At 61.0% G+C, this 56,150-nt stretch carries 58 protein-coding genes, 1 tRNA gene, 1 pseudogene and 1 other annotated feature (1 of these 61 running past the window's edge); of the genes and pseudogenes, 35 read left to right on the top strand and 25 right to left on the bottom strand.

Annotated features, from left to right (window positions below):
- Positions 1-432 carry the 5' portion of a thymidine kinase gene (locus AC13CE_RS10215; RefSeq protein ID WP_482972290.1) on the bottom strand. Its footprint begins 147 nt before the window's first position, so the window shows 432 of its 579 coding nt (coding positions 1-432); it begins with the start codon at positions 430-432; its stop codon lies off the left edge, out of view.
- A gap of 106 nt (positions 433-538) precedes the next feature.
- Here AC13CE_RS10215 and AC13CE_RS10210 point away from each other — a divergent pair, with 106 nt between their 5' ends.
- Positions 539-2,167, top strand: coding sequence for an AbgT family transporter (locus tag AC13CE_RS10210; RefSeq protein WP_482972289.1), 1,629 nt, complete (start codon positions 539-541; stop codon positions 2,165-2,167).
- A 3-nt stretch (positions 2,168-2,170) separates the two neighbouring features.
- Here the strand turns inward: AC13CE_RS10210 and rbfA are convergent, their stop codons facing one another.
- From rbfA to pspF, 7 genes are all read right to left on the bottom strand, one after another.
- Positions 2,171-2,569 (bottom strand): 30S ribosome-binding factor RbfA, encoded by a 399-nt coding sequence (rbfA, locus tag AC13CE_RS10205; RefSeq protein WP_221539433.1) that lies wholly within the window; start codon positions 2,567-2,569, stop codon positions 2,171-2,173.
- Complete coding sequence (locus AC13CE_RS10200) at positions 2,569-2,988, bottom strand: PaaI family thioesterase (protein ID WP_345719443.1); 420 nt, start codon at positions 2,986-2,988, stop codon at positions 2,569-2,571. Before AC13CE_RS10200 ends, rbfA begins: the two co-directional genes overlap by 1 nt.
- Positions 2,985-5,495: a translation initiation factor IF-2 gene (gene infB, locus AC13CE_RS10195; protein WP_482972288.1), complete on the bottom strand. Its 2,511-nt coding sequence runs from the start codon at positions 5,493-5,495 to the stop codon at positions 2,985-2,987. The genes AC13CE_RS10200 and infB overlap by 4 nt, the downstream gene beginning before the upstream one ends.
- A 20-nt stretch (positions 5,496-5,515) precedes the next feature.
- Positions 5,516-6,256, bottom strand: coding sequence for a DUF448 domain-containing protein (locus tag AC13CE_RS10190; protein WP_482972287.1), 741 nt, complete (start codon positions 6,254-6,256; stop codon positions 5,516-5,518).
- Positions 6,237-7,922 carry a transcription termination factor NusA gene (gene nusA / locus AC13CE_RS10185; RefSeq protein WP_482972286.1) on the bottom strand — a complete coding sequence of 562 codons (1,686 nt, stop codon included), beginning with the start codon at positions 7,920-7,922 and terminating at the stop codon, positions 6,237-6,239. Before nusA ends, AC13CE_RS10190 begins: the two co-directional genes overlap by 20 nt.
- Positions 7,922-8,479, bottom strand: a complete 558-nt coding sequence (rimP, locus tag AC13CE_RS10180) for a ribosome maturation protein RimP (RefSeq protein WP_482972285.1) — start codon at positions 8,477-8,479, stop codon at positions 7,922-7,924. Before rimP ends, nusA begins: the two co-directional genes overlap by 1 nt.
- A 145-nt stretch (positions 8,480-8,624) precedes the next feature.
- Positions 8,625-9,650, bottom strand: a complete 1,026-nt coding sequence (pspF, locus tag AC13CE_RS10175) for a phage shock protein operon transcriptional activator (protein ID WP_482972284.1) — start codon at positions 9,648-9,650, stop codon at positions 8,625-8,627.
- A 156-nt stretch (positions 9,651-9,806) separates the two neighbouring features.
- Here pspF and AC13CE_RS10170 point away from each other — a divergent pair, with 156 nt between their 5' ends.
- The 13 genes from AC13CE_RS10170 to AC13CE_RS10110 are packed head-to-tail and all read left to right on the top strand — an operon-like array spanning position 9,807 to position 14,344.
- Positions 9,807-9,959 (top strand): hypothetical protein, encoded by a 153-nt coding sequence (locus tag AC13CE_RS10170; RefSeq protein ID WP_221539446.1) that lies wholly within the window; start codon positions 9,807-9,809, stop codon positions 9,957-9,959.
- The gene (pspA, locus tag AC13CE_RS10165; RefSeq protein WP_425594521.1) at positions 9,956-10,861 is read left to right on the top strand and encodes a phage shock protein PspA; all 906 of its coding nucleotides are present in this window, start codon (positions 9,956-9,958) and stop codon (positions 10,859-10,861) included. The genes AC13CE_RS10170 and pspA overlap by 4 nt, the downstream gene beginning before the upstream one ends.
- Before the next feature lie 3 nt (positions 10,862-10,864).
- Positions 10,865-11,161, top strand: coding sequence for an envelope stress response membrane protein PspB (gene pspB, locus AC13CE_RS10160; RefSeq protein WP_482972283.1), 297 nt, complete (start codon positions 10,865-10,867; stop codon positions 11,159-11,161).
- A complete protein-coding gene (pspC, locus tag AC13CE_RS10155; protein ID WP_221539450.1) occupies positions 11,158-11,535 on the top strand; it encodes an envelope stress response membrane protein PspC in 378 nt (125 codons plus the stop codon). The genes pspB and pspC overlap by 4 nt, the downstream gene beginning before the upstream one ends.
- A 24-nt stretch (positions 11,536-11,559) precedes the next feature.
- Positions 11,560-11,865 carry a hypothetical protein gene (locus AC13CE_RS10150; protein ID WP_482972282.1) on the top strand — a complete coding sequence of 102 codons (306 nt, stop codon included), beginning with the start codon at positions 11,560-11,562 and terminating at the stop codon, positions 11,863-11,865.
- A complete protein-coding gene (locus tag AC13CE_RS10145) occupies positions 11,865-12,200 on the top strand; it encodes a hypothetical protein (RefSeq protein ID WP_482972281.1) in 336 nt (111 codons plus the stop codon). The genes AC13CE_RS10150 and AC13CE_RS10145 overlap by 1 nt, the downstream gene beginning before the upstream one ends.
- Positions 12,200-12,508, top strand: a complete 309-nt coding sequence (locus tag AC13CE_RS10140; protein ID WP_482972280.1) for a hypothetical protein — start codon at positions 12,200-12,202, stop codon at positions 12,506-12,508. Before AC13CE_RS10145 ends, AC13CE_RS10140 begins: the two co-directional genes overlap by 1 nt.
- The gene (locus tag AC13CE_RS10135; protein ID WP_221539456.1) at positions 12,508-12,813 is read left to right on the top strand and encodes a hypothetical protein; all 306 of its coding nucleotides are present in this window, start codon (positions 12,508-12,510) and stop codon (positions 12,811-12,813) included. Before AC13CE_RS10140 ends, AC13CE_RS10135 begins: the two co-directional genes overlap by 1 nt.
- Entirely contained in the window at positions 12,810-13,097 is a 288-nt protein-coding gene (locus AC13CE_RS10130) for a hypothetical protein (protein ID WP_482972279.1), read from the top strand. Before AC13CE_RS10135 ends, AC13CE_RS10130 begins: the two co-directional genes overlap by 4 nt.
- 40 nt (positions 13,098-13,137) lie before the next feature.
- Positions 13,138-13,371 (top strand): hypothetical protein, encoded by a 234-nt coding sequence (locus AC13CE_RS10125; RefSeq protein WP_221539459.1) that lies wholly within the window; start codon positions 13,138-13,140, stop codon positions 13,369-13,371.
- Positions 13,368-13,544 (top strand): hypothetical protein, encoded by a 177-nt coding sequence (locus AC13CE_RS10120; RefSeq protein ID WP_482972278.1) that lies wholly within the window; start codon positions 13,368-13,370, stop codon positions 13,542-13,544. The genes AC13CE_RS10125 and AC13CE_RS10120 overlap by 4 nt, the downstream gene beginning before the upstream one ends.
- 43 nt (positions 13,545-13,587) lie before the next feature.
- On the top strand, positions 13,588-13,995 hold the full coding sequence (locus AC13CE_RS10115; protein ID WP_221539463.1) for a SufE family protein: 408 nt from the start codon (positions 13,588-13,590) through the stop codon (positions 13,993-13,995).
- 1 nt (position 13,996) lies between these two features.
- Complete coding sequence (locus AC13CE_RS10110; protein ID WP_482972277.1) at positions 13,997-14,344, top strand: YbaN family protein; 348 nt, start codon at positions 13,997-13,999, stop codon at positions 14,342-14,344.
- A 214-nt stretch (positions 14,345-14,558) separates the two neighbouring features.
- Here the strand turns inward: AC13CE_RS10110 and AC13CE_RS10105 are convergent, their stop codons facing one another.
- Positions 14,559-15,077 carry a sterol desaturase family protein gene (locus AC13CE_RS10105; RefSeq protein ID WP_473822115.1) on the bottom strand — a complete coding sequence of 173 codons (519 nt, stop codon included), beginning with the start codon at positions 15,075-15,077 and terminating at the stop codon, positions 14,559-14,561.
- Between the two features lie 38 nt (positions 15,078-15,115).
- The gene (locus AC13CE_RS10100; protein WP_482972276.1) at positions 15,116-15,538 is read right to left on the bottom strand and encodes an acyl-CoA thioesterase; all 423 of its coding nucleotides are present in this window, start codon (positions 15,536-15,538) and stop codon (positions 15,116-15,118) included.
- Positions 15,539-15,660: 122 nt separating this feature from the next.
- Here AC13CE_RS10100 and leuC point away from each other — a divergent pair, with 122 nt between their 5' ends.
- From leuC to AC13CE_RS10035, 13 genes are all read left to right on the top strand, one after another.
- Complete coding sequence (leuC, locus tag AC13CE_RS10095) at positions 15,661-17,097, top strand: 3-isopropylmalate dehydratase large subunit (RefSeq protein ID WP_482972275.1); 1,437 nt, start codon at positions 15,661-15,663, stop codon at positions 17,095-17,097.
- Between the two features lie 39 nt (positions 17,098-17,136).
- Positions 17,137-17,295 (top strand): isopropylmalate isomerase, encoded by a 159-nt coding sequence (locus AC13CE_RS10090; RefSeq protein ID WP_160608011.1) that lies wholly within the window; start codon positions 17,137-17,139, stop codon positions 17,293-17,295.
- A 26-nt stretch (positions 17,296-17,321) separates the two neighbouring features.
- Positions 17,322-18,158, top strand: coding sequence for an N-acyl homoserine lactonase family protein (locus AC13CE_RS10085; RefSeq protein WP_482972274.1), 837 nt, complete (start codon positions 17,322-17,324; stop codon positions 18,156-18,158).
- Positions 18,158-18,769: a 3-isopropylmalate dehydratase small subunit gene (gene leuD, locus AC13CE_RS10080; RefSeq protein WP_482972273.1), complete on the top strand. Its 612-nt coding sequence runs from the start codon at positions 18,158-18,160 to the stop codon at positions 18,767-18,769. Before AC13CE_RS10085 ends, leuD begins: the two co-directional genes overlap by 1 nt.
- Complete coding sequence (locus AC13CE_RS10075) at positions 18,766-19,764, top strand: NADPH:quinone oxidoreductase family protein (RefSeq protein ID WP_482972272.1); 999 nt, start codon at positions 18,766-18,768, stop codon at positions 19,762-19,764. Before leuD ends, AC13CE_RS10075 begins: the two co-directional genes overlap by 4 nt.
- Positions 19,765-19,838: 74 nt before the next feature.
- Complete coding sequence (locus AC13CE_RS10070; protein WP_221539474.1) at positions 19,839-20,165, top strand: DUF1476 domain-containing protein; 327 nt, start codon at positions 19,839-19,841, stop codon at positions 20,163-20,165.
- Between the two features lie 5 nt (positions 20,166-20,170).
- On the top strand, positions 20,171-20,404 hold the full coding sequence (locus AC13CE_RS10065) for a BolA/IbaG family iron-sulfur metabolism protein (protein WP_482972271.1): 234 nt from the start codon (positions 20,171-20,173) through the stop codon (positions 20,402-20,404).
- 39 nt (positions 20,405-20,443) lie between these two features.
- Positions 20,444-20,776 (top strand): Grx4 family monothiol glutaredoxin, encoded by a 333-nt coding sequence (gene grxD, locus AC13CE_RS10060; RefSeq protein ID WP_482972270.1) that lies wholly within the window; start codon positions 20,444-20,446, stop codon positions 20,774-20,776.
- Between the two features lie 287 nt (positions 20,777-21,063).
- Positions 21,064-21,846 (top strand): NUDIX hydrolase, encoded by a 783-nt coding sequence (locus tag AC13CE_RS10055; protein ID WP_482972269.1) that lies wholly within the window; start codon positions 21,064-21,066, stop codon positions 21,844-21,846.
- Between the two features lie 120 nt (positions 21,847-21,966).
- Positions 21,967-22,020, top strand: a sequence feature (sul1 is cis-regulatory element that is thought to sense ions involved in sulfur or methionine metabolism; They are found in Alphaproteobacteria).
- A gap of 93 nt (positions 22,021-22,113) precedes the next feature.
- Entirely contained in the window at positions 22,114-23,598 is a 1,485-nt protein-coding gene (locus tag AC13CE_RS10050; RefSeq protein WP_482972268.1) for a SulP family inorganic anion transporter, read from the top strand.
- Positions 23,598-24,464 carry a universal stress protein gene (locus AC13CE_RS10045; protein ID WP_482972267.1) on the top strand — a complete coding sequence of 289 codons (867 nt, stop codon included), beginning with the start codon at positions 23,598-23,600 and terminating at the stop codon, positions 24,462-24,464. The genes AC13CE_RS10050 and AC13CE_RS10045 overlap by 1 nt, the downstream gene beginning before the upstream one ends.
- A 1-nt stretch (position 24,465) precedes the next feature.
- The gene (locus tag AC13CE_RS10040; protein WP_482972266.1) at positions 24,466-24,807 is read left to right on the top strand and encodes a TraR/DksA family transcriptional regulator; all 342 of its coding nucleotides are present in this window, start codon (positions 24,466-24,468) and stop codon (positions 24,805-24,807) included.
- 171 nt (positions 24,808-24,978) lie between these two features.
- Positions 24,979-26,229: a GGDEF domain-containing protein gene (locus AC13CE_RS10035; protein WP_482972265.1), complete on the top strand. Its 1,251-nt coding sequence runs from the start codon at positions 24,979-24,981 to the stop codon at positions 26,227-26,229.
- A gap of 115 nt (positions 26,230-26,344) precedes the next feature.
- Here the strand turns inward: AC13CE_RS10035 and AC13CE_RS10030 are convergent.
- Positions 26,345-26,421: transfer RNA gene (locus tag AC13CE_RS10030), tRNA-Arg, on the bottom strand.
- A 59-nt stretch (positions 26,422-26,480) separates the two neighbouring features.
- Between AC13CE_RS10030 and AC13CE_RS10025 the strand changes: the two genes are divergently transcribed.
- Complete coding sequence (locus tag AC13CE_RS10025) at positions 26,481-27,221, top strand: queuosine precursor transporter (protein WP_482972264.1); 741 nt, start codon at positions 26,481-26,483, stop codon at positions 27,219-27,221.
- Positions 27,222-27,255: 34 nt separating this feature from the next.
- Here the strand turns inward: AC13CE_RS10025 and AC13CE_RS10020 are convergent, their stop codons facing one another.
- The 10 genes from AC13CE_RS10020 to AC13CE_RS09975 all read right to left on the bottom strand — a co-directional run bounded on the left by AC13CE_RS10020 (position 27,256) and on the right by AC13CE_RS09975 (position 38,681).
- The gene (locus AC13CE_RS10020; protein ID WP_482972263.1) at positions 27,256-30,198 is read right to left on the bottom strand and encodes a TonB-dependent receptor; all 2,943 of its coding nucleotides are present in this window, start codon (positions 30,196-30,198) and stop codon (positions 27,256-27,258) included.
- Between the two features lie 209 nt (positions 30,199-30,407).
- Complete coding sequence (gene virB11 / locus AC13CE_RS10015; RefSeq protein WP_482972262.1) at positions 30,408-31,433, bottom strand: P-type DNA transfer ATPase VirB11; 1,026 nt, start codon at positions 31,431-31,433, stop codon at positions 30,408-30,410.
- A gap of 13 nt (positions 31,434-31,446) precedes the next feature.
- Positions 31,447-32,562, bottom strand: a complete 1,116-nt coding sequence (locus AC13CE_RS10010; RefSeq protein WP_482972261.1) for a TrbI/VirB10 family protein — start codon at positions 32,560-32,562, stop codon at positions 31,447-31,449.
- On the bottom strand, positions 32,562-33,341 hold the full coding sequence (locus tag AC13CE_RS10005; protein ID WP_482972260.1) for a TrbG/VirB9 family P-type conjugative transfer protein: 780 nt from the start codon (positions 33,339-33,341) through the stop codon (positions 32,562-32,564). The genes AC13CE_RS10010 and AC13CE_RS10005 overlap by 1 nt, the downstream gene beginning before the upstream one ends.
- Positions 33,338-34,510: a TrbL/VirB6 family protein gene (locus AC13CE_RS10000; RefSeq protein WP_482972259.1), complete on the bottom strand. Its 1,173-nt coding sequence runs from the start codon at positions 34,508-34,510 to the stop codon at positions 33,338-33,340. The genes AC13CE_RS10005 and AC13CE_RS10000 overlap by 4 nt, the downstream gene beginning before the upstream one ends.
- Positions 34,507-36,939, bottom strand: a complete 2,433-nt coding sequence (locus AC13CE_RS09995) for a VirB4 family type IV secretion/conjugal transfer ATPase (protein ID WP_482972258.1) — start codon at positions 36,937-36,939, stop codon at positions 34,507-34,509. The genes AC13CE_RS10000 and AC13CE_RS09995 overlap by 4 nt, the downstream gene beginning before the upstream one ends.
- Positions 36,929-37,213, bottom strand: coding sequence for a VirB3 family type IV secretion system protein (locus AC13CE_RS09990; RefSeq protein ID WP_221539543.1), 285 nt, complete (start codon positions 37,211-37,213; stop codon positions 36,929-36,931). The genes AC13CE_RS09995 and AC13CE_RS09990 overlap by 11 nt, the downstream gene beginning before the upstream one ends.
- A gap of 1 nt (position 37,214) precedes the next feature.
- A complete protein-coding gene (locus AC13CE_RS09985) occupies positions 37,215-37,517 on the bottom strand; it encodes a TrbC/VirB2 family protein (protein ID WP_221539545.1) in 303 nt (100 codons plus the stop codon).
- Positions 37,518-37,523: 6 nt separating this feature from the next.
- Positions 37,524-38,156, bottom strand: a complete 633-nt coding sequence (locus tag AC13CE_RS09980) for a lytic transglycosylase domain-containing protein (protein ID WP_482972257.1) — start codon at positions 38,154-38,156, stop codon at positions 37,524-37,526.
- Between the two features lie 162 nt (positions 38,157-38,318).
- Entirely contained in the window at positions 38,319-38,681 is a 363-nt protein-coding gene (locus AC13CE_RS09975; RefSeq protein ID WP_221539546.1) for a hypothetical protein, read from the bottom strand.
- Between the two features lie 261 nt (positions 38,682-38,942).
- Here AC13CE_RS09975 and AC13CE_RS09970 point away from each other — a divergent pair, with 261 nt between their 5' ends.
- Both AC13CE_RS09970 and AC13CE_RS09965 read left to right on the top strand, forming a co-directional pair.
- Positions 38,943-40,520, top strand: a complete 1,578-nt coding sequence (locus AC13CE_RS09970; protein WP_473822523.1) for a hypothetical protein — start codon at positions 38,943-38,945, stop codon at positions 40,518-40,520.
- 92 nt (positions 40,521-40,612) lie between these two features.
- On the top strand, positions 40,613-43,363 hold the full coding sequence (locus AC13CE_RS09965) for a TonB-dependent receptor domain-containing protein (protein WP_482972256.1): 2,751 nt from the start codon (positions 40,613-40,615) through the stop codon (positions 43,361-43,363).
- 71 nt (positions 43,364-43,434) lie between these two features.
- Here the strand turns inward: AC13CE_RS09965 and AC13CE_RS09960 are convergent, their stop codons facing one another.
- The 4 genes from AC13CE_RS09960 to AC13CE_RS09945 form a co-directional block, all read right to left on the bottom strand.
- On the bottom strand, positions 43,435-44,109 hold the full coding sequence (locus tag AC13CE_RS09960) for a response regulator transcription factor (RefSeq protein WP_482972255.1): 675 nt from the start codon (positions 44,107-44,109) through the stop codon (positions 43,435-43,437).
- A gap of 124 nt (positions 44,110-44,233) precedes the next feature.
- Complete coding sequence (locus tag AC13CE_RS09955) at positions 44,234-45,211, bottom strand: NAD(P)H-dependent flavin oxidoreductase (RefSeq protein ID WP_482972254.1); 978 nt, start codon at positions 45,209-45,211, stop codon at positions 44,234-44,236.
- Positions 45,212-45,267: 56 nt separating this feature from the next.
- Positions 45,268-45,858 (bottom strand): flavin reductase family protein, encoded by a 591-nt coding sequence (locus AC13CE_RS09950; protein WP_482972253.1) that lies wholly within the window; start codon positions 45,856-45,858, stop codon positions 45,268-45,270.
- Positions 45,859-45,899: 41 nt separating this feature from the next.
- A complete protein-coding gene (locus AC13CE_RS09945; RefSeq protein ID WP_482972252.1) occupies positions 45,900-47,408 on the bottom strand; it encodes a tryptophan halogenase family protein in 1,509 nt (502 codons plus the stop codon).
- Between the two features lie 178 nt (positions 47,409-47,586).
- Here AC13CE_RS09945 and AC13CE_RS09940 point away from each other — a divergent pair, with 178 nt between their 5' ends.
- The 5 genes and pseudogenes from AC13CE_RS09940 to AC13CE_RS09920 form a co-directional block, all read left to right on the top strand.
- Positions 47,587-50,928: a TonB-dependent receptor gene (locus AC13CE_RS09940; RefSeq protein WP_482972251.1), complete on the top strand. Its 3,342-nt coding sequence runs from the start codon at positions 47,587-47,589 to the stop codon at positions 50,926-50,928.
- A gap of 161 nt (positions 50,929-51,089) precedes the next feature.
- Positions 51,090-52,151 (top strand): LacI family DNA-binding transcriptional regulator, encoded by a 1,062-nt coding sequence (locus AC13CE_RS09935; protein ID WP_482972250.1) that lies wholly within the window; start codon positions 51,090-51,092, stop codon positions 52,149-52,151.
- Entirely contained in the window at positions 52,138-53,337 is a 1,200-nt protein-coding gene (locus AC13CE_RS09930; protein WP_482972249.1) for an MFS transporter, read from the top strand. The genes AC13CE_RS09935 and AC13CE_RS09930 overlap by 14 nt, the downstream gene beginning before the upstream one ends.
- 78 nt (positions 53,338-53,415) lie before the next feature.
- Positions 53,416-55,785: a glycoside hydrolase family 3 protein gene (locus AC13CE_RS09925; protein ID WP_482972248.1), complete on the top strand. Its 2,370-nt coding sequence runs from the start codon at positions 53,416-53,418 to the stop codon at positions 55,783-55,785.
- 107 nt (positions 55,786-55,892) lie between these two features.
- A pseudogene (locus AC13CE_RS09920) lies at positions 55,893-56,150 on the top strand (glucose/galactose MFS transporter); the annotation flags it as partial.

Here is a 56,150-nt window from a genome sequence, read left to right as displayed (position 1 = left end):
CACGGCCTTCATCTCGACCAATGCGTCCGCGATTCCCAGTAGTGCCGCCGAGCCGGGAAAGAGTTCGCCCTGAAAATCGGTGCGCAGGCCGTAACACAGCACCGGGATGCCCGCATCGTCAGCAAGCCGCGCCAGCTGCCAAACCTGGTCACGGGTGAGGAACTGCGCCTCGTCGACCAGCACGCAGGCAAGTGTGGTCTCTTTATGCTCTTCCAGTACGCGCGCCTCGATATCTGTATCGGCGTCGTAACGATGCGCATCGCTGGCAAGCCCGATGCGGCTGGAAATCGCGCCAAAACCGGGCCTGTCGTCCAGCGCAGCGGTCCACAGCGAGACCTTCATCCCGCGCTCGCCATAGTTGAACGCGGCCTGGAGCAGGGTGGAACTCTTCCCTGCATTCATGCTGGCATAGTAGAAATAGAGCTTGGCCATCGCCGGGGTCTAGCGCCAGCGGACAGGGCTGTTAAGGAGATCGACAGACAGGATTGGGGATGAGATACCCCGACAAACCAATAAAAGTAAGGTGAGTGGGATTTCCATGGCAGAAGCACAGGCGACTTCGGGCAAGCAGGGCGGCATTCTCGGCTGGATCGAACGAAGCGGCAACAAGCTGCCCGATCCGGTTTTCCTGTTCTTCTGGCTGATCGCTATATTGGTGGTTGTTTCCATCGTCGCCTCACTCACCGGGCTTTCCGCCGCGCATCCCACCGAAGTCGATGCCGACACCGGAGCGGCCACCATCATCACTGCACAGAGCCTGCTGAGCGCGGAGAACATCGCGCGGCTCTGGGTCGAAATGCCGCAGACCTTCACCCACTTCCATCCGCTCGGCTATGTGTTGGTCGTGATGCTGGGTGCAGGTGTTGCCGAGCGCGCGGGCCTGTTCGGCACAGCGATGCGCGCGGGCGTTCGGAATGCGCCGGTCTATCTGCTGACACCCATCGTCGCCTTCGTCGGCATGATGGGAAATCTTGCCGCCGATGCCGCTTATGTTGTTCTCATCCCTCTCGCCGGAATTATTTTCCATGCCGCCGGACGGCACCCGGTCGCGGGTATTGCCGCTGCCTTTGCCGGCGTATCGGGCGGGTTCTCTGCCAATTTGCTGCCCGGCCAGCTGGATGCGCTGCTATTCGGCATTACCGAGGCTAGTGTGGAGACGGTCTTCGGTGACTTTACAGCCAATATCGCCGGTAACTGGTATTTCATCGCCGCGATGACATTCATCTTCCTGCCGGTGATCTGGTTCGTGACCGACAAGATGATCGAACCCCGCCTCGGGCCGTGGAACCCCTCGATGGCGGGCAAGGCCATATCGCCCGAACAGCAGGGCGAAGTCGCCGATGGGGACCGCGCGCTTTCCGCCGCGGAGAGCAAGGGGCTGCGCTGGGCGGGGCTCGCCGTACTCTTCGTCATCGGCCTCTGGCTGTTCTTCACGCTCGGCCCGGGTACGCCGCTGATCGACGAGGATGCTTCGCCCGAAGCGCGGCTGACGCCTTTCTACCAGAGCCTTGTTGCAGGTTTTTTCCTGCTCTTTCTCCTCGCCGGCTGGGCCTATGGCAAGGCTGCCGGGACGATCGACGATCACCGGGGTCTTGTGAAGATGATGGCCGGGGCAATGGAGGATCTTGCCTATTACCTCGTTCTCGCCTTCGCCGCCGCGCATTTCGTGGCGATGTTCGCCTGGTCGAACCTCGGTCTGATTTTGGCAGTGAACGGGGCCGATTTTCTCGGCAACAGCGGTCTTCCCGCCTGGGCGCTGCTGACGGCGATCATTCTCGTCTCGGCCCTGCTCAACATCTTCGTCGGTTCGGCGAGTGCGAAGTGGGCGCTGCTTGCGCCGGTTCTCGTACCCATGCTTATGCTGCTGGGCATCTCACCGGAAATGGCAACCGCCGCCTATCGTGTGGGCGACGGGGCGACCAACATCATCACGCCGCTGATGGTCTATTTCCCGCTGATCCTGATCTTCTGCCAGCGCTGGCAGAAGGACTTCGGCCTCGGCAGCCTTGCCGCGACCATGCTGCCCTATTCGGTCGGCCTGTTGCTGGCTGGACTGGCAATGACCATCGGATGGGTCGTGCTGGATCTTCCGCTCGGCCCGGGCGCCAGTGTATTCATGGAGGTGCCGACAACGGTCGATCCGACCGCCCCGGCCATCGCGGAGTAAAGCCTACTCTTCGTCCTCGAGGTCGCTCGCGACCTTGGGGTCGGAGAGCAGCTTCTCGATCCGTTCCGCCTCATCGAAGCTTTCGTCAGGCTGAAAGGAGAGTTTGGGCGCAAATTTGAGCCCCAGACGCTTGGCGACTTCCTTCTGGAAAAAGGCCGTATTGGTGCGCAGTGCCTTCAGCACCGCCGCCTCGTCCTGCCCCAGCAGGGGTTTTACATAGGCCTTGGCGTTCCTGAGATCGGGGCTCATCCGCACCTCGGTCACGGAAATGTTCGACGCACGCAGCACATCGTCATGCGCCTCCCCGCGTGCGAGCAGTTCGGACAATATATGCCGCACCCGCTCGCCCACTTTAAGGACGCGCACCGATTGCTGTTCGGGAGTGGAAAGGTTGCGGGCCATCACTTTTCTCCGGTCGGACGTGGTGTGGGGATGGCTGTACTGCTCGACCGCGCCAGGAGGTTACCCTCCCCGTCGAACAACTCGCCTTCGAGAAAGGTTACGCGCCGTCCGCGGCGGACCACGCGCCCCTTGCCAACGAGCGGTCCCGCCTTAACCGGACGCAGAAGCGTCATGGAGATTTCGAGATTGAGCGGCGCTTCCTCGTGTTTCGTTGCCCAGACATGCGCCCAGCCCATTACCTCATCGAGGAATCCTGCGACGAGGCCGCCCTGCACGCTGCCGCGCGGGGTGATGAAACTTTCCGGTGCATGGAAGCGCAGGGTGATCTCCTCGCGCTCCTCGTCGAAGCTGTCGAAGGCCACGCCCATCAGCTCCGCATGAGCGGCGCCGAGGGCATGCCTTTGGGGATCAACGCTCACAGTGTGCGTTCACGCTCCTCGACCTCGAACACTTCAAGCTGGTCGCCCGGCTTGATGTCGTTCGTGTCGGCGAGGACCACACCACATTCGAGACCGGCGCGGACTTCGTCCACATCGTCCTTGAAGCGGCGCAGCGAGGCGATAGTCGTGGCCGAGACAATGACGTCTTCGCGCGTGAGGCGTGCATGCAGCCCCTTGCGAATGACGCCTTCCTCGACCAGCAGGCCGGCGGCCTTGTCCTTCTTGCCCGAACGGAACACTTCCTTGACCGCGGCACGGCCGACGACGTGTTCGATCCGTTCCGGACCCAGCTCGCCAGCCATCTCCTTTGCGATTTCCTCGGTCAGGTGGTAGATGACGTCGTAATACTTCATCTCCACGCCGTCGCGTTTCACCAGTTCGCGCGCCTTGGCATTCGGCCGGACGTTGAACCCGATGATGGGCGCGTTCGAGGCGGCTGCCAGCTGCACGTCGCTTTCGGTGATTGCACCCACGCCTGCGTGCAACACGCGGACCTTGATGAGATCGTTCGACAGATTGTGCAGTGCGGTCGTGATCGCTTCCACCGAGCCCTGCACGTCGGCTTTCACCAACACTGGGAATTCGACCACGTTCGAGGCGAGGTTGTTGAACATCGTATCGAAGCTGGTCGGCGCAAGCGCGGTGCGCTTTTCGGTCGCCTTTTCCTGGCGATACTGCGCGACTTCGCGGGCACGCTGTTCGTTTTCGACCACGGTCAGCACATCGCCAGCGCTCGGCACGCCGCCAAGGCCGAGGACCTCGACCGGCATCGAAGGTCCGGCCTTCTTGATCTGCTTGCCCTGGTCGTCGACGATGGCGCGGACACGGCCGCTCTGCGTGCCGACTACGAAGGTGTTGCCACGTTCCAGCGTACCGCGGGTGACAAGCACGGTCGCGACCGGGCCGCGGCCCTTGTCGAGCTGCGCTTCGATGACGGTTGCCTCGGCCATGCGGTCGGGGTTCGCCTTCAGTTCGAGCAGTTCGGCCTGCAGCGCGATCTTCTCGAGCAAATCGTCCAGACCGGTCTTCTCCTTGGCGGAGATTTCCACGTCCTGCACATCGCCGGACATCGATTCCACGATCACTTCGTGTTCGAGCAGGCGGGTGCGGATGTTGTCCGGATTGGCTTCCGGCTTGTCCATCTTGTTGATCGCCACAATCATCGGGACGCCTGCGGCCTTGGTGTGATTGATGGCCTCGATCGTCTGCGGCATGATGCCGTCATCGGCGGCAACCACCAGCACCACGATATCGGTGATGTTGGCACCCCGCTGGCGCATCTGGGTAAAGGCGGCGTGGCCCGGCGTGTCGAGGAAGGTAACGGCATCGCCGCCCTTCGTCTGCACCTGGTAGCTGCCGATATGCTGTGTGATACCGCCGGCTTCGCCCTTCACCACATTGGCGCCGCGAAGCGCATCGAGCAGCGAAGTCTTGCCGTGGTCGACATGGCCCATGATGGTGACCACAGGCGGACGGGGCTTCAGCGTCTCTTCCGGATCGACATCGGCGTCGTTCGTAATGTCGACATCGGCCTCGGAGACCTTCTCGATATTGTGGCCGAACTGTTCGACCAGCAGTTCCGCCGTATCCTGGTCGATCGTCTGGTTGACGGTGACCATCATGTCGAGATTGAAGAGCTCCTTCACCAGGTCGGCGCCCTTTTCGCCCATGCGCTTGGCCAGTTCGCCGACGGTGATCGCCTCGGGGACGATGACGTCGCGTACCTGCTTCTCGCGCGGCTTGCTGGAGCCGCCGCCCTGCATGCGGCGTTCCTTTTCGCGCGCACGCTTGAGCGCGGCGAGGCTGCGCGCACGGCGGCCTTCGTCCTCGTTCAGGGCCTTCTTGACGGAAAGCTTGCCGGAGCGGCGCTTGTCCGGCGTTTCGGCAACGCGCGCAGGCTTGTCTTCTTTCTTCTTCGCGCGTTCGGGCTTCTTGATTTCCGGACGCTTGACGGGCGTGAACTGCCGCGGGGCCGGAGCAGGCGAACTCTCATCGGCAGGCTCTTCCTCTGGAGCAGGTGCTGCTGCTTCCTCTGCAGGCGGGCTCACAGCCTCGTCCTCTGCCTTGCTTGCTGCTTCTTCTTCGGCCTTGCGCTTGTCTTCGGCGCGTTTCTTCTCGTCTTCGGCGGCCTTCTTGGCCTGCTCCTCGTCACGCTTGCGCGCTTCTTCGGTCAGGCGCAGGCGCTCTTCCTCGGCCTCGCGGGTAAGACGCGCGACGCGTTCCTGCGGAGTTTCCGAAGCGGGCGCGGCCTTTTTCGGCGCGGGCTTCTTCGCTGCAGGAGCAGGTGCAGGTGCCGGGGTCGGCTCAGGCGCAGGCGGCGGAGGAGGCGGCGGCGTCTCGCCGGGCTTCAAGAGCTTGCGGCGGCGCTTCACCTCGACCGCCACCTTGTTGGTGCGGCCGTGGCTGAAGGTCTGCTTGACCTCGCCCGGCTGCGCGCCCTTGAGGCTCAGCGGTTTACGGGCAGGTTTCTTGTCGTCGTCGCTCATTCTTGCTCGTTTCTCTTCGTTCAATCGTTCGTATCGTCACCGGCGCGTACGGATGCGCGCCCGAATTCGTCGGGCCAAGATCCGTTCGGAATTTCTTGCCCCAGATAATGCATCAGCCGCTTCAAGGGCTTGAGCACCCGCGCGGCCGCAGCATCGTCGGCCAGACCGAAGTGGACGACATTGTCGCGGCCCAATGCCACAGACAGAGCGTCGCGGTCCAGTGGCAGTGTCCAGCCGCGTTCGCCGCTGCCTTCTGCCTCACGTCCTACACGCCAGGCCTGATCGAGCTTCTTGCGCCCGTCTTCGCTCGCGTCGCTGGCATGGAAGAGTGCCGACACTCCGCCCATGCGCGCGGACTCCGCTATACGCTGTGTGCCCAAGATAAGGGCTCCGACGCGCATTTCGAGACCCAGTCGGTCGAGAAATACGCGCGTGAGCGCATCCGCGATCCTTTGTGGCAGATCCTCGGGTATCTCGAGGTCGCCGGTCTTGAACGCGCGCGCCAGGCCCGCTTTCAGTTTCCCGTTGCGCTGCGCCTCCTCGATCGCCGTGCGCGAGGAACAGATCCATGCCCCCCGTCCCGGCGCCTTTTCCTGCGCATCAGGCAGGACGAGGCCGGAGGGCGAGGCGGCAAGCCGGACCAGCGCATCGCGCGAGCCCGTCTCTCCGGTCAATATGCAGCGCCGCTCGGGCTCCGGTTTACGGGGCCTGCGGGCTTCAGCGATGTCGGACGTCAGGCTCTCATTGGGTGGAGTCCGCATCGGCGGCCTCCTGCGTGTCGGCGGCTTCGGCAGATGCCGGAGCTTCCTCTTCGGCTGCTGCCTTCGGCTCCTCGTCCTCGAACCAATGCGCGCGGGCAGCCATGATGATCTCGTTGCCCTGCTCTTCGGTCAGGCCGTATTCGCCCAGCACACCGCCCTTGTCCTGCTCGCGCATCGGACGGTCGCGGCGCATAGGCGGGCCATCGGTGTTGTTCCGGCGGCGCGGAGCTTCGCGCTTCTTGGCGATCAGTTCGTCAGTGGCGAGGTCCGCCACATCGTCGAGCGTCTTGAGACCCGCTTTGCCGAGCGTGACCAGCATTGCTTCGGTCATATGCGGCAGTTCGGCCAGATCGTCTTCGACGCCCAGTTCACGGCGCGCGGCACGATGCGTTTCTTCCTGCCGATCGAGCGCTTCTTTCGCACGGTTCTGGAGTTCTTCGGCCAGTTCCTCGTCGAAGCCTTCGATGCCGGCCAGCTCTTCCAGCTCGACGTAAGCGACTTCTTCCAGCTCTGCGAAGCCTTCGGCAACGAGCAGCTGCGAAAGCGTTTCGTCGACGTCGAGTTCCTCTTCGAACATCTTGGAGCGCTCGGCAAATTCCTTGCTGCGCTTTTCCGAAGCTTCTTCCTCGGTCATGATGTCGATCTGGTTGCCGGTCAGCTGGCTGGCGAGGCGGACGTTCTGGCCGCGGCGACCAATGGCGAGGCTGAGCTGGTCGTCGGGCACGACGACTTCGATGCGGCCATCTTCCTCGTCGAGGACGACGCGGCTGACGGTGGCCGGCTGGAGCGCGTTCACGATGAAGGTCGCGCCGTCTTCCGACCAGGGAATGATGTCGATCTTCTCGCCCTGCAGTTCCTGCACGACCGCCTGGACGCGGCTGCCCTTCATGCCGACGCAGGCACCGACAGGGTCGATGCTGCTGTCATGGCTGATCACGCCGATCTTGGCGCGGCTGCCCGGATCGCGGGCGGCGGCCTTGATTTCGATGATGCCGTCGTAGATTTCGGGCACTTCCTGCGCGAACAGCTTGCGCATGAAATCGGGGTGCGCGCGGCTGAGGAAGATCTGCGGCCCGCGGTTGTTGCGTTCGACCTTGGTGATCAGCGCGCGGACACGCTCGCCCACGCGGGCGGCCTCGCGCGGGATCTGCTGATCGCGGCGGATGACGCCCTCGGCGCGGCCGAGGTTGACGATTACATGGCCGAATTCGACCGACTTGATCACACCGGTGATGACTTCGCCGGCGCGGTCCTTGAATTCTTCGAACTGGCGCTCGCGCTCGGCATCGCGGACCTTCTGGAAGATCACCTGCTTGGCGGACTGCGCATCGATACGTCCAAGATCGACCGGGGGCAGCGGATCGACGATGAAGTCACCGACCTTGGCATCCTTCTCGAGTTTCTCGGCAGCCTTCAGATCGACCTGCTTGAAATAATCCTCGACCTCTTCGACGACCTCGACGACGCGCCACAGGCGAAGGTCGCCGGTCTGCGGGTCGAGCTTGGCGCGAATGTCGTTCTCCGCGCCATAGCGGTTACGGGCGGACTTCTGGATCGCCTCTTCCATCGCCTCGATGACGATGGACTTGTCGATCATCTTTTCCGATGCGACCGCATTGGCGATTGCAAGGAGTTCTGCCTTGTTGGCGGAAATGGCACTGGCCATCAGTCGTCTGCCTTTTCTTCTACGATGTCTTCGGCACCACTCGTGTCGAGCGGCTGGGTGGCGGCAATGAGCGCGTCGGTCAAGACGAGCTTTGCCGTGTGGATCTGGTCGCGGTCGAGTTTCACCTCGCCCGCCTTGGCATCTATAATGACAACGCAATGACCTTCGATGCCCTTGAGGTCACCCTTGTAGTTGCGCTGGCCGTCGAAACCCTTGACCATGCTGATCTTCGTTTCGTGTCCGGCCCACTGCTCGAAATCCTTCGCGCGGGTGAGCGGACGGTCGATACCGGGCGAACTGACTTCGAGGTGATAGGCCCCTTCGACCAGCACTTCGCCCTGCTCTTCCAGCTCGTCAATCCGGTCCGACACGCGGCGCGAAAGTGCAGCGCATTGTTCGATCAATAGCTGGCCCGTCGCCGGGTCTTCCGCCATGATCTGGAGCGCCTGCGCCCCGTCCCCGGCTTCGGAAGGCATCATCTTGACGCGCACGAGCTCGAAACCCAGCGCCTGCGCTTCGGGTTCGATTATTTCGTTCAAGCGGTCAATATCAGCCATTCATGCTCCGGTATGGACTTGCATTGCGACAAGGGGCGACAAGCGGGTTTCGTGCCGGCCCCTTGCGGCGCCAGCCCCACAGTGTCGCGACAATGTCGGGATTGAGGGCCAGATAGGCGCGAGTCCCGCCAAAAGCAAGTCTCGTTCAATCGTCGTCGGTGAGACCGTGCTTCTTGATGGCATGGCGCAACTGGTCGTAGCTGAGGCCCAGCGCCTTAGCGGTCTGGCGCTGGTTCCAGCGATGCTTGCCGAGCGCGTGCTCGAGAATGGCCTTTTCATGAGCATCCACGGCGCTGCGCAGGTCCTCGACGGCGTCAAGATCGGGTGCCGCCAGTTGAGTAGTAGCTGCAGGACTACCGTCGGACCGTTTCCGCGACGTTGGAGGCGAGACCGGCTTCCACGGGCTTTCGAACGGGTCGAACTGGACATGTCCGATCGGGCTTCCCCAATCGTCCCAGCGATAGACTGCCCGTTCGATCACATTGCGCAATTCGCGGACATTACCAGGCCATTGATGGTTTTCGAGCTGCTGCGCGACATGCTCGGAAAAACCCGGCCAGGCTTCCCATCCCAGTTCGGCACCCATGCGGCGGCCGAAATAGTCGGCCAGCACCGCAATATCTCCCTCGCGCACGCGCAGGGGTGGAAGGGTGATAACCTCGAAACTGAGGCGGTCGAGCAGGTCGGCGCGGAAGTCGCCCCGCTCGGCCTTGGCGGGCAGGTCCTCGTTGGTGGCGGCGACGATGCGGACATCGACGTGGATCGGGCGCGAGGAACCGATACGCGTGACCTCGCCATATTCCACGGCGCGGAGCAGACGCTCCTGTGCGCCCATCGACAGCGTGCCCAGTTCGTCGAGAAAAAGCGTACCCTTGTCGGCTTCCTCGAACCTTCCGGCGCGCTGTCTGGTAGCACCGGTGAATGCCCCTGCCTCATGACCGAACAGCTCCGCCTCGATCAGTGTTTCGGGCAAGGCTGCGCAATTCATCGTGACGAGAGGTTCTTCCCATCTGTTGGATAGGCGATGAAGTCGCTCGGCGATCAATTCCTTGCCGGTACCCCGTTCACCGATGACCAGCACGGGCCTGCGCATGGGCGCCGCACGACTGGTGCGCTCGACCGCGTCAAGAAAAGCGCCGGACTGGCCAATGTACTGATTTTCCCGCTCCATGGCCAAGATATAGGAATTTTCACCAAGGGTTGGCAATACCCACCACAATGCCGTTCGTCGAAAACTCTGAAAGGCGCGTTTTTCTGCGGTAAATCGAGTTTGGCACATCGCTTGCTTAACCTGGGACAACACCAGTTCACGTCCAGGGAGGACACCATGTACAACCGCAAGTTCTTCAGCACCCAGCTCGGCAAGGCCGCCCTCGCCAGCATTGCGATGATGACGGCTTTCGTTGCGCTGAGCTCGCAAATCACGGTCACCACGCCCATGCCGATGGTGGCATCTATCGGGCATGTGGAAATCGCGTGAGCGACCACAAGCATCCCCTTGGGCCGGAGCGCCGCACTCCCGAAAGTCCCCAGCGCAAGTCCCGCGCAGCGGACGCTCCGGCCCGCCCCAAGCGCGTGACCCTCTCGCGTCTCGACAGCGAGGTCGAACGGCTCCGCCGCTCGCCCACGCCGACGCAGGATAGCGGCCGTGACCGGGCCAACCAGTTTTTCTCCAGTGGAGTACCTTTAATGGGAATCTTCAGCCGTACCCGCGACATTATTGCGGCCAATTTCAACGATCTCCTCGATCAGGCGGACGATCCGCAGAAGATGATCCGCATGATCATCATGGAAATGGAGGAGACGCTTGTCGAAGTTCGCGCCAGCGCCGCCCGCACCATTGCCGACCAGAAGGAAATGCACCGTCACACGGTGAAGCTGGACAAGCTCCAGGCCGACTGGGGCGAAAAGGCGCAGCTCGCACTGTCGAAGGACCGCGAGGACCTGGCCCGTGCAGCACTGGTCGAGAAGAAGAAGGCTGCCGACATGGCCGACCAGCTCAAGCAGGAGATCGCGGTGCTCGACGATGCTCTACGCGCCTACGAGCAGGACATTCACAAGCTGCAGAACCGCTTGCGCGAAGCCCGCAGCCGCCAGACCGCCATCGCTGCGCGTCTCGAAAGCGCGGAAAACCGCGTCAAGCTGCGCAGCCTGATGACCGAAGACCGCGTTGACGAGGCACTCAGCCGGTTCGACCAGCTCGAACGCCGCGTGGACTATGCCGAAGGGCGCGCCGATGCGCTGAGCATTTCGGACAGCTCGGGCAAACCGAACCTGGCCGACGAGATCGCCGCGCTGGAGGGTGCCGATGCGATCGACGACGAACTTGCCCAAATGAAAAAGGCGCTCGGCAAGTCCGAAGACGCCAAGAAGGAGGACTGATCCGTGGACGACGTTTTTGCAATTGTCGCGATCTTCATCGCCTTGCCGTGGATCATCCTCCACTACATCACCAAGTGGAAGACCTCCGCCACGATCACCACTGACGACGAAGCCCTGCTCGAGGAACTCTACAACCTCGCCAAGCGGCTCGACGAACGGATGGATACGGTCGAACGTCTCGTCGCTTCCGACAACCCCGACTTCCGCCCCGCCCGCCTTGTCCATGACAGCGAGCAGGACAACCAGCAGCTGCGCGAACTCGAACAGATGATGGCCGAGAAAAAAGGAGCAACCAAGTGAACAGCCCCCGCACCACCCTCTATCGCGACAAGGCCAATGCGAAGTTGATGGGCGTCTGCTCCGGCATCGCGGACTATACCGGCGTCGATGCCTTCTGGGTTCGCCTCGGTTTCCTGGGTCTGACCTTCATCACTGGCGGTTCGACCATCCCGTTCTATTTCCTGGCCGGCATCCTGCTGAACAAGAAGCCCGCGCATCTCTATTCGGAACCGGACGAGCAGCGTTACTGGCAGCGCGTCCGCCAGAGCCCGAAGCGCACCGCACGCGAAATCCGCGCCAAGATGAAGGATGTGGACCGCCGCCTGGCCGAGGTCGAAACCTTCTACGTCAGCAGTAATCCGCGCCTGAACGCCGAAATCGAACGGCTGCGGTAAGCGCACGAGAAGGGGAGGAGAACGATGGATTTGGGAATACTTATTCCGCTTGCGCCCTTCATCATGGTGCTCGGTATCATCTACCTGGTGAACCAGCGCAAGCTTGAGGAAAAGCGCATCTCGGCTACCGCCGAGGCCAGTTCCGAAAAGGCCGCGCAATATGCCAGCCGCGTGCAGCAGCTCGAAGATCGCGTGCAGGTGCTCGAACGGATCGTCACCGACAAGGGGTACGATGTCGCCACCCAGATCGAAGCTCTGCGCGACCACCGCCGGGTGGACGATCAGGGAGCGGGCGTGGCGCTCGAAATGAAGAAGGGGGAGAGGGCATAATGGACTTCGGCGACGCGACTTTCGTCATCGTACTCATCGGGCTCAGCTATAGTGCATGGGTAATCAATAACTGGATCCGCGCGAAGAACGGCTACCCGCTGGAAGACGAGTTCGGTGGCAAGACCGAGCGGTCCAACACGGCCGAGGAGAAGGCTCTTCGCCAGGAAAACCGCCAGCTTCATGACAAGCTCGATGCCATGCAGGACCGGATGATCGTACTTGAAAAGATCGTTACCGACCGCGGTTATTCGCTGCACGACGAAATCGAAGCCCTGCGCGACCGCCAGCCCGACAGCGGAGTACCGCTCAACGTGAAGCAAGGGGAGAAAGCGTGATGGAACTGATCACCGAAACCACAGTGATCTTAGGCGTCATTGCGATGTCGCTGGCCTGGGTCGCCAATACCTGGATCAGGGTCAAGAACGGCTATCCGCTCGAAAACAGCTGGGGCAAGGCAGTCTATCCCAAGAACGACCAGGCGGTCGAACGGGTTAAACTGCTGACTCAGGAAAACGCCGAACTGCGCGCCGAGCTTGGCTCGCTCAAGGACCGGCTCGGCAATGTCGAGCGCATCGTGACCGATAGCGGCTATCACCTGACCAGTGAAATCGACCGGCTACGAGACGGTAGGGAGGCAAACTGATGGACGCCGACCTCATCCTGATCTTCGGCTTCATCCTGCTGACTCTCATGATCGTCATGCCGATGGCGTACCTCTTCCAGAAGCGTGAGGCCGAGCACAAGGAGCGCAAGCTGGAACTCCAGGCGCGCGCCGAGGAAGCAAAGGCCGAACAGGCCCGCTTCTCCAATGGCGATTATTCAAAAATGGAAGAGCGCGTGCGCGTACTCGAACGGATCGCGACGGACGGCAATCATGCGCTGGCCTCGCAGATCGACGAATTGCGCAAGCTCGACAGGATCGAGGATCGCACAGGAGCATCGTCATGAGCGCATGGGCCACTGTCGCAATCATCGCCATCATCGTGTGGGGCGTGGTCCAGCTGAGCAAGGCCCGCCACCGCGCCGACCGCGGCATCGTTGTCGACGAGCGCGGTAACGAGAGCGTCGCGGACAGCGGAACCGACGCCGAGACGAACAAGGAAATCGAGGACCTGCGCGAACGCATCAAGGTGCTGGAGAGAATCGCCACCGACGGCAATTCGCTCGACACGCAGGAAACCAAGAGGATCGCCGCCGAAATCGAGGCCCTGCGCGACAAGCGGGCCGAGTGAGGCGGGAAAGAGGAAACTGGTTCAAGGAGGACATGGGGAAATGTTCGAACCGACACTGATAGTCGCCGCTGCCAGCCTGACCGGCCTGGTCATCATTGCCGCCGCCATGCTGCGCGGATGGCAGGGATGGCTGGACCTGAAGCGCAGCGAGCTCGAAGGTCATCAAGGTCCGCGACAGGAAGGCTCGTCGATCGGTGCTGCCCGGATCGAGCTTGCCGATCTGAAGGAGCGGATCAAGAAGCTCGAGGCGATCGCCAGCGGGGTGGACCTGTGAACAGCCACACCGGGGAAGCTGCAAAGGCCGGCATCGGGCTCGGCAGCGCGATCGCCGTGGCGATTTCCTGGGCCCAGAACCAGTCGATCCTCTGGGCCATATTTCACGGCTTCATCAGCTGGATATATGTCATCTATTATGCCGTCACCCGCCCCGGCGGCATCACCGGCTGAGTCCAATGGACGCGTGTGCCGGCACCCGCTAGATGCCCCGCCCATGCGAGACCTTTCCGATATCCAAGAAGAATACGAGTTTCTCGAAGGCGACGAGCGGTACCGGCTGCTGATCGAGCTGGGCCGCGAGCTGGACGAGATGCCGGACGCGCTCAAGACCGACGCCACGCTGGTACGCGGCTGTTCGGCCAGCGTCTGGGTCTATCCCACCAGCGATAAGGGCAAGCTGCATTTCCTTGCCGACAGCAATGCCGCCATAACCAAGGGCATCGTGGCGCTGGTGATTGCCGCGGTTCAGGATCGGCCTGCTAGCGAGGTCGCCGAAATGGACATTCACGCTGCACTCGAGCCTTTCGATCTCAAGAACCAGTTGTCGAGCAACCGTACGCAAGGCGTCCCCAACATGATCGCGCTGGTAAAACAACACGCGGCTCGTATCGCAGCCGGCTGATATGCGCGCGCTTTACCGCGTTCTCGGCTATTTAGCGGTGGCTCTCGGTGCAATCGGGGCCTTCCTGCCAATCATGCCGACCGTCCCTTTTCTGCTGCTGGCGGTGTATTTCTTCGCCCGCTCCAGCCCCGAGCTCGAAAAAAGAATCCTCGACCACCCGCATTGGGGCCCGCAGGTCAAGGACTGGCGCGAACGCCGCGCGATCAGCCGCCGCGCCAAGACCATGGCGATCGGCGCAATGGCCACCGGCGCGGTGTTCACCTGGTACACACTGGGATCGCCCTACTACTGGATATCGATCGCCATCCTCGTGATCGCCGGCAGCTGGATAGCGACGCGCAACGAATAAGCCGCTTTCCTACATCATGCAGCTTGCGTTATGTCCCGAGAACGCGCTTCAGGATCATGGATTTCCAACCGTGCTGGGGGGGGGCGGTACCACCCAGGTGTCAATCAGGATATTTCTGGAAAAATCATATATTAACAGAAACTTGCCTTATTTTTTGACCGGTTGACACTGTGTCAACTTCGTCACCCGGCTCCCATCGCAGGCACACGCAAGATCAACCGCTCGCACTTTCGCGCACCACGGCCTCGCCCGCCTCGCGCTGGCGCCTGAGTTCAGCTTTCAGGCTGGCCGGATCGCGCGCGAAGACGAAGCCGAAACTGACCCCGCCTTCCTTGCCGATGGTCGCATGGTGCAGCTTGTGCGCCTGCACCAGCCGCTTGGCATAGCCCTTCTTCGGAACCCATTTGAAATAGCGCTGGTGGACCAGCCCGTCGTGCACCAGCGTGTAGATCACGCCGTAGAACAGGATACCGAGGCCGATCCAGGTTGCTGGCCACCATGCGTCGGCTCCCATTACCCACGCGCTGCCGAGCGCGAACATCGAAATGCTCGCCGCCGCTCCGACGATGGCATAGAGGTCGTTCTTTTCCAGCAGATTGTCGTGCGGCTCGTGATGATCGCGGTGCCAGCCCCATCCGAAGCCGTGCATGATATATTTGTGGCTGGCCCATGCCACCCACTCCATAGCCGCCACTGTTGCCAACACGATCAGTATGGGAAAGACGATTTCCATGACCGCAATATAGGCGCTGCCGGTCTCCGGCGCAAAGCCTACTCGGTCGCAGGCGATGCCTTGCGAGGCATGCCGAAGCATTTTTCCGCGACTTCACGGCTGATGCGCGCTGGACGGTGGCTGTCGGCATCGAGGCAGCACCACATGCTCTTCACCTCGGCCAGCACATCTTCGCCCCGCCGGATCACCGTATTGTAGAAGCTGCGCGCGCCCTTGATCTTTTCCAGCACGGTTTCGGCAATCACCTCGTCATCGAGGAAGGCCGGCTTGCGATAGGTGATTTCGTGCTTGAGCGCGACCCAGGCCTTGCTCGCCACCTCGTCCGCGGGCGCGAGCTTGCGCCAGTGCGCCAGCACCGTGTCCTGAACCCAGTTCAGGTAGCGCGCATTGTTCACATGCCCCATGAAATCGATATCTGCGGGAAGAACTTTGATCGGAAAAGAGAAGGGTTTTGCTGACATAGATGTAAATTAACAGATAAAACATTACGGTTCCATGATTCTCTCGTGACAAAAGGCATTCTTGGGCTGCCCTTCGATTTGCCATTTTGCCAAATGCCCCCGCCCTGCCGCACATTGGGCGCATGGCGAGCAAACCGCGCACACTCTACGAAAAGATCTGGGACGCTCATGTCGTCGAGCGACAGGATGACGGCACCTGCCTGATCTATATCGACCGGCATCTGGTCCATGAAGTCACCAGCCCGCAGGCCTTCGAAGCCTTGCGCCTTGCCGGGCGCAAAGTCCGCCGCCCGGATCTGACGCTGGCAGTTCCCGACCACAATCTTCCGACCACCGCCCGCACGGCAGCCGACGGTTCGCGCCTGCCCATCAAGGATGCGCAAAGCGCGGCACAGCTCGCCGCACTCGAAGCCAACGCCCCCTCTTTCGGCATCGACTACATCGACGCCGTCGCGCCCGAACAGGGCATCGTCCACGTCGTCGGCCCCGAACAGGGCTTCTCGCTTCCCGGCACCACCATCGTATGCGGTGACAGCCACACGGCGGCGCATGGCGGGATCGGCGCGCTGGCTTTCGGCATCGGGACGAGCGAGGTGGAGCATGTTCTCGCCACGCAGACGCTGCTGCTGCGTCCGAGCAAGACAATGGAAATACGCGTCGAGGGCGAGTTGGGACCCGGTGTTACACCCAAGGATCTCATCCTCCATATCATCGGCGTGATCGGCACCGCGGGCGGGACAGGCCACGTCATCGAGTACCGCGGCGAGGTGTTCGAGCGTATGAGCGTGGAAGGGCGCTTGACGGTCTGCAACATGAGCATAGAGGGCGGTGCCCGCGCTGGGCTGATCGCGCCCGACGAAAGTGTTTTCCGATATCTGGAAGGTCGCCCTTACGCGCCGATCGGTGAAGATTGGGATCGGGCCGTTCGGTGGTGGCGCTCGCTCGCGACCGACGAGGATGCCGAGTTCGACAAATCGGTCGTCATCCAAGCCACGGATATCGAGCCGACCGTAAGTTGGGGAACCAGCCCGGAAGATGTGGTGGCCATCGGCGGCAAGGTCCCCTCCCCCGACAGCTTCGGCGATCCTTCCAAGCGCGAGGCGGTACGCAAGAGCCTCGACTATATGGGACTCGTCCCGGACACCCCGATGGAAGAGGTCGCGGTCGAAAACATTTTCATCGGCTCCTGCACCAATAGCCGCATCGAAGACCTCAGGGCAGCCGCAGATGTCCTGAAAGGCCGCCGGAAGGCACCGGGCGTGCGCTGGGCTATTGCCGTGCCGGGTTCGGGCCTCGTGAAGCGGCAGGCGGAAGAAGAGGGGCTGGACCGCATCTTCATCGATGCCGGTTTCGAATGGCGCGAGCCGGGCTGTTCGGCCTGCCTCGCCATGAACCCGGACAAGGTTCCGCCGGGCGAACGCTGCGCCTCCACCTCCAACCGCAATTTCGTGGGCCGCCAGGGGCCGGGTTCGCGCACCCATCTCCTCAGCCCGGCAATGGCTGCCGCCGCCGCGGTGACGGGCCGCCTCACCGATGTACGCAAACTGATGGGCGAGTGACCCCTTGCCCTCGGCGCGTGCAAATCCCATGAGAGGGTCATGACAAAGCTCCCCAAAGGCAAGGCCGCCATCGCCGGTGCGATCGGCTCCGCCGCAATCGCTGCAGCGCTGCTCTATGCGAACAAGCGCCGCGAAAAGAAAAACCAGCCGAAGCAGCCGGGGCCGATCCCTTCCGGCGAGAAACCGGAGACCGATTGAGATCGCGCTACAGAGGAGAGAGCAACATGTCGCCGAAATCAGTATTTCTGACCGCCCTGCTGGCGGGCATCGCCGCCCCTGCCACCGCGCAAGAAGCACCGGATATCGAGATGTGGCGCCTAGACTGCGGCACGATCGAACTCGGCGACACCGCACCCTTCTCAGATACGCATCTTTACGATGGCCAGCCTCGCACTTTGACCGACAGCTGCTACCTTGTCCGCAACGGCGAGAACTATCTGCTGTGGGACACCGGCCTGCCGGCGGCGCTCAAGGGCAGCAGCGCGAAGCAATGGGTGTTCACTCTAAGTGTCCAGCGGACCATCGCCGAACAGCTGGCCGAACTTGACCTTGCGCCCTCCGACATCACTTTCGTGGGCATCAGCCACTACCATGACGACCATATCGGCCAGGCGGCGGTATTTCCTAGCGCGGAACTGCTCATCGGGAGCGGCGATGCCGAAGCGGCAAGCTCCGGCCAGATGGAGGCGACCCGTGCGCAGCTCGCCCCCTGGCTGGCCGAAGGCGCATCGGGTAAGGTGACGCGTATCGCAGGAGACCATGACGTCTTCGGTGACGGGTCGGTCCGCATCGTGGCAATGCCCGGCCATACCCCGGGCCACAAATCGCTGGTCGTGGATTTGCCGCAGTCCGGCACCTACATGCTGACCGGCGATCTCTATCATTTCGAGGAGCAAATCGAAAACGCGGGCGTGCCGACGTTCAACACGGATCGCGCCGATACACTCGCCTCGTTCCACCGCTTCAACCAGATGGCCGGCAATCTCGATGCGACGATCGTAATCCAGCACGATCCGCGCCATCTAGGCCGCCTGCCGGCATTTCCCGAGAGCGCGAAATAGTGGAAGCCGTTTCGACCATAGAAGGCCGCGCGATCCCGCTGGGCCTCAAGAATATCGATACCGACGTCATTATCCCGGCGCACTGGCTGAAGACCGTCAGCCGCGAAGGTTTGGGCAAAGGCGCCTTCGAGACGATCCGCCAGACTCCGGGCAACCCCTTCGATGTCGAGGATTTCGCCGGCGCTCCAATCCTTATTGCGGGCGACAACTTCGGCTGCGGGTCGAGCCGCGAACACGCCGCCTGGGCCATGCTCGACCTGGGCCTTACCGCAGTGATCGCGCCGAGTTTCTCGGACATCTTCTCGGGCAATGCCTTCAAGAACGGCATCCTGGCGGTCGAACTGCCGCAGGAACAGGTCGACCGGCTGCTCGAAGTCGCGAAGGATCACCCAATCACCATCGATCTCGAAAACCAGGTCGTCACTACCCCGTTCCAGGATCGTTTCGCTTTCGAAATCGATCCTTTCCGCAAGCATTGCCTCATGGGTGGCCTCGACGAGATCGGGCTGACGCTGGAGCGCGATGCAGCCATCGAAAATCACGAGAAACAGCGCGCGACCGGGCTTCCCTGGCTCGACACGCCCAATAAAAACCGGAGAGAACACGCATGAAAGCAGTCCTGTCGAAAGAGACCGGCGGCCCCGAAACCCTAGTCGTCGAGGAGGTGGACACACCAACGCCCGGCAAGGGCGAGGTGCTGATCGACGTTGCAGCCTGCGCGATCAACTTTCCCGACACGCTGATTATCCGCGATATGTACCAGTTCAAGCCCCCCCGCCCATTCGCCCCGGGCGGCGAAATTTCGGGCACCATCGAGGCGCTGGGCGAAGGTGTCGAAGGTTTTGCAGTCGGTGACAAGGTCATCTGCGGCGTCGGCAATGGCGGACTGCAGGAGAAGGTCGCGGTCGCCGCTGCGCGCCTGTTCAAGGTTCCCGAGGGCATAGACCTGGTCCAGGCATCGGCGCTGCTGATGACCTACGGCACGACGATCCACGGGCTTAAGGACCGCGGCGACATCAAGGAGGGCGAGACCGTCCTCATTCTCGGCGCAGCCGGCGGAGTGGGCCTTTCGGCAGTCGAACTGGCCAAGGCCTATGGCTGCCGCGTGGTGGCTGCCGTCTCCACCGAAGAGAAAGGTGAGGTGGCGAAGAAAGCCGGGGCGGACGAGGTCGTGATCTATCCCCGCGCCCCCTTCGACAAGGATCAGTCCAAGGCTCTGGCGCAGGCATTCAAGGATGCGGTTGGCCCCAATGGCGCCGACATCGTCTACGACATCGTCGGCGGAGACTATTCCGAGCCGGCACTGCGTTCGATCGCCTGGGAAGGCCGCTTTCTTGTGGTCGGCTTCCCCGCAGGAATTGCGAAGATGCCGCTCAATCTCACCTTGCTGAAAAGCTGCGACATTCGCGGCGTCTTCTGGGGCGCGTTCACTGCGCGCGAGCCGGAACGGAACAATGCCAATATCGCCGAACTGTTCGATCTCTGGAAGGCGGGTAAGATCAATCCGCTGATCAGCGAGACCTATCCAATCGAGCGCGCGCATGAGGCTATCACGAAGCTGGAAAATCGCGGGGCGATCGGAAAGCTTGTGGTGACGATGGATTAATCGCCCCATGCGCCCTTGCCGCTCGGGAATGCCGAGCCTATTCCTCGGCTCAACTTCTTTCCAAGGGGAATGACATGACCGACTTCAAGGATCGCGAACGCGGTGAAGAAACCAAATACGCTTTCGACCAGGAAACGGATTTCAAGATTGCCGCGCGCCGCAATCGCCTGCTTGGCGAATGGGCGGCAGGACTGATGGGCCTGACCGAAGAAGAAACGGACGCCTACAAGAAAGCGGTCGTCCAGGCCGATTTCGAGGAAGCGGGCGATGAGGATGTGGTCCGCAAGCTGCTGGGCGACCTGACCGCTGCCGAGTGCGACGTTTCCGAAGCCGACATTCGCGCCAAGCTCGATGAATGCTCGATCGAGGCGCGCCGCCAGTTCATGAGCGATCAGAAGTAAATTTCATGCCGATGAAATCCGAAGATATCGTTGCTCTTATCGAAGAGGCGCTTCCGGGCGCGACGGTCGAGATGCGCGATCTCGCAGGCGATAACGACCATTGGGCGGCGAAAGTCACTGCACCTCAGTTCGCCGGCAAGACGCGCGTCGCCCAGCACAAGCTGGTCTATGACGCCCTGGGCGCGCGTATGGGGGGCGAGCTCCATGCCTTGCAACTGACCACCCAAGCCCCCAATTGATCTCCTGACAGTTTTAGCAATTCCAAAGGCAGGGCTCTCATGTCCGACGTAAATTCGCGCATCTCCGACATCGTCAAAGGCAATGACGTCGTCCTCTTCATGAAGGGCACCCCGCTCTTCCCGCAATGCGGCTTTTCCAGCCGCGCGGTGGCCATCCTCGACCATTGCGGCGTTGCCTACGAAAGCGTCGACGTGCTGCAGGACATGGAAATTCGCCAGGGCATCAAGGCCTATTCCGACTGGCCGACAATCCCGCAGCTTTATGTGAAGGGCGAATTCCTGGGCGGCAGCGACATCATGATGGAGATGTTCGAGGCCGGCGAACTCAAGCAGTTGATGGAAGAAAAGCAGGTCGCCAAGGCCGAAGGCTGAACCCTTTCCGGATCGCAAAGAACAAGGCCCGCCCGGGGGACAACCGGGCGGGCCTTTTCATGTGATCGGGGAGGCAGACGCAGGAGACTGGGACGGTCCGCCTCTCGAAGACCATTGGGACACGGCTAAACATGCATGGCGCGTGCCAAACGCGAAATCAGTCGGAATTCAGCGTAATTCTATAGTTAACGCCGATTTTCACTCGGGCCTGTATGTAAGAAATTCCGACGGGGCGCGTTAACTATCGCACCTTGGCAAGACTGGCAGTTGGCGGCAGACAGGTCGCCATGAACGCGAACCATGACAGCCCGCCCGATGGCATACCCGCAGCAACGGTAGTTATATTCCGCAATGCGCGGAATGGCGGTCCGCCCGAAATCCTGATGACCATCCGCTCGCGCGAGATGGTGTTTGCCGGTGGCATGGCCGTCTTCCCCGGTGGCCGGGTCGATCCGGCAGATTTCGAATTGGGCGCGATGATCGGCGGACCGCTCGATCCCGAAGAAGCAGCGCATCAGATCGCCGTCGTCCGCGAAACCCTGGAAGAAACAGGACTTGTCATCGGCCTTGCGGGCGATATCGATGCCGACAAGGCCCGCGCCGCGCGTCGCTATCTCCTGCAAACGGGCGATCTCGCCAGCGTCCTCGATCATTTCGACTGGAAGCCCGATCTCGGACAGCTAACGCCATTCGCCCGTTGGTACCCGAAAAACGAACGTATCCCGCGTGTCTACGATACACGCTTCTATATTGCGGACCTGGGTACCGGCGCGGTCGAAATCGAAGCCGACCTCTCCGAAAACACGCACTTGTTCTGGACTACGGCGCAAGGCGTACTCGATGCGGCGGAGCGCGGCGAGATCAAGGTGATCTTTCCCACCCGCCGCAATCTGGAGCGCCTCGCCCTGTTCGAGAATTTCGCGGCGGCGAAAGAACAGGCGGATCGCATTCCGGTAAGAACCATCACTCCGTTCATGAGGGATCGCCACGGTAAAAGCTGGCTCGAGATCGGGGAAGATCTAGGGTACCCTGTGACAGGTGAGCCCTTGGATAAGGTTGCGCGCGGATAAAGGCGCCGTTCCTTGCGATCCGTTCCAGCGGGTTCTTATCGTGCGTGCTCTCGGTCCCAGCTGAATAACGCGATTTCGCACTTGCAGCATAGTCTGACTGGCTGTAAGTGCCCGCCATCCATCGGACCCGGCCGTGCCGGGTGGCTCGGCCCGGCGCCTATCCCCGGGACAACCTTTCAGACCGGCTTTTAGTGGCCGCACATCGTGGTCGCAATTGCATCGCTTATCGGTGCGAATGCCGGTCGTGTGAGTCGTGTTAGGGTTCACATGTTCGATATTTCCGCGCTGAAGCGCGAATGGCTTTCCAATCCCCGGCGGGATATTCTCGCCGGTATCGTCGTCGCGCTTGCGCTAATCCCGGAAGCGATCGGCTTTTCGATCATCGCCGGTGTCGATCCGCGTGTCGGTCTCTATGCTTCCTTTTCGATCGCCGTGATTATCTCGCTCGTAGGCGGTCGCCCCGGCATGATCTCAGCGGCTACCGCTGCAATTGCGGTGCTCGTCCTGCCTCTCATCCAGCAGCACGGGGTGGAGTATCTTTTTGCCGCCACCATCCTGATGGGGGTGATCCAGGTCATCGCGGGATTCCTGCGGCTACACCTGTTGATGCAATATGTTTCACGCTCGGTCATCACCGGCTTCGTAAACGCATTGGCGATCCTGATTTTTATCGCACAGCTGCCCGAACTGACCGGGGTGCCGATGTTGACCTATGTGTTGGTCGCAGCGGGTCTCGCGGTCATATATTTGTTGCCCCGGCTGACCAAAGCCGTGCCCTCGCCGCTGGTCGCGATCGTTATTCTGACGGCGGTGGTCTATTACATGGGCATGGATGTGCGCACCGTGGGGGATATGGGCGAATTGCCCTCATCCTTACCCGCTTGGCTCATTCCGGACGTCCCGTTCACGCTTGAGACGCTTCAGATCATCCTGCCCTATTCGGCAACCATGGCGGCAGTGGGCTTGCTCGAGTCCATGCTAACTGCGCAGATCGTCGACGATCTTACGGATACGCAGTCCGACAAGCAGCAGGAAATGAAGGGCCAGGGCATCGCCAACTTCTTCACCGGTTTCCTGGGCGGCATGGGTGGCTGCGCCATGATCGGCCAGTCGGTGATCAATGTGAAGTCTGGTGGCGAGACACGGCTATCGACCTTTACGGCAGGTGCATTTCTGCTGTTCCTCTTGCTGGTCCTGGGCCCGCTGGTAGCAATCATCCCGATGGCTGCGCTGGTGGCCGTCATGATCATGGTTTCCATCGGAACGTTCTCATGGCGCTCGATCAAGGATATCCGGCATCATCCATGGCAGTCTTCGGTTGTCATGATCGTTACCGTTGTGGTCGTCGTCTGGACCCATGACCTTGCGCAAGGCGTTTTTGCAGGCGTTATCCTGTCGGGGCTGTTCTTCGCGAGCAAAGTGAAGCGATTGTTCACTGTCGACACCGAGTTGTCGGGGGACGGTGCAACCCGGACTTACCGGATCGAAGGCCAAGTCTTCTTCGCCTCTTCCGATCGTTTCGTTGAAGCCTTCGACTACAAGGAAGTGCTTGACCGGGTGGTGATCGACGTGAGCCGCGCGCACTTCTGGGACATCTCGGCGGTGGGAACGCTCGACAAGGCGATACTCAAATTTCGCCGCGAAGGCACGATAGTCGAAGTCCGCGGCCTGAACGATGCGAGCGCCGCCATGATCGAGCGCTATGCTATACATGACAAGCTTGGCGCCGATGCGCAGCTGGGAGGACACTGATGGGAGAAACAGCAATGGAAAACGTCCTCGCGGCGATCGACGCATCGGCCTACGCAACCAGCGTGTGCGGCTATGCCGGATGGGCTGCCAAGCGGCTGTCATTGCCGGTCGAACTGCTTCATGTCGTTCAAAGACAAGACCCGATCACGGCGCGCAAGGATCTGTCTGGCGCCATCGGTCTGGGCGTGAAAAGCGACCTTATGGACGAACTGGTCCGCCTGTCGGAAGAAAGCAGCCGAACCGAGATCGAGAAGGGCCGGGTGCTGCTGGCCGCAGGCGAACAGTTGCTGCGCGAGGCGGGCATTGCCGATGTCTCGACGCTACACCGCCATGGCGGAGTGGTCGAGACGATCCTCGAGCGCGAAGATCATGCGCGCGTCGTTGTCATGGGCAAGCGCGGCGTCGGGCATGAATATGCCTCCGACCATATCGGCTCCATGATCGAGCGTGTAGTCAGGGCCAGTGCCAAACCGGTGCTGGTCGCTTCACGCGAATATTACGAACCGAAGCATATCGTGTTCGCCTACGATGCCAGCCCGGCTGCCGAACGTGCGCTCGAACGGCTCGCGAAGTCTCCACTATTCGACAGGCTGCCGGTGACGATTGTGATGGCCGAAGCGGAAGGTGAGGTGAAACGCGCTCAACTCGAAAATGCTGAGGCAGTCTTCGCTTCCGATCATCCGGTTACTGCAGTTATGGAGCGCGGAAAAGCAGAACAGGTCATACCGGGGGTGGTCGCCTCTACCGACCACGCTTTGCTCCTCATGGGCGCCTATGGACATTCGCCGATCCGCCGCATGATCGTTGGCAGTACGACTGCCGAGATGGTTCGCACCGTCAAGGTGCCGGTGCTGATGGTGCGCTAGCATGCCAGTCGACCCCGCTTCCTTCCGCGACCTTCTCCTGCAGCGCCTGAGCGAGCTAGACGAGCAGGATAGCATCACTGCTTCCGATCGCGATCCGGTCGCGCTCGACCAGGAAAGTGTCGGTCGTCTCTCGCGTATCGATGCAATGCAGGTGCAGGCCATGGCACTGGCGCAGGAGCGGCGTCGCAAGTCCGAACGGACCGCCATCGCCGCTGCACTCCAGCGTATCGAAGAAGGCGAATTCGGTTACTGCATCGGATGCGGCGACGAGATTGCCGAGGCTCGGCTGCGAAACAGTCCCACAGTGGTGAAATGCCTGGAGTGTGCCGGTAGAAATAGCTGAACACAGCACGCCCACGCTGCCATTTCGGCAGCCCCCTGCGTTCTCCAGTTTAACGGGTTGGTTCGCTGGCACACGGGATAATCCAGCGGCACTCCGACAGATTTAAATGGCTTCTTAACTGCCTCTTTGCACTCGTGCCTTAGCAAGTCTTAGCCTATCGATGGACGAACCATGACAGCAGCCTTCGTCCTCAGCATCAACATGTTCATCGCCATGCTGTTCGCGTTTGCGTTTGGGGTGGTTGCGAAGACAAATTCGACAGCTCGCGGGGCGCGCTGGCTAGCGGCAGCTTACGCGTTGGGGGTAGTCAATGTAGGCTTGGAGTTTATCTTGCCCGGCTTGTCGGAACCGTCGCTGACGGTGGTCGCGATTTTCGCGACTTATCTGGTTTCGATGACATTCGGAGTTATCGGCGTTTCCGTGCATTACCGTGTCAAATTGCCGGTTTTAGCCGTGGCAATCACATGGGCATTCGCTATCGCCCTCGTGCCGCTCATACTCGGCCTACCATATGGGTCGACCCTGCGCGTTCTGCTGTATCAGCTCCCATATGCTGCGTTGCAAGTGCTGATCACAGTTATCGTTCTGCGGGCACAAAGAAGGATGGCTCTCGAAAATCTCTTGGCCACCATAAGCGGATTGGCCGCATTCATCTATCTCCTGAAGCCGTTGCTGGCCTGGCAATACGGTGGCGTTGCGGATGCACCCCAGGGGTATCTCGCTTCGAACTACGCAGCCATCTCGCAAACCATGGGAGCAATCATAGTGATCGCGCTCGCCCTGACGCTGTTACTGATCATGATGCGGGATATGACGATCGAGATGGTGAACAGGTCGGAGACCGATTTGCTCGCCGGAATCTTCAACCGTCGAGGCTTTGAGTCTCATGGCGACCGGATGCTGCAAGAAGCGAAACGCCGGGGTGCGCCACTCACACTTGTCATGATCGACATCGATCGATTCAAAACGATCAATGACAACTTCGGCCATTCCGTCGGCGACCTGGTAATTTCGGATCTTGCCGCACTGCTCTCGGGTGCAATCGGAAGCGAGGATCTGGTCGCACGTCTCGGAGGTGAGGAGTTTGCTATCTTGCTTTCCGACAAGGATGCGAAGGAAGCCTATCGGATTGCGGAGAGCATACGGGAGACTATTTCGCAGCAATTGCCCAAGCGGTTAGATAGCGTCAAAGCCATCACTGCCTCATTTGGCCTGGCGCAACTGCAGCCAACGGACCAACTCTCGGATCTTTGCCGGAGGTCGGATCTCGCGCTCTACGATGCAAAGGCGCGCGGTCGGAACAATGTTTCCGTGAGATTTTCAGAGTTGATCCCCGCCATTGTCGGGCCGGGTGTGAAGGATGCCGCTACGTCGCGAGATGAGCGAAGTTTCGATACACTTGACCGCCTGAATCTCCGATAATGTTTCGTGCTGTTGCGCAGCGAAAGCTCCCGGCTTGCCGCCACGCTAACTCGGGCAGCGCCTTTTCGCTGCGGCTCGCTTCATCCAGCCATTCTGTCGCCAGCGCCAATCTATTTGGCGCGCCCGGCAGGACTCGAACCTGCTGCCTCAAGATTAGAAGTCTCGCGCTCTATCCAGATGAGCTACGGGCGCGCACCGGTCCGCCATAACGCGGCTTTGCCAAAGCGCCAATCGGAGATAGGCACCGCGTTATGGAAAAGCACGAGTTCGATGCGGCGCCGCAGCCAATAAGCTTTCGCTATTACGACTTCGTCATGGCGGCGTTTGTCACGATCTTGCTGCTGTCGAATTTGATCGGCGCCTCGAAGCCCAGCTATGTCATCTTGCCCGGCATCGGCGCATGGTCTTTCGGAGCTGGCGTTTTATTCTTTCCGATCAGTTATATCATCGGGGATATACTGACCGAAGTATACGGTTACGCCCGCGCAAGGCGCGTGATCTGGACTGGATTTGCGGCGCTGCTCTTCATGGCATTCATGGCGTGGGCCGTCGTCCAGCTACCTCCCGCAGACGGCTGGCCTGGGCAGGAATCCTACGAATTCGTCTTCGGAAACAGCTGGCGGATCGTATTCGCCTCGATGGTCGCATTCTGGGCGGGAGAGTTCGCCAACAGCTTTGTCCTCGCCAAGATGAAAATCTGGACCAAGGGCAAGCATCTCTGGATGCGCACCATCGGTTCGACGATTGTTGGCCAGGGGCTCGATAGCTTTATATTCTATCCACTTGCCTTTTGGGGGTTGGCTGGTTGGCCGATCGAACTTTTGTGGCAAGTCGTACTTTCACAATGGTTGATCAAGACCGCATGGGAAGCGCTGCTGACTCCGTTGACCTATTTGGTTGTAGGCAAACTCAAACGTGCCGAGGGCGTCGAGATTTTCGATACCCAGACAGATTTCTCGCCCTTCGCATCAGCAAATGGGGCGGCCTCATAGCCGCCCCCTGCCCTCTCCCTTCAATTGGCGCAGCCTAGAATTTTGCCCCCACCGCGATGCCATAGCGCCGCGGATCAAGCGTAAAGATATTCGTGAAGTTACCCGAAGATGCGTCGGTCAGATAAAGTCCGGTGACGGAGTCGGAATCGAACATGTTCTGAACGAAGCCCCGCACATAGAAGCGCTGGTCCGGAGAATTGAGCTGGATCTGTGCGTTAGCTTGCACGAAGGGCTCGATCCGGTTTACGTTCCCGTTGAATACGTTCCCGTATTGCTCGCCGGTCATCGCGACATCGACACGCGGAACAAGAGACCAGCCGCTTCCGAATTCAGCCGTGTACTGAACGCCGATGGACGCCTTGAACTCAGGTGCCTGTGGCAATTTGTTGCCTCTGAGATTTACTTCGACGCCCGGACTAAGAACCGAAACCGGACCGAAGAGTCCAGTTAACACGGGGTTGGCCGACTGCGCATCGAGTACGCTACAGATACTGAACGCACCCGAAGATGCTATGCCGCCGTCCGCCGGAAATTCGGTCGGGCCCTGCAAGCCGAGCGAATCGTTCACTGCGGCGACGAATGCGTCCGCCCCTGCCCCCGTGACCGCGCACAGCGAACCGTTGCCAAGGTCCTTGATGATTACCGCGTCCGGATCGCCACCGCCGGGGTCTCGCGGGTTGGAGAAGAACTGATCTCCCGCGACCTCCGCGTTGAGATAGCTGACGTTCATATTGATCAGCCAGTTGTAACTGGGCGAGAGAATCGTTTCCAATTCGACCCCCCATATATTGGCATCGATCGTGTCGTTTACCGACGTGCGGGCCACGATGCGGCTCAGCTGCAGGTCCTTGTACTTGTAGTAGAACCCGGTGAGGTTCACCTGCGCGGCGCCATCAAGGAAGGTATTCTTCGATCCGATTTCGAATGCATCGATACTTTCCGAACCGAAGCTTTCTTGTACGTCGAAGATGGGCGAAAGCGGCGGATTAATGCCGCCAGACTTGTAGCCGCGCGAATAGGAGAAGTAGATCGTGCTGTCTGGCGAGATCTCGTAATCGAGCACCGCGCGGCCGGTAATCTCGTCGAAGCTCACCGAACGGGTCTGAACCAGCTGGTTGCCCGGCATCCCCGGATCGGCGTCGTAACTGCCGACAAAGGGCGAATCGAACGGATCGCCATCATTGCTGAACGGGTTCAGGAAACTGGCAAGCGTGGTACGTGCCGTGACCGATTTCTTGTCACTGTTGTAGCGCAGACCGCCAGTGAACTTCAGGCGCTCGGTAATATCGAAATAGACTTCACCGAAGAGGCCGTAGCTCTTGAGTTTGAAGTCCTGCGTGTTGTTGCGATACATCGAGGTCGCAAGATAGGACGGCGGCAGTGGAGCCGGGTTCCCTTCATCGTCCTCATTGGCCAAAGCGGAGAACGTACCGAGAATGCCGGTCGCATAGTCGAGGCCGAAGGCATTGACGTAATAGCTGTTCTCGGAAACTTCGGTTTCGGCATAGATACCGCCGATCAGGAAGTTGAGCGGCCCGTCGAAGTCGCTCGACAGGATGGCTTCTGCCGACCAGGCGGTCTGGTCCTGGTTCGACCGGTCGAAGGTCAATGGGACATCGTTGCAGATCGAATGCCCTTCGAATGCGCCCTGGCTTTCAGACAAATTGTTCGAGGCACACAGCGCGCCGTTGGGACCGTTGGGGATCAGTGCGTCGGCGATCGGCGAGAAATATGCCGATGAGCCGGGGAAGATCAGGTCATTGTCCGCAAACGCCTGCAATGTGTTGAGCGCAACCGCATAGCCAGTCCGGTCCAGAATGCCGAGGTTGTAGTCCTGACGCGAATCGACCGAGGTTTCCTGGTAGATGCCGGTCAGCGACAGGTTCATCGCGCCCAGGCCCTGGTCCAGATGCGCCTGCAATTGCATTTCATCGGAGAAATACTCCGGTGTGAAAGCGGTAAAGACCTTGCGCACATCGTCGGGCTCGACGTTGTTGGCATAACCATCGGGCCCATAGACACTGCCCAGCGCGAGCGAGGTCGGAATTCCCTGGAGACCGAACAATTCCTGCGACGTCAGCACCGAAGCGAGGGTGGAGTTGGCGTTGGTCTTGTCGAAATCGAGCCGGTTTGCGAGACACCCCAGCACGCCTGTGGGATCGCGCTGGCACATCTGCTTCTGAATGCGCATGCGATTGTCGTCCTCGCGGAAGTAATATCCCATGAAGTCGAGCGTAGTCGAAGCGGTCGGCTCGAAGCGGAGCGAGCCGCGGATCGCGTACATGTCGCGATCATCGATCTGGCTCCCGTCGTAGAGATTGTCGGTATAGCCTTCACGGTTGAGATAGAACCCCGCCAGGCGCACGCCAATGGCATCGCCGATGGGAAGGTTGACCATACCCTTAGCCTTGAAGCTGTCGTAATTGCCGTATTCGAAATCGGCCGCAGCGCCAAATCCAGTCAGGTCGGGCTTGGCGGTAACCACATTGACCACGCCCGAGGTCGCGTTGCGGCCAAACAGCGTTCCTTGCGGCCCGCGCAGCACCTCGACCCGTTCGAGGTCGAAATATTCGGTTTCGAACAAGCGTGTGCCGAACAGCGGCGAGCCATTGACATGGATTGCAGTGGCACTGTCGCAGGTCACACCCACACACAGGTCGCCAATGCCGCGGATGGTGAAGCTCGAGCTGGTAAAGTTCGACTTGGTGAATGAAACGTTTGGCAATGTGAGTTGCAGATCGCTGGCGTTTTCGATCTGTTGCGCTTCGAGCGCCTCGGTATCGAAGGCGCTGACTGCGATCGGAACTTCCTGCAAGCTCTGCGCCTGACGCTGGGCGGTCACGATGATGACACGTTCGGAGGTGGTTTCCTCCGCAATGCCGGACTCGCTGTCGTCACCGGTAACATCTTGAGCGTATGCTGGAACTGCAAGTGCACCGGCGCAAATGCCGGCCATCAGGGTGGCCCTGATCCTCATAAACCCTCTCCTCATCCCTCACCTCTCATGACGGAGGCCTGTCATGAAGCTATCATACATTCGTATGCAGGCAAGGTTTTGCGCAGGAATGTTGCGCAAAACCTAGGGTTTCGGATTTGTTGTTGCAGCGCAGCAATTTCTGGAATGCAAACTGACGCTACGGCATAGGGAGGCTGTGACCATTTCTGGTTTTCGCGTGCCGATAGAGGTCAGAGAAGCTCGTCGCTCTGTGCAATATGGGCGATACCGCGTTTCCCGCTCGAATCGCGGCTCAATTGCACAAAGACATCGATTACACTCGCCGCATAGGCGATAGTATCAGAACGCGTGAGACCGATACCGGTCTGCATCACCATCAGCGACAATTGCTCGAGCGCGCCGCGCAAGGAGTTGGCGTGAATTGTAGAGAAGCTACCTGGATGGCCGGTGTTGATCGCGCGAAGGAAGCTGACGCTCTCTGCGCCGCGCAATTCGCCCAGGACAATCCGGTCGGGACGCAGACGCAGGGCAGCCTGAAGGAGTTCGTTGGCGGTGACCTTGGCCTCACCCAACTCGCCCTTTACCGCGACCAGGCCGACCCCGTTTTCGCCGGGCAATTTGAGCTCGGGCGTATCCTCAACCAGTACGACGCGTTCGCGTTTGGGTATCTCGCCGAGCATGGCGTTGAGGAATGTTGTCTTGCCCGTGCTGGTGCCGCCTGAAACCAGGATAGTGCGCCGTTGGCGGATCGCTTCGCGCAAGAATGGCACAGGATGTTCCTGGGGATCCGGCATCGCGCCCCGCTCTGCCGGGACAAGGGGACCTGTGTCGTAGGCATCGAGTGGAAGATCGAGCCTCCGGTGCCGGCGGATCGCCATGGCCCAGTGCTTACGCGCTGCTGGCGGCCCGCAAAACTGCACGCGCGCGCCATCGGGCAAAGTAGCGCCGAGAAGCGGGTGCTCGCGATTGATGCCTTGATGACTTACCCGCGCGACTTGCTCTGCGAGGCGCTGGATCAACCGGTCATCGATATCGGAACGAAGGACTTTCTGCATCCCGCCAACTGCCGCATCTTCGATCCAGATTTCGCCCGGACGGTTGACGAGGATTTCGGTAACAGTATCGCGTTCCAGCCATTCCGCGAAAGGCCGGAGATAGGCCTCGAGATAGACGCTTCGTTCGCCTTGCAGGTCGACATTGGGCGCATCGCCCTCCGGATCTTCGTCCGGCAGGAAAGGATGGATATCGGCAGTCAACGGTTGTGCCGCTTCAACTTACGCGTGAGAAATCTAGGTCACGCGCGGTGAAGATACGGATCGGTTCACCCTGGCGTACGCGAACGGTGGGGCCGCGCTGACCATCCTGCTGGGCTGCGGTGGCTGCAGCAGACTGGCTCGCACCGCCGAGCACAATGCCGCCTGCTCCACCACTGGCCAAGGTTCCCAGTCCGCCGACGACAGACAGCAGCATGGCCGAACCGAAGCGCTTGAAGAAGCCGTTGCCCGATACCTTGCCTTCAAGTCCCGTCGTGCCGTCGAAACCGATAGCCGGCGAGGCAAGATTGACCGATGCTCCGTCTGGGCGGATGAGGCGCGTCCAGATAACGTAGGCACGCTTCTGGCCATTCTGCATACCCGACTGATACTGACCGATCAGCCGGCTGGAACGCGGCACGAGGATCCGCCTGCCATCGAAGCTGCGCACGTCCTGACTCACGACGGCACGAACATAGCCGGGCACATTGGTATCGATCGCGGTTTCGAGAATTGCCGGGATGAGAGTGCCCTGCGTGACCGTGGTCGAAGGGTTGGTCATGGCCTTGGCCTGCGCAGGCGCCCCGCCCACACCTCCTACCTTGCTGGCAAAATCACTCGCAGAAGAGCCGGTCGATGCTGTCGCAGCACCTTCTCCAGCTACGGTCGGAACGCCTTCGGGCGCTCCTGCCAGCGCGCTACCGGAATCGAATACGACCGTAGGGTTGTTGTACGGGTTGCCCATGGCCTGTGGCTCGGGCGCCGCAGCCAATACGGGCGAGGGAGCCGGGTCGGCCATCGCTGCCTGCTGCGCTGGCGTCGGTTGGTCGATCGTGGCTGCAGGCGGCGCTGCGGGCGTAGCCGCTGGTGGTGCCGCAACCTGCGGACTGCCAACGCCCTGTGGTTCGGGCACCCGTGCTGCACTCATGCTCCAAAGCGTCACCGCGCCCAGACCGGCTACGATGGCAATGCCCGCCACCATGCCCATTGCATCGCCCTTGCCGCCGGGGCGGGCCACTGCCGGGAAGGCGTTGCGCTGCGCCAGATCGATGATCTCGGCATCGCTTTCGTCGCGTGGATCGGTATCGTTCGCCACCGTAGGGGCTTGCGGGATTCGATTGGCGAGGCGCATTATTTGTCTCCCCTTTGGGCGAATTCGGCATCGGTGCGTTGGGCCGACGCACGTTCGGGGCCTGCATTGACAAGCGTGGCGCTGTCCTCGCCCGAACGCAGGATTATCGAACGGGGCACGCCGTCGATTACGATGGTATCCCCGCGCACCGTGTAATTGACAGGGCCTTCATCGCCCTTTGTATTGGTTACGAGGATTGCAGGAACGTCGCGTCCGACAGGCCAGGTCAGGAAAGTCGCCTCACCGTCGTCGAAGGCGCGTTCGGGCAGCAAGGTGGCCTCGCCCTCACCGCTCCATGCGAAATTGAGTTCGGCTGGATCTACCGAAGAAAAAGGATCTGCCGGAGCCTCGGGTCTTTCGGCGGCCTGCGCCAACTCCGCCTTGCGCGCTTCTTCTTCCGGATCGACCGGGTAATTGAAGCGCAGGACGTACAGGGGCTTCGCATTCGGGCTGGCGACGAGATCGAACAGGTAGGTGCGCTTGCTGGTGACAACCGTGAGATTTGTCGCAGCTCGCGGTTCGAGCGGCTTCACGAACAGGATGTTCGCCCGCTTGTTGGGCGTTACCTGCCAGGTCTGGGAGTTGCCGATCGCGACATTCTCGATGGTCTCGTCCTCGCCAAAAATGATGCTCGCCTGCACATTGACGCGGCCCGGAAGCCTGAACACTTCCAGTTCGTCGTACATTACCTCTTGCAGGCGCGGGTCGGCCTGCGCGGGGGTGGCCCCAAGAGGAAAGACGAGCGAGAGTGCGAGCGCGGAAAGAAACGCGCGTTTCATGAACTTTTCTCCGTAGAACCGAGTTTGCGCGGCGGGGCGGCCTTGAAGCGACTGCCAATGCCCGAGGTGCGGCTGGGACCTGTGGCAATCGGCCCCGTCTGCGCGCCGCCAGACGCGGTAGCATATACCTTGGTTGTGCGCGTTGCACCGCCCGCACCGCTATCGTTGGCAGCGGCACCGGTGGCGATTGCGGATACGTCGATGCGCCGTGCCTGTGCGCTCACCTGCGTGGCGGCCTGGGCCTGTGCTAGCGGTTGGGAATAGGCCGCGGTCGGTGCGGGAGTCGAAAACGATGCGCCGCCGCTGTCCTCTTTCGAAGGGACGAGGCCGAAAACGGTCCAACCCGAAACCATCGCGCCCGCAACTTTCAGCACCATGATCATCAACGCGACATGGACCGCTCCGATCATGAAAAATGCCATTCCAGCCTGCGCAGGAACTACGCCCGGTTGTGCGGTCAGCGCACCGAGGATCGGCACCGACAGCTCAAGCATGATCGAGCCGCCCAGCACTGCGAAGAGCGGCGCCAGGGCACACATAACCACCCCCTTGAGCCAACCAGTAAAAAGGCCTCGCGTACCGTTGAACAGCGCCAGCACGACGAAGACCGGCCCCAGGGCCACGAGGATGCCGAGCGCGATCTTGGTGGTGACCAGCAGACCGACGGTCCCGAGCATGAACAGCATCGCGCCGAGCCACATCATCCCGTGTGGCGAAAAGGCCGAGAAATCCTGATTATTGCCACTGGCTTCTTGGATCGCGATGAATACGACATCAATTTTCTGCGCAAATACGTCGGTCGCAGATCCCTGCGTCTGCGTCAGCTGTCCCGCGAGCCAGTCGGGCGCAAGAACGAACATATTCCATACGACGCTCTGGTATGCGACCCAACTCGTAGCGAAGGTCAGCACCAGCCCCAGCGTCATCATACGCGGCACCAACGAACGCACGCCGATATTGGTGCGGCCGGTCAACAGCAGGAAGCCGAAAATAGCGATGTAGATGGTAAGGATGGCCGTCAGTGCATAGCTGAGCGCCCCGCCCGACGCGAACAGCTTGCCGAAAGCCTGCGCGCTTGCTTCACCCGCCACGCAGTCCACACCGCGCAGCGCAGCGGCCACTCCGTTACCTACCTGCTCGGCGGCTTGCTGGCAGGCCGCGCTGGTCATTCGGCCGCGAGCCCAAGTTCAATGTCATCGACGCGCGCGTCGTTGGGCCCGCCGGGCCATGCGGTGCCGGTCAAAGTCGGGTACCAGTCAGCCGGGGCATCGCCCATCGCCTGACGCAACAGGTCAAGGCGGCGGACAGAGCTTTCACGTCCCGAGAGTAGCGTGAGAACTTCAGGAGCACCGGAGAGATCGAGCCGGACGACCACGCTGGCATCGGGTTGGCGCACAAGGAAGCAACGGCTGTGCGCGGGCAAGGTCCGGATGAGCGCGAGTTCGTGGCTAGTCAGGCCGAAGCCGTCGCAATAATCCTCAGCGCGGGCGCGCGAATTGGGCATGAACACCATGGTCGCAGTTTGCTCGACCAATGCGGTCGAAATGCGACTTTCCAACGCATCGCGCGCGCTTTGCGTGGCGAAACCGACCAGGGCGTTGCGCTTACGCAGTGTTTTGAGCCAGTCGCGAATACGTGCGGCGAACACTTCGTCGTCGAGCGCTTTCCAGCCCTCGTCGATCAGAATCATGGTCGGATTGCCGTCCAGCCGTTCCTCGATCCGGTGGAAGAGATACATCATGGTCGGCGTGCGCAATTTAGGGTTTTCGAGCAGCGCAGTCATGTCGAAGCCGAGCACCCGCGCACTCAAATCGAGCCTGTCTTCGGCATTGTCGAACAGCCAGGCATTCTCGCCCTCGCCGATCCAGGCGCCGAGACGGTCCGCAAGATCACCTGGTTGCGGGCGACGGCTGCCCGAAAGCAACTCCTTGAAGTGGCGCATGCGGCGCAGTGAAGCGTCGTTCGCATAGGCTGCATCCACCGCCTGCGAGATTGTCGCATCTTCTTCGGGTCCTTCGGCCTTGAGCAAGACGCTCAGCCAATCCCGCAAGAAGGCCCTGTTGCCGGGCGTATCGGGCAGCGCCATCGGATTGAAGCCGGTCGGTTCGCCTGCGCGGATGCTATCGTAACGACCGCCAATGCCACGGACAAAAAGTTCGGCACCGCGGTCCTTGTCGAACAGGATCGTGCGAGGCGAGAATTTCTGCGCCTGCGCAGCCAGGAAGTTCATCACCACGGTCTTACCCGACCCGGACGGCCCGATGACCGAGAAATTGCCGAGATCGCCATGGTGGAAATTGAAGAAAAAAGGCGTGGCGCTGGTGGTTTCCAGTAGCGTGACTGCCTCGCCCCAATGATTGCCCTGCGCCTGACCAAGCGCGAAACCATGCAGGCTGCCGAAGCTCGCCATGTTTGCACTGGAGATCAGCGCGCGGCGGACGAGATAACTTTCATTACCGGGAAACTGGCCCCAGAAGGCAGGTTCGAGATTCGTGTCTTCGCGCACGGCGATCGCGCCGGTATCGGCCAACGCCGCGGCGCAGGCGGCAGTCGCATCGTCCAGTCGACCCAGGTCGCGTTCCTTGAGCATAACGGTCAGGTGATGATCGCCAAAACCGACTGCACCATTGCCCAGCGCGTCCCGCGCAGCCATCATATCGGCCCGCTCCGCGGCGGCTTCCTCGTCCGCGCTCTTGAGGCGTCTGATCGCGAGGTCCATGCGTTCGCGCGCGGTCTGGCGCTCGGCAGGAGCGTAGCTTTCGGAAACGACCATCTCGAACGGCAGGCGCAGAAGCCCATCGAGCAAGCCCGGGCTGGTCGCCTCGGGATAATCCTTGAGGCCGAGAATTGATGCGAAATCGGGCGAACCCGAGCCACGCATTTCGAGCGCGTCCAGACCGAAGCTGACGCGGCGATAGGGCAGCATCATTCCCAGATCGACATCGTCCGATGGCTTGCGAACCGGCCGCATCTCGCCGTTGTAAAGCGCAGAAAGCAGCTCCAGCATTTCGGAGTTCACATTGCCTTGCGGCCCAACGTAATCGCCGAGGACCGCAGCCCCGTAGGCCTGCAATGATGCAACAAGCCCCTGCGACGCCGCACGTAGCGAGCGCAAATCCTTAGGATCGGCTTCAAGTTCCTGCTGACGACGCTTCGCTTTTTTCGAAATCCGCTCGACCAGGCCTGCCTTGCCGCGCGCGGGGCGGCGGATAAGCGTGATGAACTGGTCGTTCACGAAGAGCTGGCCAGACCCCAGCCGTTCCTTCCAGCGCGCATCGATATGGCGGCTGATCGGATCGGGAAATTCTGCGTCAAGCTCCACCGAAACGCGGCGGCGGATGACGTGATGATACATGACGAACCGCGCATCGAGGGTGCTGCGAAGCATTACCTCGCGCGTTGCCGCATGTGCGTTTAGCGCCTCGCTGTCCTCGGTCTCGAACAGCAGGCCGGGGACTTGAATTACTGTCATCACGCTGCCGTCACGCATCAGCACCGTATGCTCATCGACCAACCTGGCGTAGGGCAGCCGGTCGCCAGCACGGGCTTCCTTGGCACTCCACGAGGCAGGGCCGATCCACTTGCCGTTACGCGGCATAGCTGTTGCACCCCCAGCGTTTGTAATTCCTGACCCGCGGACACTTCGAAACCTTGGTGATCCAGAGATCGAAGATGCGCGGCTCACGAAGGCAGGCGAAATAACCCACACCATGCATCACGAGCGCTGCGAACAGCGCCCAGAAACTGCCGGTGATAAGGAATACCTCGGTCGTCACCACCCCGTTGATGATGAAATAGTTGAACGTCACGCCCGCAAACATCTGCGGCCGTGTGAGCGCTCTGTGGACGGGGTGGCGAACCAGGGCGGTCATCCTATGCCGCCACGCCCTGGATACCGGCAACGATCGAAGCCGCCCCGAAGAGGATGAACACGCCGATTATGACCGTCGCGCCGAAACGCCAGTTCAGGCGGCCGGTGAGCATCATGAAGCCCACGGCCGCGACGGCCATGACGGCAACCGCAGTAGCGACATTGCCTAAAAGAGTGCCCTGCAGCCAGCCCAGTGCATTGACGATCGGGCCCGAACCGGCAGGATCCTGCTGGACCTGCGCCATGGCGGCGGTGGGACTGAGAAGGGCGGCAAGAACCGCCAACTTGGCGAAAAGCGATTTCAAAATTGTCTACTCCCGTGAGTGATCTGCAAGGCGCCCCATTATGGCGGCCACGTAATTCTGCGTTTCCCGAATGCGCGGGATGCCTTTGGCCCGCTCCACCCTGCCCGGACCGGCGTTGTAAGCGGCAAGCGCCTTTTCCAGATCCCCGTCGAACCTGTCGAGCTGCTCCCGCAGATACCGCGCCCCGCCCTCGAGATTGGCAAAAGGATCGCGGGGATCCACGCCTAGATCGCGCGCCGTCCCCGGCATCAACTGGGCCAAACCCTGTGCGCCCACGGGCGAAACCGCCTCATGCCGCCAGCGGCTTTCCTGCCATACCATGGCTTCTATCAAAGAGGCGCTGAGATCGAAACGCGCGGCGAGTTCCGCCACCTTCGCCCGGTATGGCTCTGGAACGCCCGCCGCATGTTGCGCCGGGTCGCCGACGATATTTTCGGGAACGAAGATTTCAGCCGGGACTTCTGCAATCGGAGCATCGTAATCGGCGCTCATCATATGCGCAGGAGCAACCGCGGCCTGCCCGCCAGCTACCCAGCGCGCGCCGTCCGCATCAATCTCCATGACATCCGCCTTCGCCGGGAAGGCGGTCAGCGCCATACAGGCCAATCCTGCAAGCGGCGCCAAGTGTGCGCGAATCATAGTCGGACACCCTCCGTGCGACCCCACTGGCCACCCTACATGACATTGGGGTGACAGAAAGCTGATTATGCCAGAATTTCCTCGGGCTGCATAGAAGAAGGCCCGCCTTTCCCTAACGGTAAAGACGGGCCCAGTTGGAGATTCCTCGGTAACTGCTTTGTTTTAGCGCACTGCAAGCGCCTCGTAATCGGCGAACTGGCCGTCATCCAGCATGGCGAGACCGCGGCGCGCAAGGACGCGGGAATCGATCCAGTTGCCGGTCGCGGTCTCCAACTCGAGGCGGTCGGCATTGCGCGCCGCGGCGGCAAAGCTCTGCCTGGCCGCATCGTACTCACCCAGTCGTGCAAGAGCGATCGCATGATTGATCTGTCGCGCCGGATCGTCGGCCGGCAAACTCCTGCAATTCTCGATCGCTTCGAGCGCAGCACGGTCTTGTCCGGCGGCGAGTTCTTCATATCCGATATCGTACTGCGCATCGGGCGCGGACACGATCATCACAGGCCCTTCGGCAGCGAATAGCAACATAGTTGCAGCCAACACAGACATAGTCGTTCTCCCAAACTTGTAGGGAATAACTACGCCCCAGCAGGCTCGACTGCAACAAAACCGTAACATTGTCACATTTTTGAAATGTACGCATCCGGTCTCGGAATCTGTTGAAACTGCAACATAACGGTCACGAAGCGACATAAACTGTCACACGCAGCCCCTAGCTGGCGAGTCGCGATCAACGAATTCGCATTTCGAAATTCTCGACTCATCCGGTTTTTTGAGGGGACCGCATCCGTGACCAATTTCCACCGCTCGCTCATTCTTGGCACTTCCGCACTGGCCCTTGCCGGTTGCGGCGCCGATGAAATCGTTTCACCCGGCACCGGCGGCGACGTCATCATCAATCCCGGCGGCGGCGGTACGCCCACGCCGACTCCGACCCCTACTCCGCCTTCTTCCGAGGTAACGCCGGCAGCTGGCTGCCCGACCATCAGCGATCCCGTAGGTCTGACCGATAGCGGCACCATCTCTGGCCCGACCGGTGAATATCGCGTGTGCACGATGCCCGCGCAATTCACCGCAAGCTCCACCCTGCCTTACATCGAAGGTCTGCTTTACCGCATGAACGGCCGCGTCGATGTCGGCGCCGACGGGGGACCGGCTCCTGACGATAGCGACGGCCTGTCCGATACCAATGTCCAGTTGACGATAGAGCCGGGTGTGATCGTCTACGCTTCCGGTTCGAGCTTCCTGAACGTCAACCGCGGCAATACCATCCAGGCGAACGGCACTGCCGACCGTCCGATCATCTTCACCAGCCGCGACAACGTGCAGGGCCTCAATACCGACAGCTCGTCAGGCCAGTGGGGCGGCGTCGTACTTTCGGGCCGCGCACCGGTTACCGACTGTATCGCTTCCGGTGCAGTTCCCGGTTCGGTCAACTGCGAGCGCCAGGTCGAAGGCGCAGCCCAGCCCGCCATCTTCGGCGGCGCGACGCCGGACGACAGTTCCGGCAGCATGAGCTACGTGCAGATCCGCTATTCCGGCTTCGTCCTTTCGGGTGACAGCGAACTTCAATCGCTGACCACCGGCGGCACCGGCTCGGGCACCGAACTGAGCCACATCATGAGCTTCAACAGCTCGGATGACGGCATCGAGCTCTTTGGTGGCCGCGTAAACCTTTCCAACCTGATCGTGGTCGGCGCGGAAGACGACTCAATCGACACCGACACGGGCGTCAAAGCCAATCTGCAGTATGTCATCGCCGTCCAGCGTCCTGGCGCCGGCGATACGATCATCGAATCGGACTCGGACAACGCCTTCAACGACAGCACGCCGCGCCAGAACACGCGCATCTCGAATGCCACCTTCGTTCACCAGAAAGCCGATGATCAGGCTATCCGCATCCGCGGCTTCGCCGACTATTCGATCGCCAATTCGGTTCTCGTTTCGAACCAGGGCACGGCCTGCCTGCGCGTCGACGGACAGGAAGAACTCTTCCGCGCTGCCAACGCCTCGATCGATGAAGCCGGTCCGGTCGCTTTCGACAGCTTCGTGCTCGACTGCGAAACTCCGTTCCGTGACGGTTCGGGCTCTACCGCAGCCGAAATGGAGAGTGTCTTCGATAACGGCACCAACAACAACTCGGCCTTCACGAACACTCTTTCGATGCTGTTCCTGAACGGCTCCAACGAAGACGCTGTACCGGTCTTCGACGTCACCGCTTGGGGATCCTTCTTCGAACTGCCGGAGCGGATTGGCGCAGTATTCGCCGAAAATGCCGATTGGGTGAACGGCTGGACCTGCACCTCCGCAACGGTGACGTTCGACAGCTCCACCTCGGCCTGCACCAGCCTGCCGGTCTACGACTGATTGCAAGCAAAATGAGCGGGGGCGCGCGCCGCGCGTCCCCGCTCACTCACTCGATTGATACGCTTTCGACCTGATCTGAGGGGGTCACTCACATGTCATCCGGCAAGCAGCTAACCGCACTGCTCCTGCTCTCCACCGCCCTGACCTTCCCAAGTGCCGCATTTGCGCAGAGCACGGGGGCAGAAGGTCCGCCGCCGACCGAAGACGAAGTTCCCGACGAGGAACTGACCGACAATGTCGATGCAGCCAGTGAGGCCGTTCCTGGCGATATTGTCGAGGAGGAAGCGCAGCCCGACATCTCCGTTCCGGGCGGCACCATCGTGGTCACGGGTCGCCGCACGCGCGACGTGACGCGGGCTTCCCCGCAAGTGGTAACGGTGCTCGACACGGAAACCATCGCACGCACAGGCGAAGGCGATATTGCCGGCGCCCTGGGCCGTGTGACCGGCCTTTCGCAGCAGGCCAACGGACTCGTATATGTCCGCGGACTGGGTGATCGCTATTCGCTGGCACTGCTGAACGGCCTGCCCCTTCCGTCGCCGCAGCCGCTGAGCCGCGTCGTCCCCCTGGACATCTTTCCGACCAGCGTGGTCGCGTCCAGCCTTGTCCAGAAGACCTATTCGGCAAACTTTCCGGGTGAATTCGGTGGTGGCGTGATCAACCTGACCACTCGCGCGATCCCGACCGAAAGCTTCCTTACCGTCAGCGGCTCTCTCAGCGGCGATACCGAAACCACTTTCGGGCCCGGTTATACCTATTTCGGCGGCGACTGGGACTGGACCGGCTTCGACCAGGGACGCCGAGACATTTCGAACTACGGCGCGCTGCAAGGCTTCTTCGACAGTGGAGCGCGGCTCAATGACCAAGGCGTCGATACCGCCGGCATCCTCAAGGATATCAACGATCCCAATCTGTACCTTCTCCAGAAGATCGGCGACCTGCCGACCAATTTCAGTGCAGGTGTGACCGCAGGCACATCATTCGACGTGGGCTCTGACGGGATGCTGGGGATCATCGCCACCGGTTCGATCAGCAACAAATGGCGCAACCGCTTCATCACCAAGCAGACTGCCGTAAACGAAGAGCTCGAACTCGACACAGACTTTCGCGAGTTCGTCACCGACAACCGCGTTCTCGTCAACGGCCTCCTTGGTTTCGGCTTCGAAATCGCCGAGCACAAATTCCGTTTCACGAATCTCTATATCCACGACACGCTCAAGCGTGCAGCTCTCGAAGAAGGGACGGATTTGCAGGATGGCGACGACGCGCTCATCCAGGATACCGCATGGTTCGAACGGCAACTGTTCAACAGCCAGTTCGTCGGCGAGATGGAATTCGGCAATCTGTCGATCGATCTGCGCGGAGGCTACGCCCAGACGAAGCGCGAGGCGCCCTTCGAATGGACCTTTGAATATGTGCGTACGAACAACGAGAACGACCCATACGGCGATCTCTATCTCAATACGCTCGACCCCCAGCGCGGTGGTGCGATCGTCAGCTTCTCGGACCTGACCGAAGATTTGTGGTATGGCGGCGCTGACATCAGCTACGCTTTCAACGACTGGTTGAACGCGACGGTCGGTTACGCCTACACCGATATCGACCGCTTCTCGACGCGTCGTGAATTCGATATTCGCGCTTCCTCGGGCTTTCCCGAAGGTTTCGGCGCGTTCCGCCCCGACAACCTTCTCGGCGATGCGCTGATCGATTTCGCCTTCGATCGCGACGCTCAGGAAGCAGGCGGGATCGGCCCATACGAGCTCATCATTTTCGAAACCACCCAATCCGATCCGGCCTTCGCCGCCGCACTCGAAATTCACGCGGGCTACGGCAAGGTAAACCTGCGTCCGTTCGATCGGCTCACGCTCGATGTCGGCGTGCGCTACGAGGACGCGGTCCAGTCGGTCGAAGCAGTCGAAGTGTTTGCCGAACCGCTCGGTTCGACCAGCGGCACACTGCTGGAAAACAGCTATTGGCTGCCAGGCGGCACGCTGACCTGGGAGGCGACCGACAGTCTGCAGTTCCGTGCCAGCGCTTCGAAGACCATCGCCCGCCCCCAATTCCGCGAGCTGATCTTCCAGACCTATTTCGATCCGGAAACCAACCGCCAGTTCAACGGCAATCCGCGTCTCATCGACAGCGAACTGACGAATTACGAGGCACGCCTCGAATATTACATGGGCGGCGGCAGCCGCGCGAGCGTGGCGGGCTTTTACAAGGACATCGAAAACCCGATCGAGGTCTTCACCAGTTTCTCTGACAACGAAATCGTCAGCGGCTTCGCCAATGCTCCGAAGGCCGAACTGTATGGTGCGGAAGCCGAGTTCCAGTATAACTACGATCTCGTAGATCTGGGCGGATGGTTCGATAGCCAACAGCTGGTGGCGATCGCCAACTACACCTACACCCAATCGGAGATATCGGTTGGCCCCGACGACATCGCGCGAGTATTCCCTTTCGCGGATCAGCCGGCGACCAACTTCTTCGACGACGGCGTGCCGCTCACCGGACAGTCGGATCATCTGGTCAACCTGCAGCTCGGCTTGGAGGATCTAGACCGGCTGAGCCAGTTCACGCTGCTGCTGAAATACGCTAGCGAGCGTATCACCAGCCGCGGCGCGGGACCGCTTCCCGATATCATCGAGGAACCGGGTTTCACGCTGGACTTCGTGGTGCGCCAGGGCTTCGAGCTTTCCGGCAAGGAAGTCGAACTCAAGTTCGAGGCGCGGAACCTGACCGGCCAGGGCCATGAGGAATTCCAGACCAACGGCACCAACCGGATCGAAATCAACAGCTATGACGTGGGCCGCAGCTTTAGCTTGGGCGCGTCGATAAAGTTCTGAAGACTATCCCTCGGAGAGACTACAAGGGCCGCCCCTATGGAGCGGCCCTTTTTTGTCGGTCGATGGGAGAATCAGTGGCTATCGTAGACGTAGCCCAGCGATCGCACTGTGCGGATCGGATCACCCGCCCCCACGTCGCGCAGCGCGCGCCGTAGGCGGCCGATCCATACATCCACCGTGCGTTCGTCGATCGGCGGTTCCTGCTTGCCTAGCCCGTCGATCAACTCGTTCCGGCTGAGCACACGGTCGGCGTTCTCGGCAAAGAAACGCAGCAGGCGGAATTCATTGGGACGAAGCGAGATGGGCTTCGTCTGCCAGCGGGCCTGTAATGCAGGGAGATCGATTTCCAGATCGCCCAGCTGGAACGGGCGTGTGGAAACAGTGGTCGCACGTCCGGTGCCCAGCGCCAGGACACGGTCGAGGATATTCGTCCGCTCGACCGGCCCCACCATGTAATCGTCGGCACCCGCAGCAAGGGCGCGGCGCTTGTCTTCCTGGTCGCAAGTCTCGAGGACGATGGTGATATGCGCGTCGGACGTGCGCGGGTCAGCTCGCAGACGGCGGCACATTTCCAGTCCGGACATCTCGTTCATCACCCAGTCGATGAAGGCGCAGACCGGTCCTTCGAGTAAACGCTGCGGCCCGGCACCAGTCAGCCGGTCGAACACATAGCGCGCATCGCCATGATCGAAATCGGCGAAGTCTGCAGCCTCTTCGTCGGTCATCAATATCGTAATCACGTTCACGGGCGAGCGTCCCCTGATCCCTGTCTCGGGGATCAGCGATGGCGCAGCGATATGACTGGTGTGTGACCGTCCGATGCGGTTTGTAACAGTCGCCGATCAGCCGTTCGACCCTCAGTCAAAACCCTCAGGCATTCTGGAAACCGGCAAGGCGCTTCGTGATAATCTCTTCGGCCTCGGCCATGATGGAATCTATCAGTTCCTTGCAGGTCGGAATGTCGTTGATGAGGCCTGCCACCATGCCGCAGGACCATGCGCCTGCATCCATGTCGCCCTCCATCATGATGCGTGGATATACGCCAGCGACCTGTTCGATAATGTCCTCGAACTTGAGGTCTGCGCCCTTCTCCTTTTCGATACGCAGCAATTCCTCGACCGCATCGTTTGTCATCACCCGCTCCGTATTGCGCAATGGCCGCATGACAAGGCGCGTGTCGAGTTCGCTTGCCGCAACGATCGCCTTCTTCACATTCTCATGTACCGGGGCCTCCTGCGTCGCGATGAAGCGCGTGCCCATGTTCATTCCGTCCGCACCCATGGCAAGGCTGGCAACCAGGCTGCGCCCATCAGCCATGCCCCCGCTGGCGACAAAGGGGATTTCCAACTCGTCCGCCGCGCGCGGAAGCAGGATCATGTTCGGGATATCGTCTTCGCCCGGATGGCCGCCGCATTCGAAGCCGTCGACGCTCACTGCATCGCAGCCGATAGACTGGGCCTTCAGGCTGTGGCGCACGCTGGTGCATTTGTGGATCACCTTGACCCCGGCATCCTTGAAAAAGGGCAGGACCTGGGCGGGGTTGTTGCCCGCGGTCTCCACGATCTTCACGCCCCCTTCGATAATCGTCCGCACGAGGCCCGGATAATCGGGGGCGTTGACAGTAGGCAGGAAAGTCAGGTTCACGCCGAAAGGCTTGTCGGTCATGTCCTTGCAGCGCGCGATCTCGTTGGCGAGTTTTTCGGGCGTGCCTTGCGTGAGGCCGGTGATGATGCCGAGGCCACCCGCATTGGAGACAGCCGCCGCCAGTTCCGCAAAACCGACATAATGCATTCCGCCCTGGATAATCGGATGCTCGATGCCGAACATTTCGGTGATGCGGGTCTTCATGGCGGCTCTCCCTCTGGTTGCGTTTCGCAACCGGTATCGACGGGCGAGAGCCGAGTCTAGCGCTTCGCGATCCGCGCCAGCGTCTCGAGCAGTTCGGCGCCGCGTTCCGTAAGGGAAAGGCCGCTGCCGCTTTCCTCGGCGAGGCCTTCACGCTCCAGATCGGCGCCCGTCGGTGAACGCATGATCCGTCCGTACCGGCCTCCGTGATAGATCAGCGGCTCTGCCTCGCGCCGGTCGAAATCGACCACTTCGCCCAGGAAAATGGCGTGATCTCCCCCTTCGTATTCGAAGCGGGCACGGCAACCGAAGCGGGCGGCACTGCCTTCGATCAGGGGCGCACCTTCCGGCCCATCGGCGAGCGAGAGACCGTCGAATTTGTCGACACCCGGAGTCGCGAAGCGATCGGACATGGCCTGCTGATCGGCTGCCAGCACGTGCACCGCCCAATTCTCCGCATCGCGGAAAACCGGCAGGCTTCGTGAATGCAAGGAGAGGCTCCACAGCACCATTGGCGGATCGAGGCTGACTGAATTGAAGCTGTTCGCCGTCAGTCCGACGGGACGGCCCTCTCCGTCGCGGGCGGTAACGATAGTCACGCCGGTCGCGAAAGAGCCGAGGGCGCTGCGGAAGGCCGTGGGGTCGAACATGCAGTATGAGCGCTAGAGCCGCCTCCGCCCAAGGGCAAGCGTTACGCGGCTACGGCGGCCCGGCAATATTTCTCCAGATACTGCTGGTGGCTCGGCATTCGCTGGACCAGCCACTGGATCGACTTCTCCATCTCGTCGATCTCTTTGACGGAACTGTCGGCAACGCTATCAGCCATCGGACTGGTGCCCTCCATCTGTATGCCCTGCCCCATCATCACGGCAGCCCAGCTGGTGGTGGTGAAGAGTTCGTCCTCCTCGCGGAATATCTGCCCGTTCGCCTTGAATATCTCGATCTTCTCGGTGAGCGTGTCCGGCACATCCATCGTGCGGCAGTAATTCCAGAATTCGGAATCGTCGCGCCTGGTGGCCTTGTAGTGCAGGACGAGAAAATCGCGGATCTTCTCGTATTCCTTCGTCGCCAGACGATTGTAAGTGCTTGCCTGCGCTTCGTTCACACCATCGAGCGAAAGGGTGGCGATCAGCTTGTTCACGCCGGTATTGATGAGGTGGATCGAAGTGCTCTCGAGCGGCTCCATAAAGCCCGATGCCAGGCCCAGCGCGACGACGTTCCTGTTCCAGAATTTCTTCCGGCGACCCGTCACGAACCGCAAATGATTGGGTTCGGCGGTAGGTTTCCCCGCGAGGTTCGCGACCAGTATATCGTGCGCCTCATCGGCCTCCATGAACTGGCTGCAATAGACATGGCCATTGCCGTTGCGATGCTGGAGAGGCACTTGCCACTGCCAGCCCGCCTTATGCGCAATCGCACGTGTAAAGGGTGGCGGCGGCGAACCGTCGTCGCGATTGCAAGGCAAGGCCACGGCCCGGTCGCAGGGGAGGTAATGGGTCCAGTCTTCATAGCCCGTTTCAAGCGCCTGTTCGATCAACACACCGCGAAAGCCGGTGCAATCGACAAAGAAATCGCCCTCGATGCGGGTACCACTATCCAGCGTTAGCCCGGTGACGAAGCCTGTCTCGCCATCGAGGGCCACGTCCTTTACGATGCCCTCTTTCCGAACAACACCGCGCTTCTCCGCATATTTACGCAAATACTGCGCGTAGGCAGTCGCATTGATGTGGTAGGCATAGTTCATCGGAGGAAGATCCTCGCGTGCGTAATCTTCGCTGCGGGAGAACTTGCCGAAATGGGCCGCCATGGTTTCGAGGTTGAATAGCTGAAGCGGCCGCTTGTCGCCGCGCTGGCGCAATTTGTGCCACACCTGGTGGAAACCGATACCGCCGATGTCGTAACCGTAATTGCCGAACGGGTGGATGTAGCTTTCGCCGACCTGGCCCCAGTTCACGAACTGGATACCCAGTTTGAACGTGCCCTGCACTTCGGAAAGAAATTCCCGCTCGTCTATGTCGAGCACCCGGTTGAAACCGACAAATGGAGGAATCGTCGCCTCGCCCACGCCGACCGTCCCGATCATCTCGGATTCCACGACGGTAATCCTGAGATCCCGCCCGTCGCGAATTCGCGAAAGAGCCGCAGCAGCCATCCATCCGGCCGTTCCGCCGCCGACGATTACGATATGTTCGATTGCCATGCCTCTCCCCATGCCAGCGATGATCACCTGTTACCATAGGGTCACGCTTGTTGAGAACGTTCATATTATATCTTGAGAACGCTCACAACCCGCGATATGTTTCAAACTGATTGCAGGATTCGTTCTGCCAAAATTGCAGGGTGAACCCTGCAGAAAAGCTTGGGATCAGGGAGGATTCATGTCTCGTAAAACGACAGGCGTCGTAGCATTTTCGCGCACCGCCGCACTCACCACCGCATCGGGGCTCGCGCTCGTGGCGTCGCAGCCTGCTTTTGCACAGGACACCGACGACACCATCAACGAGGAATCGGCTGGCGGCACGCCGGAAGAGCTCGATGATGAAAACGTCATTATCGTCACCGGCTTCGCCCAGTCGCTGAAAACCGCGCAGAGCATCAAGGAGCGTGCCGACACTGTCGTCGACGTCATCACCGCCGAAGATATCGGCGCCCTGCCCGACCGTTCTGTCGCAGAAACGCTGCAGCGCGTGCCCGGCGTGAATATCGGTCGCTTCGAAAAGACTTCCGACCCGACCCGGTTCTCGGTCGAAGGTACCGGGGTCATCATCCGCGGCCTTCCCTATGTGCGCTCGGAGCTTAACGGACGCGACATTTTTTCGGCCAATGGCGGTATTGCGCTGAGCTTCGAAGATGTGTCGCCCGAGCTGGTGGGTCGTGTTGAAGTCTTCAAGAACACCACTGCCGACATGATCGAGGGCCAGATTTCGGGTCTCGTCAATCTCGTCACCCGCAAGCCGCTCGATAATCCCGGCCTCAACATCGCGGGATCGATCGAAGCCAACTATGGTGACCTTCGCCAAGAATGGTCGCCGACTTTTAACATTTTGGCATCGGACACCTTCGACACCGCTGCCGGCACCTTCGGGCTGCAGCTGAGCTATTCGAATTCGGCGCTCAAGAGCCGTACCGATGCCTCGCAGCTAGTCGATTACTGCTATCGCCCCTCCGACCTAAGCAGCGGCTGCATTCGCGCGCAAGCAGTCGATTCCGGGGGCTTTCAGGGGGACGTCCTGCTCGGTCCCGACGAGTTCCCGCCAGCCGACACGGTTCTGGTTCCCCAGTTCGCCAACGTCCGTTCGACCACCCTGGATCGTGACCGCCAGGCCTATTCGGTCGTCGGCCAGTTCGAAACGCTCGACGGTCGCCTGCTGATGACCGCCGAGTATCTGCGCTCGGATACCAGCTTCTTCACCTCAGAGTACGCTCTTCTTGGTCGTATCGACGATGGCATTGCGACCAACCAGCCGCGTCCGGGCACGACCTACGAGTTTGATGCCAATGGCAATTTCGTGAGCGGCGTTCTCACTCAGAACGTGGGCGACCCATACGCGAACCCGCTTGGTATCGGCGGAATCCCGCTCGATGCGCTGCGCTTCCTGCGTGACACCGATAGCACAACCGAGGACTACTCGTTCGACATCGAGGCGGAATTCACCGATCGTTTCCGCGCCAAATTCGAGGCGCAGCACGTCTCCTCCGAACTGACCCGCGACTCAGTGTTCGGCGCAACGAGCACTTGGGCCGACATTGCAATCGACCTGAGCGGCGAAACGCCGGACATCCAGTTCCTTCAGCCGTCGGGACCGCTTCCGGCCGATGTTCCGCAGGATTATTTCGGTAGCGGGTATTACACCTACTACTGGTTCGCTCTGGACAGCCGCGAGCGCAATGATGGCAATCTGTTTAGCCTGTCAGGCGATTTCGAATACGACATCAGCGACGAAGGCTTCCTCAAGAAGGCGCGCTTCGGTGCACGCTGGGCGGCACGCGACCGCGTGAACCGCAACACCAACTTCAGCACCTGGGGTAATCTGTCGGCGCCTTGGACCGGTCGTGCAAACTGTTTACCTTGGGGCCAAAACCCGTCGACCTTCGAGCCGTGCACTTTCGAGCCGGGCCGCTTCTACACGGGCCTGCCGGGCCAGGAGGGCGCAATTGGCGGCGGTGCCTATGTCGACGAATTCCCGAACTTTGCGCAAGTGCGCTCGCCTTTTGCGGACAATTTCCAGCGCGGCGAAACATCGACTCCGATCGAAGGCGGGTCGGCGTTTTTCTTCGGCGGCGACGATTTCCTCGGAGAATACCTGGCCGGGACGACCGACCAGCAGGTGGCCGCAATCAACGATTTTTCCGGGTCTGGTCCTTTCGGCGTTGCTACCTACGGCGTGAACAATCGCTCCCGTACCCTGCTTGATGGTACGGTGGTTCAGTGTGATCCATTCTGTCCGGGTGAAATCTCCGATGTGACCGAGATCACAAATGCGGCTTACGGCCGCCTCGATTTCGGAACCGATTTCGGGGGCTGGACCATGTCGGGCAATATTGGTGTTCGGTATGTCGAGACCAAAGTCGGCAACGATTCGACAATTGCCTTCCCTGACCCAGCGCAATTCGATGCGGTGGCCAATGGCGGGAATGGCGACGGGATCGTTCAACCGACGGAGATCTCGGTTCCGTGTGCTGCAATTCCCGACGGCGAAGGCAGGCCGGATTATTGTGATCTCACAGGCGACCGTTTGAATCAGTTCGCTGCGCTGTACACCGGCGAGCTGATCTCGGACACGCGCGACATCACCTTCGATCACTGGCTGCCGTCGCTGAACGTGCGGTTCGATAACGGCGATGGCATCGTGATCCGCGGTGCTGTTTCCAAGGGTATCTCGCGTCCCGACCTGAACTTGTTCAACGCCGGCGGCACGCTTGCGTTCAGCGGCAACGTCGAATCAGGACCGCTGCTCCAATTGCAGACCGGCAATCGTAACCTGCGTCCGGTAGAATCTTGGAATTACGATCTCAGCGCGGAATGGTACTTCGACGAGGTCGGCTCGCTTACGCTTGCGCTGTTCATGAAGGATATCGAGGGTATCGTGCAGAACGGCGTCGGGCTGGTGAATTACTCCGCTCCCGATGCCGGGTCGCAGGACGTGGTCATCCGTGGTCCGGCGAACGATATTTCCGGCACGCTGAAGGGGTTGGAACTTGCTCACCAGCAGGTGTACGATTTCCTGCCAGGCCTCCTTTCGGGCCTCGGAACGCAGTTCTCCTACACCTATGTCGACGCCTCGGACTTCCCGAACCCGAATATCTCAGGCATCGGTTCGCCCTCGGTCAATTCGAGCGGTGGTCCGGTCAACAACGGTCCGTTCGTCGCCGGCACGCCGCTGCAGGGTGTTTCCGAGCATACCATCAACGCCACGGTTTTCTATGAGCGTGGTCCGTTCTCGGCACGTGCTGCGTACAACTGGCGTAGCGATTTCTTGGTCACAACGCGGGACGATCTCTTCCCGTTCTCGCCGATCTTCCAAGAAGCCGGCGGCCAGCTCGACGGGTCGATCTTCTACACGGTCAACGAGAACATCAAACTCGGCGTCCAGGGCGTCAACCTGCTCGACGAAGTGACCAAGCTGTCGACCAAGGTCGATTACAACGGGACGCGCCCGATCAGCGCGGCCTTCCGCAACGACCGCCGCTACACCTTCATCGCCCGCTTCAACTTCTAAGCGGGTCTGGGAGGCCGGAAAAGTTACGGGCCTCGTTTTAGCGGCCGGGGCCCGTATTCGTATGTAATGCCCGGATTTGTGGACCTTCTCGGTGGCGGGACACCGCTCTCGCGGATAGGCTGGGACAGCCAGAAGACGGGAATTTCTAGAGGGTTTTGGACATGGCACGGCGGCGCCAGTCGGTGACGATCAAGCATGTGGCCGCGGATGCGGGGGTTTCCCTGCAGACGGTCAGCCGCGTCATTAACAATGGCCCGAATGTCCGCGCTGAGATGAAAGAGCGGGTGCAGGCAAGCATCGACAAGCTCGGCTATGTTCCTTCCATTGCCGCGCAGCGGATGAGCGGTTCGCGATCATACATTATCCTCGCAATCAACGATCGCGAGCTGACGATTGCCGATTGGCGCGCTCGCGAGGGCCGCGACTGGGTCGACCAGATGCTGCTGGGAGGAATGCTCACCTGCGCGGAGCACGGTTATCGAATGCTGATCGAGCTTGTCGACACTCATAACGACCATGTCGAACGCGAACTCGGCGCGGCCATCGCGGCCCTCCAGCCGGATGGCGTCATCCTTACTCCTCCGAACTCCGAAAACTCGCTCATAACCGACCTGCTCGCCGAGCGCGGCATACCGTTTGCGAGGATCGGTTCGAAGCGGGAAGGTCCCGGCATCGCGATGACGATGGGCGACACGCACAATGCGCGTCTCGCCACGGATCATCTGATCGAATTGGGTCACGAGCGCATCGGTTTCATTGCAGGCTCCGAGGATTTCAGCCTTTCGGAGTGGCGGATCGAAGGCTGGCAGCAGGAAATGGAGAAGCGTGGGCTGTCGCACGAGGGCCTTTTCGAAAGAGGGGATTTCGGTTTCGAGAGCGGTGCCGAAGCTGCAAGAAAACTCCTCGATCGGGAACGGCCCCCAACTGCAATCATCGCCAGTAGCGATCAGATGGCCCTGGCCACGCTCGAAGTGGCACGCGATCGCGGCCTGGACATACCGGGCGACCTTTCGCTGATCAGCTTCGATAATTCGCCTATCGTGCGCTTTACCCAGCCCGCCCTGACAGCGATCGACCAGCCTATCGCTGCCACGACTTCCCGTGCAGTCGAGCTCCTGATCGGAGCGCGCAAAACGAAGCCTGCAGAGCATCCCATCTCACTCAAGGGCGAACTTGTGGTACGCGGATCCACTGCGCAGGCTCCTGTTCGTGGCGCAAGCTGAGTCCGGTTCTCCCCAGCACCAATCGCTGCGTTTCTTGTGGCTCTATGCTCTCGCCGTGGCCGGCGGGGCAGTATCCTATGTTCCTTTTCTGACGCTTCTCCTGCCGGTCCGCGTGACGGATCTGGCCGGAAGTGAAACGATCACCTATCTGGCATATATCGCCTTCGCCGGGGCGATTGCGGCCAGCATCGCGAATATCGGCTTCGGTTGGGCCAGCGATCGCACCGGTAGGCGGATCCCGTGGATATTGGGGGGCCTACTCCTCTCGTGCCTATTGCTGGTCTCCGTAAGCGAGGCAGAGACACCGGCACACCTCATCAGCCTCATTGTGGTGTGGCAGCTTGCGCTGAACATGATGCTCGCCCCGCTTACGGCGTGGGCCGGGGATGTCGTGCCCGACGCACAGAAGGGCCTGCTCGGAGGGCTGCTGGCTTTCGCCCCTGCCCTGGGTGCCGCCGCCGGTGCGCTGGTGACCATTCCGGGCTTGGCCAATCCGGACGGGCGGTTGATCCTTGTCGCGCTTCTGGTCGCGGGCATGGTCCTGCCCGTCGTGCTCTTCGGCAAGCCGGTTCCGATGCCGCACCTTATGTCCTCGGGGGCCGAAATTCCCGGGTCGCGGCGAACATTCAAGCGCGGTGCCGTCTCCAGGATGTGGCTGGCGCGATTGCTGGTGCAGATCGCCGAAGCGGCGCTATTCGCTTACCTCCTGATCTGGTTCGTCAGCATCGACGAAAACTTTACCGACAATGACACGGCGCGGATATTCGCGGTAGTCCTGGGCCTGTCCGTGCCGCTGGCGCTTCTCGCAGGGAGATGGTCGGACCGGCGCGATCGGCCGATCCTCCCGCTCGCGATAGGCGCAGGCATAGGAACCGGGGGGCTGCTCATCATGGCTCTGGCACAGGACCTCGCCGGGGCCATCGCCGGCTATGTTGTGTTCGGCCTGTCGACCGGCGTCTTCCTTGCGCTGCATTCCAGCCAGACCCTGCGCGTGCTGCCGCGCCCGGAAACGCGGGGCCGCGATCTCGGGCTGTTCAATCTCACCAACACCATGCCGAGCCTGATTATGCCGTGGCTGACGATCATGTTGGTCCCGCTATTCGGCTTTGCCGGACTCTTCGTCGCCCTTGCGGCTCTGGCAGCGATTGCGACCGCCTTGCTGGTGACGATGCCCCGCTCGAACTAGTCGCTTGATTTTGCCCGCGCCTCATGGCAACCCTCAAGATTGATAACGTTCTCAAAGGGACGCGAAGGGATGATGGATATGAAGGCGTTTTGGATGGCGACTGCCGCTGCGGTGCTCCTGGGAGGCTGCAGCACGGTTCCGGGCGGGATGGAAACACCATCGGAGGCGGTCGCGCCATCAAGCGAAGACGCTCGCGTAGCCGACCTGGTCTCGCGCATGAGTGTCGAGCGCAAGGTCGCCCAGCTTATCCAGCCGCAGATCAACAGTTTTACGGCAGAGGATATGCGTCGATATCGTTTCGGCAGCTATCTCAACGGCGGCAATGGCGGGCCCTATGGCGATGAATTCGCCGAAGCATCCGAATGGCTCAGGCTGGCGGACGAGATGTATCTCGCCTCGGTCGCACCCATGGAAAATGGCGAGCCGGTCATCCCGACCATGTGGGGCACCGATGCCGTCCACGGTCACACAAATGTCGTGCGAGCTACGGTCTTCCCGCACAACATCGGGCTTGGCGCGACCCGCGATCCCGATCTGATCCGCCGCATCGGCGAAGCGACAGCCGTCGAGATCGAGGTTACGGGCATCGACTGGAACTTCTCGCCCACCGTCGCCGTGGCGCGGGATGATCGCTGGGGCCGCACCTACGAAAGCTATTCCGAAGATCCTGCCATCGTGGCCCCCCTTGGGGCTGCCCTCGTCGAGGGTCTGCAGGGCCGCAAGGGCGATCCCGACCGCCTCGGGGCTGGTCATGTCATTGCCACGGCCAAGCACTTCTTCGGTGATGGCGGGACAGACAAGGGCGTCGACCAGGGCGAGGTCACCGGCGACATCGAAGCGCTGAAGAAAGTGCATGCCGCCCCCTACCCCGCCGCTATCGATGCCGGCGTGGAAGCGGTCATGGCCAGCTTCAACTCGATCAACGGCCGCAAGATGCACGGCAACGAGGCGCTGCTGACCGGTGTCCTGCGCGATGAGCTGGGCTTCGACGGCCTGGTCGTCGGCGACTGGAACGGCCACGGACAGGTTGCGGGATGCACCAATACCGACTGCCCGCAGTCACTGCTGGCGGGGCTCGACATCTACATGGTGCCCGACGAATGGAAGGGCCTGCTCGAAACCACCGTGGCGCAGGTGAACGACGGCACCATCCCGATGGCAAAGCTGGACGAGGCCGTGAGCCGTGTGCTGCGCGTGAAAATGCGCGCCGGCCTGCTCGATGAATTCGTCCAGCCATCGAACCGTCCCAATGCGGGCGATTACGAGCTGCTCGGTTCGCCCGAACATCGAGCGATTGCGCGCGAGGCGGTCGCCAAGTCGCAGGTCCTGCTCAAGAACAACGGTGTGCTTCCGCTGAGGGGCGGAGCGAACATTCTGGTTGCCGGCACTGCCGCAGACGATATCGCGCAGGCATCGGGCGGCTGGACGCTGACCTGGCAAGGCGGCGGCGAACTCGACAACAGCTATTTCCCGGGCGCCATCTCGATCTGGAGCGGCCTCGAAGCCGCAGTCGAAGAAAGCGGCGGGCAGGCCACGCTGTCGGTCGACGGCAGTTATTCGGCCAAGCCCGATGTCGCCGTCGTGGTGTTTGGCGAGGAACCCTATGCGGAATTCGCAGGCGACCGGAAGCATCTCGGTTTCTCGGATGAGGAAGGCCTTGGCCTTCTCCGCAAGTTCAAGGCCGAAGGCGTGCCCACGGTTGCCGTGTTCCTTTCCGGCCGCCCGATGTGGGTCAATCGCGAGCTCAACGCCGCCGATGCATTCGTGGCGTCCTGGCTTCCAGGCAGCGAAGGTGCAGGGATTGCCGATGTCCTGACCGGCGCGCAGCCTGCCACCGGCAAGCTCGGCTTCAGCTGGCCTGCGACCTGCGACTTCGGTCCGCTCAACGGGCCGGACGGCGCTCTCTTCCCGGTGGGATACGGGCGTTCGCTGGACGACACGGCCGCCCTGCCCATGCTCGATGAAACCTGCGACGCCCTGCTCGCGGGGGCGAGTTCGGAATGGTTCGTGAACGGCCGGTTCGAAGCCGGCATCTCCGCCAGCGCCAGCGGCACCGATCTCCCGAACCTTCGCGGATCCGCCGCGGGAGTCAGCGTGCGCGGCATCGACAGGAATGCCCAGGAAGATTCGCGCGAAATCACCTTCTCGCCCGGATCCTCCCTCACCATCGCGCAGGAAGGCGAAGGCGCGGGAGCGTACCGCATCGTCTACCGCGTGAAGCAGCGGCCGGTCCAGCCGGTCACGCTCGCAACGGGCACCGCTACCATCGACCTGACCCAGCCGCTTTCGGTCGCCGCAGAGAAAGACTGGCGCGAAATGATCATTACGCAGGAATGCGCGGCCGGACTGGGCGACAGCCTGACCTTCACCAGCGCGGGCACATTCAGCTTCGACATCGCCACGATCACGCGTGAGGAACTGGCCGAAGGAACGGATTGCTCGTTCTGATCGGCATTCGTATTCGTTTTGTATGAAAGCGAAAGGCTGGCACACACAGCGGCGCAACAATACCCGGGCAATACAGGATCGCGCCGGGACTTGGGAGGACAATCGAAATGGCACTTGCACCGGACGTCGCGTCGAGCACGGATCCACATCCGATCGAAGCGGAAGACAACGGCATCCATGCGCCGGGGCTGAACTACTTCGTCTTCGGCCTGTTCTTCATCTTCGGCGGCATCACCTCGCTCAACGATGTGCTGATCCCCAAGCTGAAGGAGCTGTTCACGCTCAACTACACCCAGGCCATGCTGGTGCAGTTCTGCTTCTTCACCGCCTATCTCGTGATCGGCATTCCCGGCGCCAAGCTGGTC

The organism is Qipengyuania sp. B-5 (assembly GCF_056857815.1).
This window is presented reverse-complemented; position numbering and strand designations above follow the sequence as displayed.

Bases quoted from the DNA above. Each gene is read 5' to 3' on its own strand.
- AC13CE_RS10210 (WP_482972289.1), top strand. From the start codon at position 539: ATGGCAGAAGCACAGGCGACTTCGGGCAAGCAGGGCGGCATTCTCGGC.
- rbfA (WP_221539433.1), bottom strand. From the start codon at position 2,569: ATGGCCCGCAACCTTTCCACTCCCGAACAGCAATCGGTGCGCGTCCTT.
- infB (WP_482972288.1), bottom strand. From the start codon at position 5,495: ATGAGCGACGACGACAAGAAACCTGCCCGTAAACCGCTGAGCCTCAAG.
- AC13CE_RS10190 (WP_482972287.1), bottom strand. From the start codon at position 6,256: ATGCGGACTCCACCCAATGAGAGCCTGACGTCCGACATCGCTGAAGCC.
- nusA (WP_482972286.1), bottom strand. From the start codon at position 7,922: ATGGCCAGTGCCATTTCCGCCAACAAGGCAGAACTCCTTGCAATCGCC.
- rimP (WP_482972285.1), bottom strand. From the start codon at position 8,479: ATGGCTGATATTGACCGCTTGAACGAAATAATCGAACCCGAAGCGCAG.
- pspF (WP_482972284.1), bottom strand. From the start codon at position 9,650: ATGGAGCGGGAAAATCAGTACATTGGCCAGTCCGGCGCTTTTCTTGAC.
- AC13CE_RS10170 (WP_221539446.1), top strand. From the start codon at position 9,807: ATGTACAACCGCAAGTTCTTCAGCACCCAGCTCGGCAAGGCCGCCCTC.
- AC13CE_RS10150 (WP_482972282.1), top strand. From the start codon at position 11,560: ATGGATTTGGGAATACTTATTCCGCTTGCGCCCTTCATCATGGTGCTC.
- AC13CE_RS10145 (WP_482972281.1), top strand. From the start codon at position 11,865: ATGGACTTCGGCGACGCGACTTTCGTCATCGTACTCATCGGGCTCAGC.
- AC13CE_RS10140 (WP_482972280.1), top strand. From the start codon at position 12,200: ATGGAACTGATCACCGAAACCACAGTGATCTTAGGCGTCATTGCGATG.
- AC13CE_RS10135 (WP_221539456.1), top strand. From the start codon at position 12,508: ATGGACGCCGACCTCATCCTGATCTTCGGCTTCATCCTGCTGACTCTC.
- AC13CE_RS10130 (WP_482972279.1), top strand. From the start codon at position 12,810: ATGAGCGCATGGGCCACTGTCGCAATCATCGCCATCATCGTGTGGGGC.
- AC13CE_RS10125 (WP_221539459.1), top strand. From the start codon at position 13,138: ATGTTCGAACCGACACTGATAGTCGCCGCTGCCAGCCTGACCGGCCTG.
- AC13CE_RS10115 (WP_221539463.1), top strand. From the start codon at position 13,588: ATGCGAGACCTTTCCGATATCCAAGAAGAATACGAGTTTCTCGAAGGC.
- AC13CE_RS10110 (WP_482972277.1), top strand. From the start codon at position 13,997: ATGCGCGCGCTTTACCGCGTTCTCGGCTATTTAGCGGTGGCTCTCGGT.
- AC13CE_RS10105 (WP_473822115.1), bottom strand. From the start codon at position 15,077: ATGGAAATCGTCTTTCCCATACTGATCGTGTTGGCAACAGTGGCGGCT.
- AC13CE_RS10100 (WP_482972276.1), bottom strand. From the start codon at position 15,538: ATGTCAGCAAAACCCTTCTCTTTTCCGATCAAAGTTCTTCCCGCAGAT.
- leuC (WP_482972275.1), top strand. From the start codon at position 15,661: ATGGCGAGCAAACCGCGCACACTCTACGAAAAGATCTGGGACGCTCAT.
- AC13CE_RS10090 (WP_160608011.1), top strand. From the start codon at position 17,137: ATGACAAAGCTCCCCAAAGGCAAGGCCGCCATCGCCGGTGCGATCGGC.
- AC13CE_RS10085 (WP_482972274.1), top strand. From the start codon at position 17,322: ATGTCGCCGAAATCAGTATTTCTGACCGCCCTGCTGGCGGGCATCGCC.
- AC13CE_RS10075 (WP_482972272.1), top strand. From the start codon at position 18,766: ATGAAAGCAGTCCTGTCGAAAGAGACCGGCGGCCCCGAAACCCTAGTC.
- AC13CE_RS10070 (WP_221539474.1), top strand. From the start codon at position 19,839: ATGACCGACTTCAAGGATCGCGAACGCGGTGAAGAAACCAAATACGCT.
- AC13CE_RS10065 (WP_482972271.1), top strand. From the start codon at position 20,171: ATGCCGATGAAATCCGAAGATATCGTTGCTCTTATCGAAGAGGCGCTT.
- grxD (WP_482972270.1), top strand. From the start codon at position 20,444: ATGTCCGACGTAAATTCGCGCATCTCCGACATCGTCAAAGGCAATGAC.
- AC13CE_RS10055 (WP_482972269.1), top strand. From the start codon at position 21,064: ATGAACGCGAACCATGACAGCCCGCCCGATGGCATACCCGCAGCAACG.
- AC13CE_RS10050 (WP_482972268.1), top strand. From the start codon at position 22,114: ATGTTCGATATTTCCGCGCTGAAGCGCGAATGGCTTTCCAATCCCCGG.
- AC13CE_RS10045 (WP_482972267.1), top strand. From the start codon at position 23,598: ATGGGAGAAACAGCAATGGAAAACGTCCTCGCGGCGATCGACGCATCG.
- AC13CE_RS10040 (WP_482972266.1), top strand. From the start codon at position 24,466: ATGCCAGTCGACCCCGCTTCCTTCCGCGACCTTCTCCTGCAGCGCCTG.
- AC13CE_RS10035 (WP_482972265.1), top strand. From the start codon at position 24,979: ATGACAGCAGCCTTCGTCCTCAGCATCAACATGTTCATCGCCATGCTG.
- AC13CE_RS10025 (WP_482972264.1), top strand. From the start codon at position 26,481: ATGGAAAAGCACGAGTTCGATGCGGCGCCGCAGCCAATAAGCTTTCGC.
- AC13CE_RS10020 (WP_482972263.1), bottom strand. From the start codon at position 30,198: ATGAGGATCAGGGCCACCCTGATGGCCGGCATTTGCGCCGGTGCACTT.
- AC13CE_RS10010 (WP_482972261.1), bottom strand. From the start codon at position 32,562: ATGCGCCTCGCCAATCGAATCCCGCAAGCCCCTACGGTGGCGAACGAT.
- AC13CE_RS10005 (WP_482972260.1), bottom strand. From the start codon at position 33,341: ATGAAACGCGCGTTTCTTTCCGCGCTCGCACTCTCGCTCGTCTTTCCT.
- AC13CE_RS10000 (WP_482972259.1), bottom strand. From the start codon at position 34,510: ATGACCAGCGCGGCCTGCCAGCAAGCCGCCGAGCAGGTAGGTAACGGA.
- AC13CE_RS09995 (WP_482972258.1), bottom strand. From the start codon at position 36,939: ATGCCGCGTAACGGCAAGTGGATCGGCCCTGCCTCGTGGAGTGCCAAG.
- AC13CE_RS09990 (WP_221539543.1), bottom strand. From the start codon at position 37,213: ATGACCGCCCTGGTTCGCCACCCCGTCCACAGAGCGCTCACACGGCCG.
- AC13CE_RS09980 (WP_482972257.1), bottom strand. From the start codon at position 38,156: ATGATTCGCGCACACTTGGCGCCGCTTGCAGGATTGGCCTGTATGGCG.
- AC13CE_RS09975 (WP_221539546.1), bottom strand. From the start codon at position 38,681: ATGTTGCTATTCGCTGCCGAAGGGCCTGTGATGATCGTGTCCGCGCCC.
- AC13CE_RS09965 (WP_482972256.1), top strand. From the start codon at position 40,613: ATGTCATCCGGCAAGCAGCTAACCGCACTGCTCCTGCTCTCCACCGCC.
- AC13CE_RS09955 (WP_482972254.1), bottom strand. From the start codon at position 45,211: ATGAAGACCCGCATCACCGAAATGTTCGGCATCGAGCATCCGATTATC.
- AC13CE_RS09950 (WP_482972253.1), bottom strand. From the start codon at position 45,858: ATGTTCGACCCCACGGCCTTCCGCAGCGCCCTCGGCTCTTTCGCGACC.
- AC13CE_RS09945 (WP_482972252.1), bottom strand. From the start codon at position 47,408: ATGGCAATCGAACATATCGTAATCGTCGGCGGCGGAACGGCCGGATGG.
- AC13CE_RS09940 (WP_482972251.1), top strand. From the start codon at position 47,587: ATGTCTCGTAAAACGACAGGCGTCGTAGCATTTTCGCGCACCGCCGCA.
- AC13CE_RS09935 (WP_482972250.1), top strand. From the start codon at position 51,090: ATGGCACGGCGGCGCCAGTCGGTGACGATCAAGCATGTGGCCGCGGAT.
- AC13CE_RS09925 (WP_482972248.1), top strand. From the start codon at position 53,416: ATGAAGGCGTTTTGGATGGCGACTGCCGCTGCGGTGCTCCTGGGAGGC.